This window comes from Streptomyces sp. NPDC033180 (genome assembly GCF_055577645.1).
In genome coordinates this window covers 1-55317 of record NZ_JBVIPU010000026.1, presented here as the reverse complement: position 1 = coordinate 55317, position 55317 = coordinate 1, and the positions used below count along the sequence as shown (strand labels likewise).

At 69.4% G+C, this 55317-nt stretch carries 57 protein-coding genes and 1 pseudogene (1 of these 58 only partly in view); 38 read left to right on the top strand and 20 right to left on the bottom strand.

What is annotated here, in order from left to right; all coding sequences use genetic code 11:
- The 5 genes from ACZ5WE_RS37730 to ACZ5WE_RS37710 form a co-directional block, all read left to right on the top strand.
- Window positions 1-477, top strand: the 3' portion of a protein-coding gene (locus tag ACZ5WE_RS37730; RefSeq protein WP_467695919.1) for a phosphatase. The gene continues 339 nt to the left of window position 1, outside the view; only the last 477 of its 816 coding nucleotides appear in the window; its start codon lies off the left edge, out of view; the stop codon is at window positions 475-477.
- Between the two features lie 132 nt (window positions 478-609).
- Window positions 610-819: a helix-turn-helix domain-containing protein gene (locus ACZ5WE_RS37725; RefSeq protein ID WP_157869005.1), complete on the top strand. Its 210-nt coding sequence runs from the start codon at window positions 610-612 to the stop codon at window positions 817-819.
- 126 nt (window positions 820-945) lie between these two features.
- Entirely contained in the window at window positions 946-1044 is a 99-nt protein-coding gene (locus ACZ5WE_RS37720) for a 30S ribosomal protein bS22 (protein WP_003948845.1), read from the top strand.
- Between the two features lie 348 nt (window positions 1045-1392).
- Complete coding sequence (locus ACZ5WE_RS37715; RefSeq protein ID WP_467695920.1) at window positions 1393-2439, top strand: NAD-dependent epimerase/dehydratase family protein; 1047 nt, start codon at window positions 1393-1395, stop codon at window positions 2437-2439.
- Between the two features lie 14 nt (window positions 2440-2453).
- On the top strand, window positions 2454-3539 hold the full coding sequence (locus ACZ5WE_RS37710; RefSeq protein ID WP_467695922.1) for a lysophospholipid acyltransferase family protein: 1086 nt from the start codon (window positions 2454-2456) through the stop codon (window positions 3537-3539).
- Window positions 3540-3667: 128 nt separating this feature from the next.
- On the opposite strand, the gene ACZ5WE_RS37705 is transcribed toward ACZ5WE_RS37710, so the two are convergent.
- The 3 genes from ACZ5WE_RS37705 to ACZ5WE_RS37695 all read right to left on the bottom strand — a co-directional run bounded on the left by ACZ5WE_RS37705 (window position 3668) and on the right by ACZ5WE_RS37695 (window position 7254).
- Window positions 3668-4909, bottom strand: a complete 1242-nt coding sequence (locus ACZ5WE_RS37705; protein ID WP_467695923.1) for a DUF5667 domain-containing protein — start codon at window positions 4907-4909, stop codon at window positions 3668-3670.
- Between the two features lie 298 nt (window positions 4910-5207).
- Window positions 5208-5999 (bottom strand): ECF subfamily RNA polymerase sigma factor, BldN family, encoded by a 792-nt coding sequence (locus ACZ5WE_RS37700; protein WP_160506459.1) that lies wholly within the window; start codon window positions 5997-5999, stop codon window positions 5208-5210.
- Window positions 6000-6300: 301 nt separating this feature from the next.
- Complete coding sequence (locus tag ACZ5WE_RS37695; RefSeq protein ID WP_467695925.1) at window positions 6301-7254, bottom strand: HAD family hydrolase; 954 nt, start codon at window positions 7252-7254, stop codon at window positions 6301-6303.
- Window positions 7255-7392: 138 nt separating this feature from the next.
- Here ACZ5WE_RS37695 and ACZ5WE_RS37690 point away from each other — a divergent pair, with 138 nt between their 5' ends.
- The 7 genes from ACZ5WE_RS37690 to ACZ5WE_RS37660 all read left to right on the top strand — a co-directional run bounded on the left by ACZ5WE_RS37690 (window position 7393) and on the right by ACZ5WE_RS37660 (window position 15361).
- The gene (locus ACZ5WE_RS37690) at window positions 7393-7671 is read left to right on the top strand and encodes a glutaredoxin family protein (RefSeq protein ID WP_399397822.1); all 279 of its coding nucleotides are present in this window, start codon (window positions 7393-7395) and stop codon (window positions 7669-7671) included.
- A gap of 305 nt (window positions 7672-7976) precedes the next feature.
- Window positions 7977-8732 (top strand): redox-sensing transcriptional repressor Rex, encoded by a 756-nt coding sequence (locus ACZ5WE_RS37685; protein WP_467695926.1) that lies wholly within the window; start codon window positions 7977-7979, stop codon window positions 8730-8732.
- A complete protein-coding gene (locus ACZ5WE_RS37680; protein WP_467695927.1) occupies window positions 8729-10453 on the top strand; it encodes a glutamyl-tRNA reductase in 1725 nt (574 codons plus the stop codon). Before ACZ5WE_RS37685 ends, ACZ5WE_RS37680 begins: the two co-directional genes overlap by 4 nt.
- Entirely contained in the window at window positions 10450-11409 is a 960-nt protein-coding gene (hemC, locus tag ACZ5WE_RS37675) for a hydroxymethylbilane synthase (RefSeq protein WP_467695928.1), read from the top strand. The genes ACZ5WE_RS37680 and hemC overlap by 4 nt, the downstream gene beginning before the upstream one ends.
- Entirely contained in the window at window positions 11406-13064 is a 1659-nt protein-coding gene (locus tag ACZ5WE_RS37670; RefSeq protein WP_467695930.1) for a bifunctional uroporphyrinogen-III C-methyltransferase/uroporphyrinogen-III synthase, read from the top strand. The genes hemC and ACZ5WE_RS37670 overlap by 4 nt, the downstream gene beginning before the upstream one ends.
- 149 nt (window positions 13065-13213) lie before the next feature.
- Entirely contained in the window at window positions 13214-14206 is a 993-nt protein-coding gene (hemB, locus tag ACZ5WE_RS37665) for a porphobilinogen synthase (RefSeq protein WP_467695993.1), read from the top strand.
- Between the two features lie 177 nt (window positions 14207-14383).
- The gene (locus ACZ5WE_RS37660; RefSeq protein ID WP_467695932.1) at window positions 14384-15361 is read left to right on the top strand and encodes a zinc-binding dehydrogenase; all 978 of its coding nucleotides are present in this window, start codon (window positions 14384-14386) and stop codon (window positions 15359-15361) included.
- Here ACZ5WE_RS37660 and ACZ5WE_RS37655 read toward each other — a convergent pair.
- Entirely contained in the window at window positions 15358-16233 is an 876-nt protein-coding gene (locus ACZ5WE_RS37655) for an NAD(P)-dependent oxidoreductase (protein ID WP_467695934.1), read from the bottom strand. The two genes, ACZ5WE_RS37660 and ACZ5WE_RS37655, sit on opposite strands and share 4 nt — an antisense overlap.
- A gap of 170 nt (window positions 16234-16403) precedes the next feature.
- Entirely contained in the window at window positions 16404-16934 is a 531-nt protein-coding gene (locus ACZ5WE_RS37650; protein WP_467695935.1) for a DUF4232 domain-containing protein, read from the bottom strand.
- A gap of 203 nt (window positions 16935-17137) precedes the next feature.
- Here ACZ5WE_RS37650 and ACZ5WE_RS37645 point away from each other — a divergent pair.
- Window positions 17138-17320: pseudogene (locus tag ACZ5WE_RS37645) on the top strand (helix-turn-helix domain-containing protein); the annotation flags it as partial.
- 84 nt (window positions 17321-17404) lie between these two features.
- Here ACZ5WE_RS37645 and ACZ5WE_RS37640 read toward each other — a convergent pair.
- On the bottom strand, window positions 17405-17668 hold the full coding sequence (locus ACZ5WE_RS37640) for a hypothetical protein (RefSeq protein ID WP_467695999.1): 264 nt from the start codon (window positions 17666-17668) through the stop codon (window positions 17405-17407).
- Here ACZ5WE_RS37640 and ACZ5WE_RS37635 point away from each other — a divergent pair, their 5' ends adjacent.
- On the top strand, window positions 17669-18517 hold the full coding sequence (locus ACZ5WE_RS37635; protein ID WP_467696000.1) for a hypothetical protein: 849 nt from the start codon (window positions 17669-17671) through the stop codon (window positions 18515-18517).
- A 126-nt stretch (window positions 18518-18643) separates the two neighbouring features.
- The gene (locus ACZ5WE_RS37630) at window positions 18644-19861 is read left to right on the top strand and encodes an aminotransferase-like domain-containing protein (protein ID WP_467695937.1); all 1218 of its coding nucleotides are present in this window, start codon (window positions 18644-18646) and stop codon (window positions 19859-19861) included.
- A 7-nt stretch (window positions 19862-19868) separates the two neighbouring features.
- Here the strand turns inward: ACZ5WE_RS37630 and argS are convergent, their stop codons facing one another.
- A complete protein-coding gene (argS, locus tag ACZ5WE_RS37625; RefSeq protein WP_467695939.1) occupies window positions 19869-21638 on the bottom strand; it encodes an arginine--tRNA ligase in 1770 nt (589 codons plus the stop codon).
- A 95-nt stretch (window positions 21639-21733) separates the two neighbouring features.
- On the opposite strand from argS, the gene lysS reads away from it, so the two are divergent.
- Together lysS and ACZ5WE_RS37615 are read left to right on the top strand one after the other, a co-directional pair.
- Entirely contained in the window at window positions 21734-23533 is a 1800-nt protein-coding gene (lysS, locus tag ACZ5WE_RS37620; RefSeq protein ID WP_467695941.1) for a lysine--tRNA ligase, read from the top strand.
- Between the two features lie 963 nt (window positions 23534-24496).
- Window positions 24497-24706: a hypothetical protein gene (locus ACZ5WE_RS37615; protein WP_467695943.1), complete on the top strand. Its 210-nt coding sequence runs from the start codon at window positions 24497-24499 to the stop codon at window positions 24704-24706.
- Window positions 24707-24724: 18 nt separating this feature from the next.
- Here the strand turns inward: ACZ5WE_RS37615 and ACZ5WE_RS37610 are convergent, their stop codons facing one another.
- From ACZ5WE_RS37610 to ACZ5WE_RS37600, 3 genes are all read right to left on the bottom strand, one after another.
- On the bottom strand, window positions 24725-26149 hold the full coding sequence (locus tag ACZ5WE_RS37610) for a DUF2637 domain-containing protein (protein ID WP_467695945.1): 1425 nt from the start codon (window positions 26147-26149) through the stop codon (window positions 24725-24727).
- Window positions 26150-26322: 173 nt separating this feature from the next.
- A complete protein-coding gene (locus ACZ5WE_RS37605; RefSeq protein WP_467695947.1) occupies window positions 26323-27189 on the bottom strand; it encodes a DUF3558 domain-containing protein in 867 nt (288 codons plus the stop codon).
- A gap of 116 nt (window positions 27190-27305) precedes the next feature.
- A complete protein-coding gene (locus ACZ5WE_RS37600) occupies window positions 27306-28208 on the bottom strand; it encodes a DUF3558 domain-containing protein (protein ID WP_467695949.1) in 903 nt (300 codons plus the stop codon).
- Window positions 28209-28390: 182 nt separating this feature from the next.
- On the opposite strand from ACZ5WE_RS37600, the gene ACZ5WE_RS37595 reads away from it, so the two are divergent.
- Window positions 28391-29584: an RtcB family protein gene (locus ACZ5WE_RS37595; RefSeq protein WP_467695951.1), complete on the top strand. Its 1194-nt coding sequence runs from the start codon at window positions 28391-28393 to the stop codon at window positions 29582-29584.
- Window positions 29585-29599: 15 nt separating this feature from the next.
- Here the strand turns inward: ACZ5WE_RS37595 and ACZ5WE_RS37590 are convergent, their stop codons facing one another.
- Window positions 29600-30388, bottom strand: a complete 789-nt coding sequence (locus tag ACZ5WE_RS37590) for an SDR family NAD(P)-dependent oxidoreductase (protein ID WP_467695952.1) — start codon at window positions 30386-30388, stop codon at window positions 29600-29602.
- Between the two features lie 69 nt (window positions 30389-30457).
- Window positions 30458-30793 carry a YnfA family protein gene (locus ACZ5WE_RS37585; protein WP_160506481.1) on the bottom strand — a complete coding sequence of 112 codons (336 nt, stop codon included), beginning with the start codon at window positions 30791-30793 and terminating at the stop codon, window positions 30458-30460.
- An 88-nt stretch (window positions 30794-30881) separates the two neighbouring features.
- Between ACZ5WE_RS37585 and ACZ5WE_RS37580 the strand changes: the two genes are divergently transcribed.
- Complete coding sequence (locus ACZ5WE_RS37580; RefSeq protein ID WP_467695954.1) at window positions 30882-31388, top strand: GNAT family N-acetyltransferase; 507 nt, start codon at window positions 30882-30884, stop codon at window positions 31386-31388.
- A gap of 375 nt (window positions 31389-31763) precedes the next feature.
- On the opposite strand, the gene ACZ5WE_RS37575 is transcribed toward ACZ5WE_RS37580, so the two are convergent.
- Window positions 31764-32630 carry a DUF6597 domain-containing transcriptional factor gene (locus ACZ5WE_RS37575; RefSeq protein WP_467695956.1) on the bottom strand — a complete coding sequence of 289 codons (867 nt, stop codon included), beginning with the start codon at window positions 32628-32630 and terminating at the stop codon, window positions 31764-31766.
- Window positions 32631-32711: 81 nt separating this feature from the next.
- Here ACZ5WE_RS37575 and ACZ5WE_RS37570 point away from each other — a divergent pair, with 81 nt between their 5' ends.
- Complete coding sequence (locus ACZ5WE_RS37570; RefSeq protein WP_467695957.1) at window positions 32712-33332, top strand: TIGR03086 family metal-binding protein; 621 nt, start codon at window positions 32712-32714, stop codon at window positions 33330-33332.
- Between the two features lie 76 nt (window positions 33333-33408).
- Here the strand turns inward: ACZ5WE_RS37570 and ACZ5WE_RS37565 are convergent, their stop codons facing one another.
- Window positions 33409-33849, bottom strand: coding sequence for a hypothetical protein (locus tag ACZ5WE_RS37565; RefSeq protein ID WP_160510430.1), 441 nt, complete (start codon window positions 33847-33849; stop codon window positions 33409-33411).
- 324 nt (window positions 33850-34173) lie between these two features.
- Here ACZ5WE_RS37565 and hemL point away from each other — a divergent pair, with 324 nt between their 5' ends.
- From hemL to ACZ5WE_RS37525, 8 genes are all read left to right on the top strand, one after another.
- Entirely contained in the window at window positions 34174-35511 is a 1338-nt protein-coding gene (hemL, locus tag ACZ5WE_RS37560; protein ID WP_467695959.1) for a glutamate-1-semialdehyde 2,1-aminomutase, read from the top strand.
- On the top strand, window positions 35508-36191 hold the full coding sequence (locus tag ACZ5WE_RS37555; RefSeq protein WP_467695961.1) for a histidine phosphatase family protein: 684 nt from the start codon (window positions 35508-35510) through the stop codon (window positions 36189-36191). The genes hemL and ACZ5WE_RS37555 overlap by 4 nt, the downstream gene beginning before the upstream one ends.
- 240 nt (window positions 36192-36431) lie before the next feature.
- Window positions 36432-37661: a polysaccharide deacetylase family protein gene (locus ACZ5WE_RS37550; RefSeq protein ID WP_467695962.1), complete on the top strand. Its 1230-nt coding sequence runs from the start codon at window positions 36432-36434 to the stop codon at window positions 37659-37661.
- A gap of 66 nt (window positions 37662-37727) precedes the next feature.
- The gene (locus ACZ5WE_RS37545; RefSeq protein WP_467695964.1) at window positions 37728-38357 is read left to right on the top strand and encodes a TlpA family protein disulfide reductase; all 630 of its coding nucleotides are present in this window, start codon (window positions 37728-37730) and stop codon (window positions 38355-38357) included.
- 10 nt (window positions 38358-38367) lie between these two features.
- Window positions 38368-39132 carry a cytochrome c biogenesis CcdA family protein gene (locus ACZ5WE_RS37540; RefSeq protein WP_399397890.1) on the top strand — a complete coding sequence of 255 codons (765 nt, stop codon included), beginning with the start codon at window positions 38368-38370 and terminating at the stop codon, window positions 39130-39132.
- Window positions 39133-39135: 3 nt separating this feature from the next.
- Window positions 39136-40980, top strand: coding sequence for a cytochrome c biogenesis protein ResB (resB, locus tag ACZ5WE_RS37535; protein WP_467695965.1), 1845 nt, complete (start codon window positions 39136-39138; stop codon window positions 40978-40980).
- Entirely contained in the window at window positions 40977-42083 is a 1107-nt protein-coding gene (gene ccsB / locus ACZ5WE_RS37530) for a c-type cytochrome biogenesis protein CcsB (RefSeq protein WP_467695967.1), read from the top strand. Before resB ends, ccsB begins: the two co-directional genes overlap by 4 nt.
- 64 nt (window positions 42084-42147) lie before the next feature.
- On the top strand, window positions 42148-42669 hold the full coding sequence (locus ACZ5WE_RS37525; RefSeq protein WP_467695969.1) for an SRPBCC domain-containing protein: 522 nt from the start codon (window positions 42148-42150) through the stop codon (window positions 42667-42669).
- A gap of 61 nt (window positions 42670-42730) precedes the next feature.
- Here the strand turns inward: ACZ5WE_RS37525 and ACZ5WE_RS37520 are convergent, their stop codons facing one another.
- Window positions 42731-43735, bottom strand: a complete 1005-nt coding sequence (locus ACZ5WE_RS37520) for a quinone oxidoreductase family protein (protein WP_467695995.1) — start codon at window positions 43733-43735, stop codon at window positions 42731-42733.
- 135 nt (window positions 43736-43870) lie between these two features.
- On the opposite strand from ACZ5WE_RS37520, the gene ACZ5WE_RS37515 reads away from it, so the two are divergent.
- Window positions 43871-44194 carry an ArsR/SmtB family transcription factor gene (locus tag ACZ5WE_RS37515; RefSeq protein WP_467695971.1) on the top strand — a complete coding sequence of 108 codons (324 nt, stop codon included), beginning with the start codon at window positions 43871-43873 and terminating at the stop codon, window positions 44192-44194.
- Here the strand turns inward: ACZ5WE_RS37515 and ACZ5WE_RS37510 are convergent.
- Window positions 44191-44673, bottom strand: coding sequence for a nucleoside deaminase (locus tag ACZ5WE_RS37510; RefSeq protein ID WP_467695973.1), 483 nt, complete (start codon window positions 44671-44673; stop codon window positions 44191-44193). The two genes, ACZ5WE_RS37515 and ACZ5WE_RS37510, sit on opposite strands and share 4 nt — an antisense overlap.
- Window positions 44674-44791: 118 nt before the next feature.
- Between ACZ5WE_RS37510 and ACZ5WE_RS37505 the strand changes: the two genes are divergently transcribed.
- Window positions 44792-45709, top strand: a complete 918-nt coding sequence (locus ACZ5WE_RS37505; protein WP_467695975.1) for a DMT family transporter — start codon at window positions 44792-44794, stop codon at window positions 45707-45709.
- Here the strand turns inward: ACZ5WE_RS37505 and ACZ5WE_RS37500 are convergent.
- Together ACZ5WE_RS37500 and ACZ5WE_RS37495 are read right to left on the bottom strand one after the other, a co-directional pair.
- Window positions 45654-46565: a LysR family transcriptional regulator gene (locus ACZ5WE_RS37500; RefSeq protein ID WP_467695997.1), complete on the bottom strand. Its 912-nt coding sequence runs from the start codon at window positions 46563-46565 to the stop codon at window positions 45654-45656. The two genes, ACZ5WE_RS37505 and ACZ5WE_RS37500, sit on opposite strands and share 56 nt — an antisense overlap.
- A gap of 24 nt (window positions 46566-46589) precedes the next feature.
- Window positions 46590-46919, bottom strand: a complete 330-nt coding sequence (locus ACZ5WE_RS37495) for a PLD nuclease N-terminal domain-containing protein (protein WP_467695976.1) — start codon at window positions 46917-46919, stop codon at window positions 46590-46592.
- A gap of 89 nt (window positions 46920-47008) precedes the next feature.
- Between ACZ5WE_RS37495 and ACZ5WE_RS37490 the strand changes: the two genes are divergently transcribed.
- From ACZ5WE_RS37490 to ACZ5WE_RS37480, 3 genes are read left to right on the top strand one after another with little or no spacing between them, the layout of a single operon-like run.
- Window positions 47009-48466 carry a menaquinone biosynthesis decarboxylase gene (locus tag ACZ5WE_RS37490; RefSeq protein ID WP_467695978.1) on the top strand — a complete coding sequence of 486 codons (1458 nt, stop codon included), beginning with the start codon at window positions 47009-47011 and terminating at the stop codon, window positions 48464-48466.
- Window positions 48467-48468: 2 nt separating this feature from the next.
- A complete protein-coding gene (gene mqnP, locus ACZ5WE_RS37485) occupies window positions 48469-49392 on the top strand; it encodes a menaquinone biosynthesis prenyltransferase MqnP (RefSeq protein ID WP_467695979.1) in 924 nt (307 codons plus the stop codon).
- Window positions 49393-49401: 9 nt separating this feature from the next.
- Entirely contained in the window at window positions 49402-50082 is a 681-nt protein-coding gene (locus ACZ5WE_RS37480) for a UbiX family flavin prenyltransferase (RefSeq protein ID WP_467695980.1), read from the top strand.
- Here the strand turns inward: ACZ5WE_RS37480 and ACZ5WE_RS37475 are convergent.
- A complete protein-coding gene (locus ACZ5WE_RS37475; RefSeq protein ID WP_467695982.1) occupies window positions 50079-50219 on the bottom strand; it encodes a hypothetical protein in 141 nt (46 codons plus the stop codon). The two genes, ACZ5WE_RS37480 and ACZ5WE_RS37475, sit on opposite strands and share 4 nt — an antisense overlap.
- A gap of 122 nt (window positions 50220-50341) precedes the next feature.
- Between ACZ5WE_RS37475 and ACZ5WE_RS37470 the strand changes: the two genes are divergently transcribed.
- The 5 genes from ACZ5WE_RS37470 (at window position 50342) to ACZ5WE_RS37450 (ending at window position 54903) form a co-directional block, all read left to right on the top strand.
- Entirely contained in the window at window positions 50342-50797 is a 456-nt protein-coding gene (locus ACZ5WE_RS37470; protein ID WP_365828967.1) for an Lrp/AsnC family transcriptional regulator, read from the top strand.
- A 98-nt stretch (window positions 50798-50895) separates the two neighbouring features.
- On the top strand, window positions 50896-52059 hold the full coding sequence (gene mqnE, locus ACZ5WE_RS37465; protein WP_467695984.1) for an aminofutalosine synthase MqnE: 1164 nt from the start codon (window positions 50896-50898) through the stop codon (window positions 52057-52059).
- A gap of 131 nt (window positions 52060-52190) precedes the next feature.
- Window positions 52191-52715: a GNAT family N-acetyltransferase gene (locus ACZ5WE_RS37460; protein ID WP_467695986.1), complete on the top strand. Its 525-nt coding sequence runs from the start codon at window positions 52191-52193 to the stop codon at window positions 52713-52715.
- A gap of 127 nt (window positions 52716-52842) precedes the next feature.
- Window positions 52843-53133 carry a DUF4229 domain-containing protein gene (locus ACZ5WE_RS37455; protein WP_467695988.1) on the top strand — a complete coding sequence of 97 codons (291 nt, stop codon included), beginning with the start codon at window positions 52843-52845 and terminating at the stop codon, window positions 53131-53133.
- 408 nt (window positions 53134-53541) lie between these two features.
- Window positions 53542-54903: a dicarboxylate/amino acid:cation symporter gene (locus ACZ5WE_RS37450; RefSeq protein ID WP_467695990.1), complete on the top strand. Its 1362-nt coding sequence runs from the start codon at window positions 53542-53544 to the stop codon at window positions 54901-54903.
- 114 nt (window positions 54904-55017) lie between these two features.
- Here ACZ5WE_RS37450 and ACZ5WE_RS37445 read toward each other — a convergent pair.
- The coding region (locus ACZ5WE_RS37445) for an ABC transporter permease (RefSeq protein WP_467695992.1) at window positions 55018-55317 on the bottom strand (300 nt) is incomplete at its 5' end.

The window sequence follows — 55317 nt, the reverse complement described above, 5'->3', positions numbered from 1 at the left end:
CGGCTCCTCGGTTTCTACGCCGCCCTGGCGGACGCTTTGTCGGCGGCCGGGTGCACCGTTCTCACCCCAGCGGAGGGCAAGAGTGTCGACATAACGACCCGGTTCGGCCTACGCACGTACAACCTTGACTACGTACAAGGAGTCGCGCTGGTGCGGGAACCCGGCGCGCGTCCCACCGGGAGTGAGACCGGCGCACATACCCACTCTCCGCTCCCGGTTCGAGCCGCTCTCGCGGCTGCCGCGGAGGCTGAGGGACCGCTTCCCGAGCTTGTCATCGGGGACCACGGGTGGGTCTGCGGGGCAGGTCAGCTGGGGTTTGAGGCGATCGGTCTGGCGGATACGGACGATCCCGCGCTGTTCGTCGGAGAGGCGGAGGGGCAGGTGTCCGTCGTCGTTCCGCTTGATGACGCTGTGCGGTCGGATTACTACCGACCGCTTACTCGCTATGTACTCAATCGAGCGTGTCTGTCACAGTAGGCGGCCGATCGCTACTCCTCTTCCCCACTCGCATCATCCGCCCCTAGTCTGGGGAGTGAGCGCGCAGCGACGAAGCGTCACCGGAAGGGGAAGCCGGTGCCCGTCATGTGCGGAAGGTTCAGGTGGGGTGTCATGGCTGCAGACCAGAGGCCGCTGAACGAGGTTCAGTTCTTGACCGTGGCGGAAGTCGCCTCGGTGATGCGAGTGTCCAAGATGACCGTGTACCGCTTGGTGCACAGCGGTCATCTGCCCGCCATCCGGGTCGGAAGGTCCTTCCGGGTCCCGGAGCAGGCGGTTCACGAGTACCTCCGCGAATCCTATGTAGGAGTCGAGGCGGGCTGACCGGAGCCGGTCGATCCCCCTCGATTACGTCCCTCACCCGGGGGCGGGTAGGCTAGGGCCGACGTAGGTCGTGTGGGCCCAGTCAGCTGCCCCGCACCGAGTGAAGAGAAGTGAGCGAGGGTAGTCGTGGGCTCTGTTATCAAGAAGCGGCGTAAGCGGATGGCCAAGAAGAAGCACCGCAAGCTGCTGAAGCGCACCCGCGTTCAGCGTCGCAACAAGAAGTAAGCGACAGCTGTTCAGCGCGTACCGAAGCCCTCCCGTCATCCGACGGGAGGGCTTCGGCGTTTTCGGGGTACTCGCAGGGCGGCCCGGGGCGTCTTCCGGCCGCTTTTCGGGCTACGACGGACGGCCCAGGGGCTTGTTTGGACCGTGCGTCGTGGGCAGGATGTGCGTCCCGATCCGGCGTACGTCCTGGTCTGGGCGTAGGGCCTGGTCTGTGCGCTTGTATGTGGGTGTCGTCACTTCCTGCAGCAGGCGGTCATCACAGCGCAACATCGACCAGCTAGCGTGTGCCAGGAGAGAAATGACGGGGCGCGGCAGGACTTCGAGGGCTGGGGAAGGCAGGCGCTGATCTTGGGCAAGGTCGTGCTCGTGACCGGGGTGGCCCGACAACTGGGCGGACGGTTCGTCCGACGTGTCCTGCGGGACCCCGAGGTGGACCGGGTCGTCGCCGTGGACGCGGTACCTGCCGAGCACCATCTGGGCGGCGCCGACTTCGTGCAGACCGACATCCGGCAGCCCGGGATCGCCAAGGTGCTCGCCGAGTTCTCCGTCGACACGGTCGTCCACCTGGACGTCACCGGCACCGCGCTGGCCGGCGGGAACCGCGGTTCGCTCAAGGAAACCAACGTCATCGGCACCATGCAGCTGCTCGGCGCCTGCCAGAAGTCGCCGACGGTCAAGCGGCTCGTGGTGAAGTCGAGCACCAACGTGTACGGCTCCGCGCCGCGCGACCCGGCGGTCTTCACCGAGACGACACCGCCGAAGTCGCTGCCGAGCGGCGGCTTCGCCAAGGACACCGTCGAAGTCGAGGGTTACGTACGCGGCTTCGCGCGCCGCCGCCCGGACGTGGCGGTCTGCGTGCTGCGCTTCGCGAACATCCTGGGCCCTGCCGCGGACTCCCCGCTCGCCGAGTACTTCTCGCTGCCGGTCCTGCCGACCGTCTTCGGCTACGACCCGCGGCTGCAGTTCGTGCACGAGGACGACGCGATCGAGGTCCTGCGCATCGGGGCGCGCGATCCGGAGCGCGGGACGCTCAACAGCGGCACGTTCAACATCGCCGGTGACGGCCTGCTGCTGCTCTCGCAGTGCTCGCGGCGCCTGGGGCGTCCGACGCTGCCGGTGTTCATGCCCGCGGTCACCTGGGTCGGCCAGGCGCTGCGCACCCTGGGCGTGACGGACTTCTCGCCCGAGCAGATCAGGCTGCTCACCCACGGCCGGGTCGTGGCCACCCGGCAGATGCGCGAGACACTGGGCTTCAGCCCCAAGTACACGACCGCGGAGACCTTCGCGGATTTCGTACGCAGTCGGGGTCCCGGGCTCCTGCCGCCGCAGGCCGTCGCGGGGGCCATCGACCGGATCGCCACGCTGCCCTTCGCGGGCAACCAGAGCGCCAACTGAGGAGAGCGTCAACGATGGCGGACGCCAAGGTCATTCCGTTCGACGACGACCGGTCGCGCGCGGGTGCGCAGCGCCCGTCGCGGCGCAGGAGCGCGGCCCTGCGCAAGAACGATCCGGCAGCCGTGCGTGAGGTCACGGCCATGCCCGGCCAGCAGGACGGAGAGCCGCAGGTGGAGCGGGCCGAGCGGGAGCCTTCGCGTCAGGGGGCGCCCGCGTCGGCGGCCGCCGGCGGGGCCGAACCGGAGCCGCGGGGCGGTGGCGGTGGCCTGGAGCGGCGCATCGCGGGTGGCCTCGCGTTTCTGCGGCGGCGGCTCACGGGTGACTACGAGGTCGATGACTTCGGTTACGACGAGGAGCTCACCGACCAGGTCCTGATGTCCCTGTTGCGGCCGCTGTACGAGAAGTACTTCCGCGTCGAGGTGAAGGGCATCGAGAACATCCCGTCGGAGGGCGGGGCGCTGATCGTCGCCAACCACTCGGGGACGCTGCCGCTCGACGGCCTGATGATGCAGGTCGCCGTGCACGACAACCACCCTGAGGGGCGACATCTGCGGCTGCTCGCCGCGGACCTCGTCTTCATGCTGCCGGTGGTCAACGAACTGGCCCGCAAGGCGGGGCACACGCTGGCGTGCGCCGAGGATGCGGAGCGTCTCCTCGAGCGGGGTGAGCTGGTCGGGGTGATGCCGGAGGGGTTCAAGGGCATCGGAAAGCCGTTCAGTGAGCGCTACAAGTTGCAGCGGTTCGGGCGGGGCGGTTTCGTCTCCACCGCGCTGCGGGCCGGAACCCCGATCGTTCCCTGCTCGATCGTGGGGGCGGAGGAGATCTACCCGATGATCGGCAACGCGAAGACGTTGGCGCGGGTGCTCGGCTTCCCCTACTTCCCGATCACGCCTACGTTCCCTTGGCTCGGCCCGGTGGGCGCGGTGCCGTTGCCGACGAAGTGGACGATTCAGTTCGGGGAGCCGATTCCCACGGACGGGTATCCGCCGGAGGCGGCGGAGGATCCGATGCTGATGTTCAACCTGACCGATCAGGTCAGGGAGCAGATTCAGCACACGCTGTACAAGCTGCTGGTGCAGCGGCGTTCGGTCTTCTTCTGAGAGAGAGTCGGGACGGTCGGTCCTCTTCTGAAGAGTCGGGGCGGCCGGTCTTCTTCCGCGACATGATCTGACACAGGGAGGGGGCCAGATCCTTCAGGATCTGGCCCCCTCCCTGTGTGCCGCTCCTTCTACCTCGCGTCCTCTTCGTCGATTCCCAGGCCCGGCAGCAGGCCGGGCAGAATCGGCGGGACCGTGACGTCCGGCTTGGCCGACGGGGACTCCTTGGCGGACGATTTGCCGTCCGCCGGGCTGCTCGGAGTCGTGTCGGACTTCGGCGGGTCCAGGAGGCCGCCCGTGTTGCCGCCGAGGAGGCCGTCGTCCTTGCTGCCGCCGTCCGATGTGGACGGGTGGGGCCTGCTGTTGTCGGCGCTGGAGCCTTCCCGCGGGGACGAATCCGGTGCTGAGGGGCTGTCCGGGGCCGAGGAGCCGGACGAGTCGCCCTGGCTCGGCTGCCCGGGGGCGTCGCTCCTGTCCGGGGTGCGCGGGAGGAGCGAGCGGAGGGGCTCCACCTCCTGGTCCATCGCGTCGAAGACCGAACTCACCTGCTCGCCCACGTCGCCGAGCTGGACGGGCAGTCGGCTCTGCAGGTCGCTCCAGCTCCTGCGGTGCGACTCGGCGAACGCGGACAGGGTCTGGATGTGGCCGAGCGAGCCGTCCCTCTCGTACGCCTGGTGCAGAAGGCGGTGGCCTTCCGTGGCGTCGTGCCGCATGCCCGAGAGGGCTCGCCTGATCTCGCCCAGGGATTCGTGGTCGAGGTCGCCGACGCGACCCCGCTCCATCAGCCTGCGGGCTTCGTTCAGGCGCGTCGACGCGTGGTCGAGGTAGACCCCGCCCTTGTCGCTGTCGCCGTCGGCCATGCCCAGCTTGAGGTCCTCCATGCCGCGCTTCAGGCCGTACAGCGAATCGCCCGGCAGCGCGTCGGAGCTGGCCGCGGCCACCCCGCTGAACGCGCCGGCGGCCACGCCGACGGTGAGCCCGCCCGCGGCGATGCCTTGCGACAGCCGGGAGCGCGGCTTCAGTTTGCGCAGTCCCGTGGCCCGGTGGGCACCCTTGCGGGACCGCTGTTCGGGCACCGATGTGCCGATGGTCCCACCGCCCGCGGCCGTGCCCTCAAGGAGCATGGCCTCCATGGCAGCTACGAGCTGGGCCCGCTGGACCACTTTGACCTCGGGATCCAGCTCCGGCTTCGGCAGCTCGCCGAGGCCGGTCGCCAGGGTCAACATCCGGTCCGGGGCCGTCTGTTCGGACGGCACGGGATCGGGCGTGACGGAACCTTCGGACTGCTCGGCCGCCGGGCCCTGGTCGGATTGCTCCTCCAGGGCCTGGGCGAAGGCGTTCGCCCGCCGGTGTGCCGATACGTTCGCGATCACTGGCGGCACCTCCTCTCGTCATGACGGTCGACTCCCCAGGGGGTCCTGAGGGTTGCACGAACTGAGCATTTCCACACGATCGAGTGAGCGAGTGGGGTATCCACCGCTCATGAAGAGCTCGGGGAAAGTCAGGGAGCAACCACAGGGAGCCTGCATCCCGCACAACGAGCGTCGCGGCACTTGGGTTACGGACGGAGGATGATCGGACCGCCCAAATTCCGTGACGGCCATCTGGCCGCCACGGAAGGTGAGTTGGGCACTCCGGACGGCTACAGAGGGCGATCGGCGGCGCGCGGCGCTAGCGCACGTCGTCGGGCAGAAGCCGGGCCAGTGTGCGGACGGCGCGGTACTGGAGGGTCTTGATCGCACCCTCGTTCTTGCCCATCACACGAGCGGTCTCGGCGACCGAGAGGCCCTGCAGGAAGCGCAGGGTCACGCACTCCTGCTGCTGGGGGTTGAGGCGGCGCACGGCGTCGAGCAGTGCGGCGTTGGAGAGGGACTCCAGGACGGAGTCCTCGGGGCTGCGCTCGACCTCGTTGGCGTCGAGCATTTCGCCTGTGGTCACTTCGAGGCGGAATCGGCTCGATTTGAAGTGGTCGGCGACCAGGTTGCGAGCGATGGTGACGAGCCAGGCGCCGAAGTCGCGGCCCTGCCAGGTGAACGTGCTGATGCGGCGCAGGGCGCGCAGAAAGGTCTCGCTGGTGAGGTCCTCGGCGGTCGCCTTGCCGCCGACGCGGTAGTAGATGTAGCGGTAGACCGTGTCGCTGTACTGGTCGTAGAGACGGCCGAAGGCGTCGGACTCGCCCGCCTGGGCGCGTTCGACCAGGTCCATCATGCGGGCGCTGTCGCTGTCCGCGGCGGGACGGCGGGGGGTGGGGGTTGAGGTGGCGGCAGAGGCGGAACGAGCCCGTCTGCTGACCGCCGCGCCGCTGTCCGCCAGGGCATAGACGGGCCCGGCGGGTGTGGGGACGGCAAATGCGGGGACGGCGGGGCCGGCGTACGCGGTGGGGACGAAGCCGCGCAAGCGGTCGGCGACCGTTGCGCGCAGCGTAGCCAGGCCCGAGGCGTCAACCCCGACGTGTGGGTACACGGGACTCCCAGAGGCAGAGCTTCCATCACGTGCAGTGCGGAACCGTTCACCCGTCGTAGCGACGTGTGGGGTCCGTAATGCGTCTGAGGAGAATAACGCTTCGTACAGGCGGCACTACACCCAGTTGCTCAAATCACCGATTACGTCGCTTCTGTTACCGGTCTATGCCCGTTCAAGTAGCACAGAGTGAACGCTTGTTGATCGAAAAGGGTCACATTCCGTCTAAGCGCGGGGCGTGTTGTGGCCGAGTGCTACCAACGTGACTGGCGAGAGCCCGGGCGGGGTAGGACCGAGAGAATGTTCAGTGGCGGCGGCGGTGCAGGGCGATGGCCGCGGCCGTGCCGCCCGCGATGGCGCCGACGCCCGCTGCGGCGGGGATGCCGACCTTGGCGGCCTTGCGTCCGGTGCGGTAGTCCCGCAGCCGCCAGTCCCGCTCACGTGCGTGCTTGCGCAGCTTGGCGTCGGGATTGATCGCGTACGGATGCCCGACGAGCGAGAGCATCGGGATGTCGTTGTGCGAATCGCTGTACGCGGCGCAGCGGGCCAGGTCCAGGCCCTCCGCCGACGCGAGCGCGCGCACCGCCTCGGCCTTCGCCGGGCCGTGCAGGGGCTCACCGACGAGCTTTCCCGTATAGACGCCGTCCACGGACTCGGCGACCGTGCCGAGCGCGCCGGTCAGGCCGAGGCGGCGGGCGATGATCGTGGCCGTCTCCACCGGGGCGGCGGTGACCAGCCAGACCTTCTGGCCCGCGTCCAGGTGGGCCTGGGCCAGGGCGCGCGTGCCGGGCCAGATGCGCTCGGCCATGTACTCGTCGTAGATCTCCTCGCCGATGGACATCAGCTCGGCGACGCGATGGCCCTTGACGATGGACAGGGCGCTGTCGCGGGCGTCCTGCATGTGCTCGGGGTCCTCGACGCCCGCGAGCCTGAACCACGCCTGCTGCCAGGCGAATCGGGCCAGCTCCTGGCGCTCGAAGAACTTCCTCTTGTAGAGACCGCGGCCGAAGTGGAAGATCGCGGCGCCCTGCATCACGGTGTTGTCGAGATCGAAGAAGGCGGCGGCCTTGTCGTCGCCGAAGACCGGGAACTCCGGCCCCTCGGGCTCCTGGGGCGCTGCGTCGAGAACCGCGGCCTCGTCGAGGGCCTCCAGCTCCTGGGAGGTCTTGCGCGCTGCCTCAGCCGAGGCCTCGCCTGCCAACACGCTCCGCGCGGTGGCGGAGCGCCTACGGGGGGTGAGCCATCCGAGAGCGGCCATGTCGTGAGCATAGCTAGTTCGTTCGGTCGTTCTGGAGTCGGCAGGATTCGGCGCTGTGAACTCTTCGCGGCCGCACCGTTAAAACAGACGGGCAAAGAGACGGCCCACGCGGCGCGTCGGCGGGGCGAGAATGGTGTCATGAGCCCGATTTTTCGCCGTACGGAGAAGAAGAAGCCCCAGGACCGGACGGTCACCCTGATCGGTAAGCCCGGGTGTCATCTGTGCGATGAAGCACAGCTGGTGATCGAGAAGGTCTGCGGCGAGCTGGGAGTCGTATGGGAGAAGAAGGACATCACGCAGGACGAAGAGCTCAACCGGGCCTACTGGGAACAGATCCCGGTGGTTCTGGTCGATGGAGAACAGCACACCTTCTGGCGGGTGAACGAAGATCGACTGCGCCGCGAGCTCGCCCCGTAGTCCGAATCGTCACTGACCGACGAGTCCAAACGGCCCGAATGGTCCCTTAGGATCGTGGGCGGTTTTGGTCTCGGGGGCGATGATCGTGAGGAGAGTGTGCGGTTTTGCCCCCATCAATTGAGCGCCGCGGCCTCATGTGCGCCGGTTCCCGGTACGTGCGCCGGGGGCGCGTGACCCCGGTCACGTTGGCCGGGCAAATCGGACACCATCTTTGTGCACGCGTTCACAAAGACATAGCCTGCATTCGACGGGGCGGTCTGGGGACGTGTGACCGCCTGCAGCCCCGCTCTACCCGCAGGAGCACCGTGGCAACTGGCCGAACTCACCGACCGGCGACCCGCAGCCGAGGGATTCCCGAGGCCACCGTCGCCAGGCTTCCGCTGTACCTCCGAGCCCTCACCGCACTGTCGGAGCGCTCGGTGCCCACGGTCTCCTCCGAGGAGCTCGCGGCCGCCGCGGGGGTCAACTCCGCGAAGCTGCGCAAGGACTTCTCCTACCTCGGTTCCTACGGGACACGCGGTGTGGGCTACGACGTCGAGTACCTCGTCTACCAGATCTCACGCGAGCTCGGCCTGACCCAGGACTGGCCCGTCGTGATCGTCGGTATCGGTAACCTCGGTGCGGCCCTTGCCAATTACGGCGGGTTCGCCTCGCGCGGCTTCCGAGTCGCCGCGCTGATCGACGCCGACCCGGCCATGGCGGGCACGCCCGTCGCGGGCATGCCGGTGCAGCACACGGACGATCTCGAGAAGATCATCAGTGACAACGGCGTCTCCATCGGCGTCATCTCCACCCCGGCGGGCGCCGCCCAGCAGGTCTGCGAGCGGCTCGTCGCCGCCGGTGTGACCTCGATCCTGAACTTCGCGCCCACCGTTCTCTCCGTGCCCGAGGGCGTCGACGTACGCAAGGTGGACCTCTCCATCGAGCTGCAGATCCTCGCCTTCCACGAGCAGCGCAAGGCCGGCGAGGAAGCGGCGGCCGACGGCGCCGTGCCGCCCGCCGCCACCAAGCAGCAGCGGAAAGGGCCCGACGGGGATGTCCCCGCCGTGATGCCGGCATGAGTCTCCTCGTCGTCGGACTGAGCCACCGCAGCGCTCCCGTGAGCGTCCTGGAGCGGGCGGCGCTCAACGCGGACGCGCAGGCCAAGCTCCTGCAGGACACGCTCGCCGCCGAGCCCGCCGCCGAAGCGGCCGTGCTCGCCACCTGCAACCGCATCGAGCTCTACGCCGACGTGGACAAGTTCCACGCGGGCGTCGCCGAGCTGTCCACGCTGCTCGCCCAGCACAGCGGCGTGGGCCTCGAAGAGCTCACCCCCTATCTCTACGTCCACTACGAGGACCGAGCCGTCCACCACCTGTTCTCGGTGGCCTGCGGCCTGGACTCGATGGTCGTCGGCGAGGGGCAGATCCTCGGCCAGATCAAGGACGCCCTCGCGCGCTCCCAGGAGCTGCACACCGCGGGGCGCCTCCTCAACGACCTGTTCCAGCAGGCCCTTCGGGTCGGCAAGCGCGCGCACTCGGAGACCGGCATCGACCGGGCCGGACAGTCGCTCGTGACCTTCGGCCTCGAACAGCTCGCCGGGCGCGAGCCCGTGGACACCTGGGCCAAGGGCAAGCGCGCCCTGGTCATCGGCGCGGGCTCCATGTCCTCGCTGGCCGCGGCCACGCTCGCGCGGGCCGGGGTCCACGAGGTCGTCGTCGCCAACCGCACCCTGGACCGGGCGCACCGCCTGGCCGAGATCCTCTCGGAGGGCGGCACGGGCACCATCGCGCGCGCCGTGCCGATGGATCAGGTGGCGGCCGAACTGACACGTGCAGATGTCGCCGTCTCCTGCACCGGGGCGACCGGTCTGGTCCTGACGGCAGAGGCCGTCGCGGCGGGCGTGGCCGACCGTACGGGCGCACCCGTCGCAGTGGGTGCGCCGCGCGTGCCGGCAGCGGGACCCTCCTCCTCGCCCGCGCCGCACGGCGCGGACACCGACGAGGCATGCCCGCTCGGCCTCTCCGGCGACGGGGCGGCCGTGCCCCGCGGCGTCGGGTTCTCCGTCATGGGCGAGGAAGCCGTCGCCGGGATGGACGCCGCGACCCTGGAGCAGCACGCCGCCTGGGTGGACAACGCACCCGCCGAGCGTCGCGACGACCCGCAGCGCGAGGCCGACACCATCTCCGCGCTCGCCGCGGCCGTGACCGCCACCGGGCGCGTGCCCGAGCGCCGCCGCGGCCCCTCGATCGTCGAGACCGGCAACGTCCTGCTCGCCCTGCTCGACCTGGCCATGCCCCGCGACATCGACGGCGCCGTGCACCGCATCGACGGCGTACGCCTCGTCGACATCGAGTCGCTCGCCGAGGCATCCGCCGACGCCCCCATGGCCGAGGACGTGGAGCGCGTGCGCGCGATCGTCTCCGACGAGGTCGCCGCCTTCGGCGCCGCGCAGCGGGCCGCGCACATCACGCCGACCGTGGTCGCCCTGCGCACCATGGCCGCCGACGTCGTCGCGAACGAGATCGCGCGGCTCGACGGACGGCTCCCCGGACTTCCGGAGAAGGAGCGCGCGGAGATCACCCAGACCGTCCGCCGCGTCGTCGACAAGCTGCTCCACGCACCCACCGTGCGGGTCAAGCAGCTGGCCGGCGAGCCCGGCGGTGCCGGGTACGCCGACGCGCTGCGCACCCTCTTCGACCTCGACCCGCAGACGGTCGCCGCCGTCAGCAGGGCCGACAAGATCAATGAACCCACCGATCAGAACGCATCGCAAACAGATCCGAATCGAGGCCGGGCATGACCGAGAGGGCACTGAGGCTCGGGACACGGCGCAGCAAGCTGGCCATGGCCCAGTCCGGGCAAGTGGCCGAAACAGTGAGCCAGTTGACCGGCCGCCCCGTAGAGCTCGTGGAGATCACGACGTACGGCGATACGTCCCGTGAGCAGCTGGCACAGATCGGCGGCACCGGCGTCTTCGTGACCGCCCTGCGCGACGCGCTGCTCGCCGGCGAGGTCGACTTCGCCGTCCACTCGCTGAAGGACCTGCCGACCGCGCAGCCCGACGACCTGGCCCTGGCCGCGGTCCCGCTGCGCGAGGACCCCCGCGACGTACTCATCGCGCGCGACGGGATGACCTTCCCCGAGCTGCCCAGCGGCGCGCGCATCGGCACCGGTTCGCCCCGCCGCATGGCGCAGCTCAACGCCTACGCCCGCAACCACGGACTCGCCATAGAGACCGTGCCGATCCGCGGGAACATCGACACCCGCATCGGGTTCGTGCACAAGGGCGAGCTCGACGCCGTCGTGCTCGCCGCCGCCGGGCTCCACCGCGTCGGCAGGATCGACGAGGTGACCGACTTCCTGTCGGTCGACACAGTTCTGCCCGCCCCCGGCCAGGGGGCACTGGCGATCGAATGTGCCGCGTCCAACGCGTCACTGACCGCCGCGCTCGCCGAGCTCGACGACCCGTACACCCGGGCCGCCGTGACCGCCGAGCGATCCCTGCTCGCCGCCCTGGAAGCCGGTTGCAGCGCACCTGTGGGTGCGTTGGCCGACTTGCTGGCCGACGGGCAGATTGTCAAGGAAATGCGCCTGCGCGGCGTCGTCGGGGCAACCGACGGCTCGACGCTGGTGCAGCTGTCCACCACCGGTCCCGTGCCCGAGACGCATGACCAAGCCTTGGCGCTCGGCCGTGAACTCGCTGCCGAGATGCTTGCCAAGGGCGCGGCCGGTCTGATGGGGGAGCGAGCACTTTGAGCCCCACCTCGAACCTTCCCGGCCTTCCCGCACACGGGCACGTCACCTTCCTGGGTGCCGGACCCGGAGATCCGGGACTACTTACGCTGCGCGCCGTGGAGGCGCTGGCCCGAGCGGACGTACTGATCGCCGAGCCCGATGTGCTCGACGTCGTGCGCGCGCATGCCAGGGGAGGTGTGGACACACCTCAGCCAGGGACAGTTGACGACGCGTCAGCGATCGCCGAAGCATCGACTTTGCGAGCCGCCACCAATCTTGTCATGGAGGCGGCACGGGGCGGCAGGCGGGTCGTACGTGCCGTCAGCGGCGACGTCGGACTCGACACCTACGCGGCCGAGGAGATGCTCGCCTGCGCCGCCGAGGGCATCTCCTTCGAAGTCGTGCCCGGCATCGCGGCGGCGGTCGGTGTACCCGCCTACGCGGGTGTTCCGCTGCGCGACGCCCAGGGCACGGACGTGCGTTTCGTCGACGCGCGCACCGCCTCCGACCGCTGCTGGAGCGAGGTGGGGGCATCCGACGGGACCGTGGTCGTGTCGGCCTCCCTGGACTCCGTGGCCGCGGCCGCCGGTGAACTCGTCTCGTCCGGACGCAAGCCGGACACCCCGATGACGGTGACCGTCGCCGGTACGACGACGCGCCAGCGCACCTGGCAGGCGACCCTGGGCACCATCGCCCAGGTACTCAAGCAGGCGAAGGTGCTGCCGTCGCCCGACGGAGGCCAGCCCGTCATAGCCGTGGTCGGCGAGCGGTCGTCCGCCGCCCAGCGCGACCAGTTGTCGTGGTTCGAGTCGAAGCCGCTCTTCGGGTGGCGCGTGCTCGTCCCGCGCACGAAGGAGCAGGCGGCCTCGCTCTCCGACCAGCTGCGGTCCTACGGCGCGGTGCCGCACGAGGTGCCGACCATCGCCGTCGAGCCGCCGCGTACGCCCCAGCAGATGGAGCGCGCGGTCAAGGGCCTGGTCACGGGCCGCTACGAGTGGATCGCCTTCACCTCCGTCAACGCGGTCAAGGCGGTGCGCGAGAAGTTCGAGGAGTACGGGCTCGACGCCCGCGCCTTCGCCGGGATCAAGGTCGCGGCGGTGGGCGAGCAGACCGCAGCGGCGCTGATCGCCTTCGGCGTGAAGCCCGACCTGGTGCCCAGCGGTGAGCAGTCGGCCGCCGGCCTCCTGGAGGACTGGCCGCCGTACGACCCGGTCTTCGACCCGATCGACCGCGTCTTCCTGCCGCGGGCCGACATCGCCACGGAGACGCTGGTCGCCGGGCTCATCGATCTCGGGTGGGAGGTCGACGACGTCACCGCCTACCGGACCGTGCGTGCGTCGCCGCCCCCGGCGGACACGCGCGAGGCGATCAAGGGCGGCGGCTTCGACGCCGTGCTCTTCACCTCCTCGTCGACCGTGCGGAACCTCGTCGGCATCGCCGGCAAGCCGCACAACGTGACCGTCATCGCGTGTATCGGCCCCGCCACCGCCAAGACCGCGGAGGAGCACGGCCTCCGGGTGGACGTGATGGCCCCGGAGCCTTCCGTCCACAAGCTGGCCGAGGCGCTGGCCGAGTTCGGAACGCGGCGTCGAGCGGCCGCGCTTGACGCGGGGGACCCCGTCACCCGGCCCAGCGAGCGGCGGCCGGGGTCCCGTAGGCGGCGGGCGGCGCCCTGACGCTCAGGCGTACCGTAATCACCGGCTTCGCCGAGCTCGTCCTCAAGCGCCGGACGTTCGTCCTCAAGCGCCGGACGGGCTAGTTACTTCCCGGCCCCGGCTGAGTTCCTTCAGCCGGGGCCGGAATCTTTCGTGAGGTGAGAGAGACAGTGACCACCAAGTACGGATCCTTCCCCGGGGCCAGGCCCCGTCGCCTTCGGACGACTCCCGCCATGCGGCGCATGGTCGCCCAGACGCGGCTGCACCCGGCCGACCTGATCCTGCCCGCGTTCGTGCGCGAGGGGATCAGCGCCCCCGTGGAGATCGGCGCGATGCCCGGCGTCGTGCAGCACACCCGCGACAGCCTGAAGAAGGCCGCCGTCGAGGCCATGGAGGCCGGGGTCTCCGGGATCATGCTCTTCGGAGTGCCGGAGGAGGAGAAGAAGGACGCCGCCGGGACCGTCGGCACCGATCCGGACGGGATTCTCCAGGTCGCCCTGCGCGACGTACGCGCCGAGGTCGGCGACGACCTCATCGTCATGTCCGACCTGTGCCTCGACGAGTTCACCGACCACGGTCACTGCGGCGTCCTCGACTCCGAGGGGCGCGTCGACAACGACGCCACCCTTGAGCGGTACGCGGAGATGGCACAGGTCCAGGCCGACGCGGGAGCCCACGTCGTGGGTCCCAGCGGCATGATGGACGGTCAGGTCGGCGTCATCCGTGACGCGTTGGACCAGGTCGGGCACGAGGACGTCTCCATCCTCGCCTACACCGTCAAGTACTCGTCCGCCTTCTTCGGCCCCTTCCGCGAGGCCGTCGGCTCGTCCCTGAAGGGCGACCGCAAGACCTACCAGCAGGACCCGGCCAACGCCCGTGAGTCCCTGCGCGAGCTGGCGCTCGACCTCGAAGAGGGCGCCGACATGGTGATGGTGAAGCCCGCGGGCCCCTACCTGGACATCCTCTCCAAGGTCGCCGACGCGGTCGACGTGCCGGTGGCGGCGTACCAGATCAGTGGCGAGTACGCGATGATCGAGGCCGCCGCCGAGCGCGGCTGGATCGATCGGGACCAGGCGATCATGGAGTCGCTCACCGGCATCAAGCGCGCGGGCGCGAACATGATCCTCACGTACTGGGCGACTGAGGTGGCGCGGAAGCTCTGAGGGGCCGGCCGGGGGTGCGCGCTGGCCGGCCGGGGGTGCGGGCTATGCGGGCTTGGTGCGGGCTCGATGCGGGTTCGCTGCGGGCTTGACCTCAAGTTTGCTTGAGGTTGCAGGGTGGTGTGCATAGACGTTCCGCCGACGCCCTGTCGGTGTCGGTCGACGTTCTGAGGAGGACGTATGCGCGCCGTTGTGCTGCACGAGTTCGGGCCCGCCGAGAATCTGACGTACGAGACCTGGCCCGACCCCGTTGCGAGGCCGGGCCAGGTGCGGATTGCCGTACGGGCGGCGGGAGTTCACTTCGTCGAGACCGTCCTGCGGCGCGGTGACGCGGGCGACATGGCGCCGCCGGAGCCCGAGCTGCCCGCCGTCTTCGGCGGAGAGGTCGCCGGAATCGTCGACGCGGTGGGCCCCGGCGTGGACCCCGAGTGGCTGGGGCGGGCCGTCGTGACCCCACGCAGTGAACCCGGCGGATACGCCGAACTGACGGTGGCCGACCTGGCCCAGCTGCACGAGGTGCCGGACGGGCTCGGTTTCGAGTCCGCCGTGGCCATGGTGATGACCGGGGCGACGGCCATGGGGCTCCTGGATGTCGCTCAACTCACCTCCGACGACGTGGTGTTGGTGACTTCCGCCGCAGGCGGGGTCGGTCGGCTCGTGGTGCAGTACGCCCACGCGCTCGGGGCGGTCGTCATCGGGGCCGCCGGTGGGCCCGACAAGGTCGAGGCCGTCTGGGAGCTCGGCGCCGATCTCGCCGTCGACTACAACGAGCCCGGCTGGACGGACACCGTGCGCGAGCGCCTCGACGGACGCCAAGTGACGGCCGTACTCGACGGAGTGGGCGGCGAGAAGTCCGCCGCCGCGTTCGGACTCATCGGCGCGGGTGGGCGGTACGTGGTCATCGGCTGGTCCTCGCAGGAAGGATTCGAGCCGGACGCGGGGGTCGTGGAGGAGCGGGGCATCACCGTCACCAACGCGCTGATGCAGCTGATGGCCCGGCCCGAGGACGGCCCCGACCAGGAGCGGCGTGCCCTGGAGGCCGCGGCCAAGGGGGAGTTGGTGCCCTCGGTGCAGACGTTCCCGCTGTCGGATGCGGCGCTGGCCCATGCGGCGATGGAGCGGCGGGGGACCACGGGGAAGGTGGTGCTGGTGCCTTAGCCGTTCTTGAGCAGGGTCGCCAGGCGCGAGAGCCCGTCTGCCGCGTGGCCCTCGGCGATCGAGCGGTCCAACAGGCCCTGGAGAGGCCTGAACAGCTCGTCGCTGATTCCCCCCTGGGCGTATGCCGCAAGGAAGTTGGGGAGCGCGGCTTGGTTGATCTCCAGAGACGAGACGTCCGTGAGGTGCTGCCCGGAGTCCAGCGCCTCGGCCATGCGGGGCACCAGGCCGTCCGTCATGGCGTTGACCCACTCCCTGAGCAGCGGCGCGAACTCTCGGGCCGGTACGCCTCCGCTGCCGATCAGCGCGTACGCCTGGACCACGCCCATCACCATGCCGTACATCCCCGTGAGCAGGGACAGGTCGTACAGCGCCGCGCTGCCCGGGTCCTTGCCCACCCACTTGGTGGCGGCGAGCGCGGACAGGGTTTCGCGGTGCGCGGCGAAGACCGCCTCGTCGCTGCCGCTGTAGAGGACGTACGCGCCGGGCGTCGCGATCATCTGGGGTACGGCCATGATGCCGCCGTCGATGTACGCGATGCCGTGGACCGCCGCCCAGTCGGCCAACTCCCTTGCCTGGCCGGGCGTTCCGTTCGTGAGGTTCACGACCGTACGCCCGGCGAGGGTCTCCGCCTCCGGGGCGAGGAGGGCGCGGACGTCCGCGTTGGTGGTGAGGCAGACGATGGCCAGGGGACTCGCTGTGATGGCCTCCCTGACCGTGGCCGCGGGGCTCGCGCCCTGGGCGACCAGGGGCCCGGTCTTGGAGGCGGTGCGGTTCCAGACCGTGGTCGGGTGACCGGCTTTGACCAGGGCGGTGGCTAGGGCGGTGCCCATTAGGCCCAGGCCCAGGACGGTTGCGGGGTTGGGGGTGGGCATGGGGAGCTCCTTTGAGGGGGCGTTCCGGCCGGTCTTCCGGTGCGCCTTTGATCCTCGTGGGGCCCTGCGGAGGCGACAAGTACCGACTAATTAGTGCGGTACTTACCTGCTGGTGAGGGTGGGACGCTGATCAGTTGGTTCCTACGTTGGCTGCTTCGATGCCGGGGGTGTCACCACATCAGGGCCGCCGAAGCCGTTGTCTGCCAGTACGTGACATATGCCGAGCTGTCCACGTACACGCCGCCCTCCGGGAGCTTCGGTGTTGCCGGGTTGCCTACGCTGCCGTTCATCGCGCGGTTGGAGAAGTAGGCCTCCAGGTTCTGGGCCTGGGAGCCGTCCGAGCCCTCGGGGGATGACGTGCCGATGGCCGCGTATGCCGTCTGGCCCGGCTCCAGCGTGACGACCGCCTGGGGCCGGCTCGCCTCCACCCACGGCGTGGACGACTGGCCCTCGTCGAAGCGGAGGAACGGGGCGCCGTACGCGTAACACGTCTTCGTGCCCGTGTTCTTGGCCTTCACGAGCAGGTGGTTGAGGGGGCGGTCGACCTGGTCCACGGTGACCTTGGTGGTGGCGGCGGTGCAGGTGACCGGCGCCGACTTCGCGGCGGGCGTCGCGGCCGAGGCGGCGCTGCCGAGCGCGGTGAGCGAGAGGGCGGCGGTGAGGGCTGCGGCGGTGGCGGCGGCCTTGGTGGTGAGGCGCATGGCTGGTCTCTTTCGGTGTGACGGGAGTGACGTGAGCCGCGCCGAGGTGTCCCCGGATGCGGCGTGCTTGTATGGCCACAGCTTGTGCGGGGTTTTGTCCCAGGAGCCAGCGTGGGACGGCAGTTGGGGACGTTGGGACGCTCGTACGGCTGTGAACTGCGGAAACTCCGTTCCTTGGAACGGCTGGATGGGATGGAGAGAGCGTGGGGGCGGGCGATCTCGCGGAGTTGCTGCGGGAGTTGAAGGAGCGGTCGGGGCTCAGTTACGGGGCGCTGGCCAAGCGGTTGCATGTGTCGACGTCGACGCTGCACCGCTATGTGAACGGGTCCGCCGTGCCCACGGAGTTCGCTCCGCTGGAGCGGCTGGCCCGGGTGTGCGGGGCCTCGCGGGAGGAGATGGTCGAGGTCCATCGGCGGTGGATCCTGGCCGATGCCTCGCGAGGTGATCGTAAGGAGGAGGCATCCTCGTCCTCATCCCCTGCTGTTGCGGACCCCCCCGAGTCCGACGCCCTTGCCGTTGCCGGTGGGGGCGGTCGCGGGAGCGGGGAGGTGGGTGAGGATGGGGATGGGGATTCTGGTGGTGGTGCGCCCGGCATCGTGATTGGGCGGGCGCCCGTGCCGGTCGCTCGGCGTCTGCCCAGGGCGCGTGTTCTTGTTGCCGCCGGTGTCGTTCTCGCGCTCGGTGCCACCGCCTTCGCCGTACAGGCCGCTTCTGGTGGCGGTGACCGTGACCATGTGTCCACCGACTCCCCCAGCGCGGAGGGCGGGGAGGCGGACAAGAGCCCGGATGCCGCGTCCGCGTCGCCCTCCGCGAAGGAGCCGAGGAAGGGAAAGGGCGGCAAGGAGACGGCCGGTTCCGAGAAGCCCGCGAGCGGGGGCGAGCAGGGTGATGGCCAGGCCCGGGCGCCCAAAGGCGGCGGCAAGGGTAGTGGTGGTGCCGACGCCGGGCCGGCTCCGGTGACCGTTTCCACCCAGCCCCAGTACTGGGATGCCCCCTGCGGTCACCCCTATCTCGTCGACAAGGCCCCCGGCACCCTCTCCCCGCCGCCCAACGAACAGGACGCCGCCGGCTGGGTTTCCGCGAACGGCGCGGTCTCCGCCCGGGACCAGACCGTGAAGCTGACGGTCCAGGGCACGGGCAAGGACACCGTCGTCCTGGAGTCCCTGAACGTCCGCGTCGCCGGAACCAGCGCACCCCTCGCGTGGAACAACTACAAGATGGGATACCTCGGCGTCGGCTGCGGCGGCAGCGTGCCCCAGCACTCCTTCGACGTCAACCTGGACGCGTCGGTGCCACGCCCGGCCCCGCAGGCGGGGGAGAGCGGCTTCCCGTACAAGGTGAGCGCGAGTGATCCGGAGGCGTTCTACATCAACGCGACCGCCAACACCCGTTACGTACGGTGGTACTTGGAGCTGGAGTGGTCGAGCGGCACCCGGCACGGCACCGTCCGCATCGACGACACGGGCAAGCCGTTCGCCACGAGCGGCGACCAGAGCCGTCCCGTCTACGGGTACTCGCTCGACGGCAAGAAGTGGATGAAGACCAATCGTGACGACGACCAAGGGGTGGACACCGGCGAGTAGTTGCCGGAGGTGGGGCGGCAGCGGTCTGTACGGCGCGGTCCGCATTCCGGAATGGCGTGTGTAGGCGGCACTTACGTGCCTAGGGTGCGAATCGAGCCGTCCGTCCGTGCCGAAGGAGCCGTCGCCGTGACCGTCACCGAGCCCGCCCCCACCGCCGCACCCACCCCGCCGCTCGCCGCGCGTGCCGCGTCGGTCGGGGGCTCTCCGGTACGGGACATCCTGGCCGTGACCGCGCGGCCCGAGGTCATCAACTTCGCGGGCGGGCTCCCCGCCCCCGGCCTCTTCGACAAACACGGCATCGCGGCCGCCTTCCAGGCCGTGCTCACCGAGCAGCCCGAGCGCGCGCTGCAGTACGCCACCACCGAGGGCGAACCCGTCCTGCGTGCCGCCGTCGCCGAGCGGTTCTCCGTGCGCGGGCTCGCGACCTCGGCCGACGACCTCATCGTCACCACCGGGTCGCAGCAGGCGCTGTCCCTGCTCGCCACCGCCCTCATCGAGCCCGGCGAGACCATCCTCGTCGAGAGCCCCTGCTACCTCGCCGCTCTCCAGGCCTTCGGCTTCGCGGGCGCGCATGTCGTGCCCGTGCCGTGCGACGAGGCCGGGATCGACCCGGACGCCCTCGACGAACTCGTCGCCCTCCACCGGCCCAAGCTGCTCTACACCGTGCCCACTTTCCAGAACCCCACGGGACGCACCATGCCCGCCGGGCGCCGGGCCGCGATCGCCGACGTCGCCGCGCGGCGCGGTCTGTGGATCGTCGAGGACGACCCGTACGGGGAGCTGCGCTTCGAGGGGGAGCGCGTGCCGTGGATCGCCTCGTACCCCGGCGCCGAGGACCGCACCGTACTGCTCGGCAGCTTCTCCAAGGTCATGGCACCCGGCCTGCGCCTCGGCTGGCTGCGGGCGCCCGCGGTGCTGCTGCGGGCCTGTGCCGTCGCCAAGCAGGCCGCCGACCTGCACACCCCGACCGTCAACCAGCTGGCAGCGGCACGGTACTTGGCGGACAACGACCTGGACGCGCACGTCGCGCACGTCGCGGGGGAGTACCGGCTGCACCGGGACGCCATGCTCGCGGGACTCGGGGACGCGTTGCCCGAGGGGTCCACCTGGCTCCGGCCGGAGGGGGGCATGTTCGTCTGGGCCAGGCTGCCTGACGGCTACGACACCGCCGCCCTGCTGCCGGAAGTCGTCAGGCATGACGTGGCGTATGTGCCCGGGGCGCCGTTCTATGCCGGGGAGCCGGACGTTGCCACCCTGCGGATGTGCTTTGTCACGCAGGCCCCCGACGAGATCGCCGAGGGACTGCGGAGGCTCAGGGGCGCGTTGACGGTCCCGCGCCCCTGACGGGGGCTCAGAGGCGCTCAGGTGTCCTGATGCCGAGGAGCGCCATGCCCTGGTGCAGCGTCCGGGCCGTGATGTCGCAGAGGAACAGGCGGTTCTCGACCTGCGCCGGGGTGTCCGCCTTCAGGACCGGGCACTTGTCGTAGAACGTCGTGTACAGCGACGCCAGTTGGTAGAGGTACGCCGCCAGCTTGTGCGGCGCGTACTCCCCGGCGACCTCGGCGACCGTCTCCGCGAACTGGTCGACGTGCAGACCCAACGCCCGCTCCGCGGCGGCCAGTTCGAGCTCCGGGTGGGCCTTCGGCCGCACCTCGCCCGCCTTGCGCAGGATCGACTGGATACGGGCGTACGCGTACTGGAGGTACACCGACGTGTCGCCGTTCAGGGACACCATCTGGTCCAGGTCGAACTTGTAGTCGCGCACCGCCGACGTCGACAGGTCCGCGTACTTCACCGCGCCGATGCCCACCTGGGCGCCGCGCTCGGCGATCTCCTCCTCGGAGAGGTCCTGCGCCTTCTCGCGGACGATGGCCGACGCCCGCTCGATCGCCTCGTCGAGGAGGTCGATGAGGCGTACGGTCTCGCCCTCACGCGTCTTGAACGGCTTGCCGTCCTTGCCGAGGACCGTGCCGAAGCCGAGCTGCACCGCCTTGACGTCCTCCGTCAGCCAGCCCGCCCTGCGGGCCGTCTCGAAGACCATCTTGAAGTGCAGCGACTGGCGCGCGTCCACCACGTAGAGGAGCGTGTCCGCCTTGAGGTTGAAGACGCGGTCGCGGATCGCGGAGAGGTCGGTGGCCGCGTAACCGAAGCCGCCGTCGGACTTCTGGACGATCAACGGGGACGGGTTGCCGTCAGGGCCCTTCACGTCGTCGAAGAAGACGCACAGCGCGCCGTTCGACCGGACGGCGACGCCGGACTCCTCGAGCATGCGGCAGGTCTCGGCCAGCATGTCGTTGTAGCCGGATTCGCCGACGATGTCCGCGTCCTCGATCTCCACGTCCAGCTTGTTGAAGACCGAGTAGAAGTAGACCTTCGACTCGTCCACGAACCGCTGCCAGATCGCGAGGGTCTCGGGGTCGCCCGCCTGGAGGTCCACCACCCGGCGCCGGGCCCGCGTCTTGAACTCCTCGTCGGAGTCGAAGAGCACCTTCGACTCCTTGTAGACGCGGTTGAGGCCGGACATGGCCTCCTCGCCCGCCTGCTCGGTGCCGTCGGCGGCCTGGTGGCCGAGCGCGTCCGGGTGCTCGATCAGATACTGCACGAGCATGCCGAACTGGGTGCCCCAGTCGCCGATGTGGTGGCGGCTGACCACCTTCTCGCCGGTGAACTCCAGGATCCTGACGACGGAGTTGCCGATGACCGAGTTGCGCAGGTGCCCGACGTGCATCTCCTTGGCCACGTTCGGCTGCGCCCAGTCGACGACCGTCGTGCCCGCCTGCTCGGCGTACGGCACGCCGAGGCGGTCGCCGTCGGCGGCGCGCGCGGCGAGGTTCTCGGTGATCGCCTTGTCGGTGACCGTCACGTTCAGGAAGCCGGGGCCGGAGACCTCGACGTCCTTCAGCAGGTCAGGGGCGTCGATGGCGTCCACGACCTTCGTCGCGAGCTCGCGCGGGTTCGCCTTCGCCTTCTTGGCGAGGGCCAGGATCCCGTTGGCCTGGTAGTCGGCCCGGTCGCTTCGTCGCAGCAGCGGGTCGGCGGCGCCGGCCTCCGGCAGGGCAGCCGAGAGGGCGTCCGCGAGGCGCTGGTGGACGGAGGCGGTGAGGGACGTGACCGAGGCCATGGAGTGGATGCCGTTCTCCTCGAGGTGCAGATAGACCCGGCCAGTATCCCATGCAGGGAAAAGCGGTTTTCGCGGTTGCGGGTGGAGCTGGGAGAATGACTCCGACAAGCGGTACTCACGTAGAAGAAGAGTTGAAGCAGAAAGGCGTGCCGATCGTGGCTCAGAGCACCGATACCACCGACTGGGTCTCCCGCTACGCGGACGAGGTCATCGCCGAGTCGGAGCGTCGTGCCCCGGGCAAACCGGTCGTCGTCGCCTCCGGGCTCTCGCCCTCGGGCCCCATCCACCTGGGCAATCTCCGCGAGGTCATGACCCCGCACCTGGTCGCGGACGAGATCCGGCGGCGCGGGCACGAGGTCAGGCACCTGATCTCCTGGGACGACTACGACCGGTACCGCAAGGTCCCGGACGGTGTGCCCGGCACCGACAAGACCTGGGCCCAGCACATCGGCAAGCCGCTCACGTCCGTGCCCGCCCCGGCCGGGTCCGCGTACCCGAACTGGGCCGAGCACTTCAAGGCGGCCATGACCGAGGCCCTGGGCGAGCTGGGCGTGGAGTACGACGGGATCAGCCAGACCGAGCAGTACACCTCGGGCGTCTACCGCGAGCAGATCCTGCACGCGATGAAGCACCGCGGTGACATCGACGCGATCCTCGACCAGTACCGGACCAAGAAGGCCCCCGGGAAGTCGAAGCAGTCGCAGAAGCCCGTCGACGAGGCCGAGCTTGAGGCCGCCGAGGGCTCCGGCGCCGCGAGCGAGGACGACGGCAGCGGCGGCCAGAGCGGGTACTTCCCGTACAAGCCGTACTGCGGCGCGTGCGAGAAGGACCTCACGACGGTCACGTCGTACGACGACGAGAGCACCGAGCTCAGTTACGTGTGCGCGGACTGCGGGCACACCGAGACGGTCCTGCTCAGCGAGTTCAACCGCGGCAAGCTGGTCTGGAAGGTCGACTGGCCCATGCGCTGGGCGTACGAGGGCGTCATCTTCGAGCCGAGCGGCGTGGACCACTCGTCTCCCGGGTCGTCGTTCGTGGTCGGTGGGCAGATCGTGCGCGAGATCTTCGCGGGCGTGCAGCCGATCGGCCCGATGTACGCCTTCGTCGGCATCTCGGGCATGGCGAAGATGTCGTCGTCGAAGGGCGGAGTGCCGACTCCGGCCGACGCGCTGAAGATCATGGAGGCGCCGCTGCTGCGCTGGCTGTACGCGCGCCGCAGGCCGAACCAGTCCTTCAAGATCGCCTTCGACCAGGAGATCCAGCGGCTCTACGACGAGTGGGACAAGCTGGACGCGAAGGTCGCGGACGGCTCCGTGCTGCCCGCGGACGCCGCGGCGCACTCGCGTGCGGTGCGCACGGCCGCGGGTGAGCTGCCCCGGACCCCGCGCCCGCTGCCGTACCGCACGCTCGCGTCCGTCGCGGACGTCACGGCGGGCGCCGAGGACCAGACGCTGCGCATCCTGCGGGACCTGGACCCCTCGGACCCGATCTCGTCCCTCGACGAGGCGCGGCCTCGTCTGGACCGTGCCGAGAACTGGATCACCACCCAGGTCCCGGCCGACGCCCGCACCATCGTGCGCGCGGAGCCGGACGCGGTGCTGCTCTCCTCGTTGGACGACGAGGGGCGCGAGTCGCTGCGGCTGCTCCTGGAGGGTCTCGACTCGCACTGGTCCCTCGACGGGCTCACGCACCTGGTGTACGGCGTGCCGAAGGTGCAGGCCGGGTTCTCGGCGGACGCGACGGCGAAGGAACTCCCGCCGGAGATCAAGGTCGCGCAGCGGTCCTTCTTCGCCCTCCTGTACCGCCTCCTGGTAACCCGGGAGACGGGACCGCGACTGCCCACGCTGCTGCTCGCCGTGGGTGCGGAGCGGGTGCGGAAGCTGCTGGGCGCGTAACGCTGGCCGCTGTGGCTGTACGAAAACGGGGGCGCCGCCCAGCTTCGCCTGGGCGGCGCCCCCTTCGTGTGCCGGGAGCGGGGCTTTGGGGCTGTCGGGTTGGGTTGGGTGCTGCTCTGCTTCGCGTGCCGTGTGTCAGGCTTTGGGGCTGCCGGGCTGGGTTGGGTGCTGTCCTGCTTCGCGTGCCGTGGACTGGACCGCCGCTTCGCGGCGGAATTCTCCCACCCGCCCACCCGATCACCCTGCGGTGGAGTTCCCTCCCTCCGCAGGGCCCGCAATCCCGCGGCGGAGCTTTTCCCGCCCACCCACCCGATCACCCCGTGGCGGGGTTCTCCCGCCCCACGCGTTTTCTCGCCCACCCACCCGATCACCCCGTGGCGGGGTTCTCCCGCCCCACGCGTTTTCTCGCCCACCCACCCGATCACCCTGCGGTGGAGTTCTCCCGCCCACCCGTATCCCGCGGCGGAGCTTTTCCCGCCCGCCCACCCGATCACCCCGTGGTGGAGTTCCCTCCGCCCACCCGCCCGTTATCCCGCGGGGCAATCGGGTGGGTGGGAAGGCCTGTTCGGGGACGGGAGGCTTCGGGGTGATCGGGTGGGTGGGTGGGAGACATCCGCCGCGAAGCGGCGAGCTTGTGAGGGGGCGCACGGCGGAGAACTCGTAGCGCAGCGGCGGGCGTGACAGACGCAGGTGGAGTCTTCGCCGTGCAGCGCCGTGCAGCGCCGTGCAGCGCCGTGCAGCGGCGGGCGTGACGGGCGCAGGTGGAGTCCTCGCCGTGCAGCGCCGTGCAGCGGCGGGCGTGACCGGCGCAGGTGGAGTCCTCGCCGTGCAGCGCCGTGCTGGTCGGGGCGCCGGTGGATTCCTCGTCGCGCAGCGGGGGCCGACCGGCTGCATCGTTTGGACTACCCGGAGATCGATCCCCGGCAGGACGTGCGAGGCCCAGGGGCCAGCAATTGTGGGCGTATGAAGGAAATCATCGCCCTCGTCGGATGGGTCGCCGGAATTCAAGGGGCCCTCGGCGCAGCCGGGCGCATCTTCGGGGACAACCCCTGGGGGCTCCTGCAGAAGTGGTGGGACGTGCCCACCCCCGCCTACCTCGCCCTGTTCGCCGCCGGCGCCGCCCTCGCCATCTGGGGCGAGACCGGCAAGAAGCGCGCCCGCAGCAGGGCCTGAGGCCGAGCCGAAGCCCCGCTAAGCGCTGTACTCCGAGTCCAGCTCCTCCTGGTAGCGGCCCCGGAAGTCACGCAGGTACGGGCGCAGCGTGCTCTCCGCGGGAGGGCCGCCCGCCTGGCCCGTGACGCCGTACAGGTCCATCAAGTACAGGCCGAACTGGCGGGCGTTGGGGTAGTCCCCGAGCTCGCTCACGTACTTGCGGAACGCCGCGAAGTACGCGTCGTCGCGCGAGACGTCCTCCGGGAGGCCGGACGCGTCGGGCAGCGGCTCCAGCTCCTCCACGGCCTCCACCGCCTCCGCCGCCTCCGCCGTCCCCACGGACTCCTCGCGCGGGCCCGGAATCAGACGCTGACCGCCCAGCGGGCGCGTGCGGCCAGGCCCCGCGGGTACCGGGAACGCGGGCTCGGGAGCAACCCCGGCACCGCCCTGCTCGTCGAAGTACGCCTGCTGCTGCTCCAGGTACTCCTGCTGCTCGACGTAGGCCTGCTGTTCCGCGTACGCCTGCTGGTCCGCGTACCACTGGTCGTGCGGCTCTTCAGGCACGTACGACGGCTGCTGAGCGGCGAACCACGGGCTCACGTGCGCACCCTGGGCCTCCGGCTCCGACTCCGGCTCCTGCTGGTCCTGCTGGGGCTGAGGACGCGACTCGGGCTGAGGCCCGGGCTGGGGCTCGGCCGCCAGCTGCGGCGCGGCCGCCGACGGCTTGGTCAGCTCCGGGCGCTGCTGCACCTCCGGCGCCGGCGGAAGCAGCGCGGGCTCGATACCCGCCGCCGCCAGACCTGCGGGAGCCGTCTCCGCCAGCGGCACACCGAACCGCGCGAGCCGCAGCGGCATCAGCGACTCCACCGGCGCCTTGCGCCGCCAGGAGCGGCCGAAACGGGCCTGCAGACGGGCCTGGTAGATGAGCCGGTCCTGCTCCAGCTTGATGACCTGCTCGTACGAACGCAGCTCCCACAGCTTCATCCGCCGCCACAGCTTGAACGTCGGCACGGGCGACAGGAGCCAGCGCGTGAGACGTACGCCCTCCATGTGCTTGTCGGCCGTGATGTCCGCGATCCGGCCCACCGCGTGCCGCGCCGCTTCGACGGCGACCACGAACAGGATCGGGATGACGGCGTGCATGCCCACGCCCAGCGGGTCCGGCCAGGCCGCGGCGCCGTTGAAGGCGATCGTCGCCGCCGTCAGGAGCCACGCCGTCTGACGCAGCAGGGGAAACGGGATGCGGATCCACGTCAACAGAAGGTCCAACGCCAGCAGGACGCAGATGCCCGCGTCGATGCCGATCGGGAAGACCACCGAGAAGCTGCCGAAGCCCTTCTTCTCGGCCAGCTCGCGCACGGCCGCGTACGACCCCGCGAAACCGATGCCGGCGATGACGACCGCACCGGCGACGACCACGCCGATGAGTATTCGGTGCGTGCGTGTCAGCTGCATCGCGGCCACCCGCGAACCCCTCCCTGTTCGGTTTGTTGCGAGCGACAGCCTGGCACACGCATGCGGAAGACGGTGTGCCGGTACGGCAGGAGCCCGGCCGCCACCGGGCCGGGCTCCACAACTTCCGTGCAGTCGCCGCGAGTTGCGCGCGGAACGCGCACGCGGGCGCTACGCGCCCTGCGTCAGCTCTTGGGCTTGGAGCTGGACTTGGACTTCGACTTGGAATCGCCCTTGGGGCTGGAGGACTCCTTGGACTCCTTGGACTCCTTGGACTCCTTGGAGTCCTTCGAGCCGCCGTCCGTTGCGCCACCCGCCTTGTTCGCGGAGACAACCGCCTCCGCGGCCTCCTTCGCGGCCTTCTCGGCGTCCTTGGACAGATCCTTCGAGCTCGGCGCCTTGTCACCCGCAAGACCCGCGCCGTTGTAGTCGATCGTGACGACCGCGTTCTCCACACGCGTCACGACCGTCTGCTGCTTGAAGTTCTCCTTGTCCTTCTTCAGGTCGTAGTGCACGACCGTCGTCTGATCGCCGAGGCCCGGCACCGGCTCCGTCTTGACGCTCTTCGCGCCCTCCGTCGCCTGCGCGTCCGCGACCTGCTTCGCGAAGCTGCTCTGCGCGCGCTTGGCGCCACTGCCGAGCGACGCGTCCGAGTCGAAACGCATCAGCGACACGCGCAGCCAGCGGAACTGCGAGCCGTCGACGCCGTTGTTCTCCAGGCTGTCCCAGGAGCAGGTGCCACGCGCCGACGTGTCATCGGACGTGCCCGCCTTGCCCGACTTGTCCTTCGCCTTCGGGACGAGATCGCCGAGCGTCTTCTTCGACAGGACCTCGCAGGGCTCGGGCAGCTTGGCGAACGCCGCCTTCTCCACACTCGCGGCCTTGTCCTTGTCCTTGCCCGAAGCCGAGGCGGAAGCCTTCGAGCCCGAGTCCTTCTTCCCCTCGTCCGAACCCGAGCCGGAGTCGGAGGAGCAGCCGGAGGCAATGAGGATCACCGGTACGGCGGCTGCGCAGGTGAGTATGCGGGTGAGTCGCTGTGCTGGTCGGTGCATGGTTCCTTCACTCAAGTCACTCAAGACGGCTGTCGTCGGTTCGATGGGCCACGGTACGCCGTGCCCGACGCGAACGACTCCGCTTCCAGAGAGCCGGGCACCTGTCCGAACCGCCGCTACTCGTCGAACCTGTCGGCCAGCATTCCGGCCAGTTCCTGCGCCTTGTCCTGCATTTCCTTGCTGTCCGGGGTCTCCGTACGACGCCCCGGCTGCTCGTCGTACTCGACGGTCACGATGACATTCGACGTGCGGAACACCACAGTCACCGTGCGGTGCCGGGTCGCGGACGCGGCCGTCGTGAGCGCGTCGTCGAGGAAGGCCTCGTCACCCAGGTCGTCGAGGGTGCGAGGCTCCAGGCCGGGCGGCGTGACGGTCTCTTCCGGGTCGCCGCTGGAGGCACTGTCACTCGCGTCACCCCCACCTTCACCCCCACCTTCATCCTCACCGTCACCCTTGTCCTTGCCCTTGTCGGATTCGTCCCCACCCGACCCGGCACTGTCGGACGGCTCGGGGTCCGCCCCCTCCTCGTCCCCGCTCCCGCCATCGGCGGAGGACGGGGTGCCGGAGGGCTCGGGCAGATCCGCCTTCCGCACCTTCGACGAGTAGACCTCCGTGGCACGGGTGTCATCGCTCACGGCGCTGTCGTACGAGACGACGCGCTCGAAGTCGACGAGCAGGTGGTGGGTGGCCTCCGAGGACTCCACCTTCCAGCGGCAGCCCACACGCCGGTCGGTGTCATACGTGACCGTGGGCACACCCTCGTACGCCTTCTCCCGCTGCTCCCCGTCCGGGGTCTCCCTGATGCCGGGCAGCATCGAGTCGAGCGTGTCGGTGTCGACCTCGCCGCAGGGCTCGGGGAGCGTGCGGTACTTGCCGGGCTCGGCGGCCGCGGTCGTCCCGCCGGTGTCGCCGGGCTTCGAGTCGTCCGGCTCCCCGCCGAGCGAGCCTCCGCCCGTGCAGCCGGCGAGCAGCGCTGCGATGAGAGCTGCGACGCCTGGTACGTAGGCCTTCCGCTGCACCGTATGGGCTCCTTCTCGCCGGGGATATTGGGTTGCCGCTGGTGGGCGACCGGTGGACACAATGTGTATCGCACGCAATGCCGTGGACGCCGGTCCGTGATCCCTTTCGTTGACCTTGGCTCCGGTATTTGCGCTTCACGACTTTCAACACGTTGATGCAACTACGGGGGAATGAGGACGTTATGTCGTACGTGGAGGTTCCGGGGGCAAAGGTACCGATCCGGATGTGGACGGACCCGGCCTCGGTGGAGGACGTCGCACTCCAGCAGCTCCAGAACGTGGCGACGCTGCCCTGGATCAAGGGTCTGGCCGTCATGCCGGACGTGCACTACGGCAAGGGCGCGACGGTCGGCTCGGTGATCGCCATGCAGGGTGCGGTGTGCCCCGCGGCGGTGGGCGTCGACATCGGCTGCGGAATGTCCGCGGTCAAGACCTCTCTGACGGCCAATGACCTGCCGGGGGATCTGTCACGGCTGCGGTCGAAGATCGAGCAGGCGATTCCGGTGGGCCGTGGGATGCATGCGGAGGTGGTGGATCCGGGGAGGTTGCACGGGTTCGGCACGTCCGCGTGGGAGGGCTTCTGGACGCGCTTCGACGGAGTCGCCGATGCGGTCAAATTCCGTCAGGAGCGGGCGACTAAGCAGATGGGAACGCTCGGAAGCGGAAACCACTTCATCGAATTCTGTCTGGATGAGTCGGGTTCGGTCTGGTTGATGCTGCACTCCGGCTCCCGCAACATCGGCAAGGAGCTGGCCGACCATCACATCGGGGTAGCTCAGAAGCTGCCGCACAATCAGGGCTTGGTCGACCGCGACCTCGCGGTCTTCGTCTCGGAGACCCCGCAGATGGCCGCGTACCGGAACGACCTCTTCTGGGCGCAGGAGTACGCGAAGTACAACCGCTCGATCATGATGGGTCTCTTCCAGGACGTGGTCCGCAAGGAGTTCAAGAAGGCGAAGGTGACCTTCGAGCCGGTGATCTCCTGCCACCACAACTACGTCAGCGAAGAGCGGTACGAGGGGATGGACCTGCTGGTCACGCGGAAGGGCGCGATCCGTGCGGGCAGCGGCGACTTCGGGATCATCCCCGGTTCGATGGGCACCGGTTCGTACATCGTGAAGGGCCTTGGGAACGAGGCGTCCTTCAATTCGGCCTCGCACGGCGCGGGCCGGCGTATGAGCCGCAACGCGGCCAAGAAGCGCTTCTCGATGCAGGATCTGGAGGAACAGACGCGGGGCGTCGAGTGCCGCAAGGATTCGGGTGTCGTGGACGAGATCCCCGGCGCGTACAAGCCGATCGAGAAGGTCATGGAACAGCAGCGCGACCTGGTCCAGGTCGTGGCCAAGCTCAAGCAGGTCATCTGCGTGAAGGGCTGAACCGCTGCCTCTGCCCTACAGCTCCCGGTGGATCTTCGTGTTGGAGGCCTGGGCGCGGGGGCGGACCACCAACAGGTCGATGTTCACGTGGGGTGGGCGGGTTACCGCCCAGGTGATCGTGTCCGCTACGTCGTCGGCCGTGAGGGGGGCCGCCACCCCTGCGTAGACCTTCGCGGCCTTCTCCGTGTCGCCGCCGAAGCGGGTCGTGGCGAACTCCTCCGTCTTGACCATGCCGGGGGCGACCTCGATGACGCGGACCGGGGTGCCGACGATCTCCAGGCGGAGGGTCTCGGCGAGGACGTGCTCGGCGTGCTTCGCGGCCACGTAGCCGCCGCCGCCCTCGTACGTGCCGTGGCCGGCGGTGGAGGAGAGGACGACGATCGTGCCGTCGCCGCTCGCGGTGAGCGCGGGGAGCAGGGCCTGGGTGATGTTCAGGGTGCCGATGACGTTCGTCTCGTACATCTGGCGCCAGTCGGCGGGGTCACCAGTGGCGATGGTGTCGGCGCCGAGCGCGCCGCCGGCGTTGTTGACGAGGACCGCGACCTTGCGGAAGGCGGTGGCGAACTCGTCCACGGCGGTGCGGTCGGTGATGTCGAGTGCGTACGCCATCGCGTCGTGGCCCGCGGCCGTGATCTCGGCGGCGAGGGCTTCGATGCGGTCCTTGCGGCGGGCGGTGAGGACGACGCGGTAGCCGGCGGCCGCGAGTCCGCGCGCGGTGGCGGCGCCGATGCCGCTGCTCGCGCCGGTGACGATCGCGATGCGGGTGGCGGCGGGCGCTGCGGGCGCTGCGTTCGCGGCGGTCATGGCTGCTCCTTGGGCGTACGTACGTTCTGTCCTGTCCCTGGCCAAGGATAGGCGGGGACGTCGGCGCCCTCAGCGGCCTCGTGGTGCGTACATGATCACCGCCATGCCCGCGAGGCAGATCAGCGCCCCGGTCACATCCCAGCGGTCGGGCCGGTAGCCGTCGGCGACCATGCCCCAGGCGATGGATCCCGCGACGAAGACGCCGCCGTACGCGGCGAGGATGCGGCCGAACTCGGCGTCGGGCTGGAGCGTGGCGACGAAGCCGTAGACGCCGAGTGCGATGACGCCCGCGCCGATCCACGCCCACCCTTTGTGTTCGCGCACTCCTTGCCAGACGAGCCAGGCGCCGCCGATCTCGAAGAGTGCGGCGAGGGCGAAGAGGGCGGCGGAGCGGGCGATGAGCATGGGGAGATCGTGGCATGAGGGGTGCCCGGAGGCTTTGAGCGTGCTTCGCCGGAGCCTGTTGTCAGACCCTCCCCCTACCGTGGCCGGTATGGAGAGATCGCCGTTGTCAGAGCCGTGCTTGGTTCCCTGGTCCGAGGGTGACTTCGCGTTGTTGGTCGCCTGCAACTCCGCTGGGATGACCGCGCATTTGGGCGGCCCCGAGACGCGTGAGCAGTTGGTGTCCCGGCATCGGCGTTACCTCGCGCTGGAGCGGGGTCAGATGTTCCGGATCGCTCTCGATGGTGACGTAGTCGGTTCGATCGGGTACTGGGAGACGTCCTGGCAGGGGGAGTCCGCTTGGGAGACGGGGTGGAGCGTGTTGCCCGGGTTCCAGGGGCGGGGCATCGCCGCGACGGCCGCGAGGCTGGTCGTCGAGGAGGCGCGGGCCGCTGGCCGGCACCCACGGCTGCACGCGTTTCCCGCCGCGGACCATGCGGCTTCCAACGGGGTGTGCCGGAAGGCAGGGTTCACGATGCGGGGCGAGCACGACTTCGAGTACCCGAAGGGGCACTGGATGCGCTGCAACGACTGGAGCGTGGACCTGACCGGCTGCTGAGGCGGTGACGCGGTGGCGCGGTGCCCCGCTGCCGCGCCGGAGCGTCGTAGGCCGGACGCCCGAGCACCGCAACGCCGAAGGGCCGCAACGCCGAAGAGCCGGCCCGCCCGAGCACCGCAACGCCGAAGGGCCGCAACGCCGAAGAGCCGGCCCGCCCGAGCACCGCAACGCCGAAGGGCCGAAACGCCGAAGGGCCGCAACGCCGAAGGGTCGGAACGCCCGAGCACCGCAACGCCGAAGGGCCGGCCCGCCCGAGCACCGCAACGCCGAAGGGCCGCAACGCCGAAGGGTCGGAACGCCGAAGGGCCGAAACGCCGAAGGGTCGGAACGCCCGAGCACCGAAGCGACCGAGCGCCGAAAGGCTGAAACGCTGAATCACCGCGGCGGTGCGTATGCCGTCGGCGGTACGCCCACCGTCGCCGTGAAGTCCCTGATCAGGTGGGCCTGGTCGGCGTAGCCGAGTGTGGCGGCCATGTCCGCCCAGTCCACCTCCTCGTCCGTTTCCGCGTGCTCCAGCGCCTCATGGATCCGGTGGCGCAGAATCAGCCACTTCGGGCCGACCCCCACGTACGCCGAGAAGAGCCGCTGCAGCGCCCGCACGGACATGCCCTCCGCCCGTGCGAACGTGCTGACCCGGCGGATTCCGCGGTCCGCGCGGATGCGTTCGGCCAGGGCCATGGCGAGGTCCGCCTGCGGGTCGGGTGTGGGGCCGAGGCTCAGCAGGAAGGCGTCGAGGCTCGCCACGCGCGCCTGCTCGTCCTCCGGAGTCAGGACCGCGTCCAGCGCGCCATCGGGGACCTCCCCGAAGACCTCCTGCAGCGGCAGCAGCCGTCGCCCCGTCCACGCGGACACCGGCGCCGACGGTGCGAACGGCCGGAAGCCGCCGGGCCGGAACTTCACCCCGCACACCCGCCCCCGCCCCTCCAGCTTCTGCGTGAAGAGGTCGAGCCCGATGCCCGCGACCTCGGCGAAGGGCTCCTGGCCGGGGAGGCTTTGGAAGACGACGTTCACGGAAGGGTGCGGCACGATGTGCGAGGCGTACGGCTCGGCCAGGTCCCAGTCGATCAGCCAGTACTGCTCCACGTAGGAACGAAGTAGGGCCGAGCCCGCTGCGACGCGGCGGAAATGTACGCGGGCGAAGAGCCCGGCCGCATCGACGATGCCGCGTGTGTCGGTCCGCGGCCCCTGAAGCGGCCCTGGTGGTGGCCCCGGGGGTGGCCCGGAAGTGGAAGCGTCGGCCATGGCTGGATCGTATGCCGGGGCCTCGCGCCCGTGTCGCGTTTCTTCAAGCCACGGGTGTGGTCGCCGCCTTAGCGTCACGTCATGAGTGAGAACAGCATCGTGAGTGAGAACGGCATCGTGACCGGGAACGGCATTGCCGACCTCCTGAAGGCGGCCACCGCCCACGCCGTCCCCGTGGTCCGCGCGATCCCCGACGACCGCCTCGCCGACCCCACCCCCTGCGCCGAGTACGACGTAAAGGCCCTGGTCAACCACCTCCTCCAGGTGATCGTCCAGTTCCAGGCGCTGGCGGCTAAGCAGGACTCCGACTTCAGTGAGTCCCCGGACTACGTCACCGAGAGCCCCGACTGGCGCGAGCGCTTCGCCGACGAGGCGGGGAGGCTGGCCGCCGCCTGGGCCGCGCCCGGCGCCGACGAAGGCACCACGGGGGCCATGGACATGCCCGCGCAGACGGTCGGCCGCATGGCGTTGCTCGACCTGACGGTGCACGCCTGGGACCTGGCTCGCGCCACGGGGCAGGAGTACGAGCCCGCCCCGGAGAGCAGCGGCGTCGTCGCCGCGCTGCGGGAAACGGTGGCGGGGCTGGGCCCGACGGCCCGGAAGATGGGCGTCTTCGGGGAGCCGCTGCCGGTGCCGGAAGGAGCCTCCGAGCTGGAGCGGCTCCTGACCGAGACGGGCCGGGACCCCCGCTGGACTCCGTAGCCCTGAGGGCCGGCCCACGGATGGCTGTTGTGGCTTGGCGGCCGACCGTCGCCGACGGGTGGGCGGCGAGCTCGGCTCAGGGCCACACCAGGCAGTAAGCCTGATGCCCCGCGTCATGCAGCCGGTGGCTGAAGTCCTGCCATTCGTGCAGGAGTTGGTAGACGTTGAAGGCGTCGCGCGGGCCGCCGCGGTCGGGGACCGTGGACCAGATGAACGCCGCGGCGCCGACCGACTCCTCGCCGACGCCGCGCAGCGGGTCGACGACCGTCATGGGGAGCTTCACCACGGCGTAGTCGGGGTGCAGGACGACCAGTTCGAGCGGGGGCACCTTGTGCAGGGGTATGCCCTCGATGCCGGTCAGGACCATCGCGGCCACCGTCTCCGGCTTGATCTTCGTGAACATGCCGCCCATGCCGAGCTCGTCACCGCCGAGCTCTTCGGGGCGCATCGAGATGGGCACGCGGGCGGCGGTCGCGCCGTCCGGGGCTCCGAAGTACTTGTACGTCACCCCGCCCACCCGGCCACTCCTGCTTCCCGCCCGGTCCTGCTCCGTCTCGCCGTCCCGTGCCAGGGCCTTCGCCTCGGCCGCTTCCGCCTCGCGCCGGTGCTTGCCGATCCGCCGGGCACGCCGCGGACCCAGGTCGTCGGTCCCCTCGCCCAGTCCGCCACCGCGATGCATATCTCCACCCGACTGCTTTTCCAGGGCGCCCGCCCCTGCTTTTCTAGGCCTCACGGCCCCCGCCGCGCAACCCGATCATCGTGTCAGTGACCTCCCCCACGGTCACCGGCTAAAACGTGGAGTGAAACACCTGTCCGCAGGATGTCCGAAGCCTCTGACACCATGGTTCATGTGAGCTTCCCGTATAGCGCCCCAGTTTCGCAGACTCTTTTCGACCGTGCGGCGGCCGTGACGCCCGGCGGTGTGAACTCTCCCGTGCGCGCTTTCCGCGCTGTGGGCGGTACGCCCCGCTTCATGGTGTCCGGTACCGGTCCGTACCTGACGGACGCCGACGGCCGTGAGTACGTCGACCTCGTCTGCTCGTGGGGGCCGATGATCCTCGGCCACTCCCACCCCGATGTGATCGCCGCCGTCCAGGAGGCCGTCGCGCGCGGCACGTCCTTCGGTACGCCCGGCGAGGGCGAGGTCGCGCTCGCCGAGGAGATCGTCGCGCGTATCGCGCCCGTCGAGCAGGTGCGGCTCGTGTCCAGCGGCACCGAGGCGACGATGTCCGCGATCCGCCTCGCGCGCGGGTTCACCGGCCGCGCCAAGATCATCAAGTTCGCAGGGTGCTACCACGGCCACGTGGACGCGCTGCTCGCCGCGGCAGGATCCGGCCTGGCCACCTTCGGCCTCCCGGACACCCCGGGCGTCACCGGCGCCCAGGCGGGCGACACCATCGTCGTCCCCTACAACGACCTGGATGCCGTGCGTGCCGCGTTCGCCGCGAACGCCGGTGAGATCGCCTGCGTCATCACGGAGGCGTCGCCGGGCAACATGGGCGTCGTACCGCCGGGTGAGGGCTTCAACCAGGGTCTTGCCGACCTGTGCCGGGAGAACGGCGCGCTGTACATCTCGGACGAGGTGATGACCGGCTTCCGTACGTCGAAGGCGGGCTGGTTCGGCGTCGACGGGGTGCGTCCCGATCTGATGACCTTCGGCAAGGTCATGGGCGGCGGCTTCCCGGCCGCCGCTTTCGGTGGCCGGGCCGATGTCATGGAGCATCTCGCCCCGGTCGGTCCCGTCTACCAGGCGGGCACCCTGTCGGGGAACCCGATCGCTACGGCCGCGGGCCTCGCGCAGCTGCGGCTGCTCGACGATGTCGCGTACGACAAGGTCGATGTCGTCTCGGGACAGTTGCGCGGCCTCGTCACCGACGCGCTCTCCAAGGAGGGTGTCGCGCACCGGCTGCAGAACGCGTCGAACATGTTCTCCGTCTTCTTCACCGAGCGTGAGGTGCGGAACTACGACGACGCGAAGACCCAGGAGTCGTTCCGCTTCACCGCGTTCTTCCACTCGATGCTGTCGCAGGGCGTGTATCTCCCGCCGTCGGCCTTCGAGTCCTGGTTCGTTTCCACCGCCCATGACGAGCGGGCGATCGAGAAGATCGCCGCGGCCCTGCCTTCGGCGGCGCGCGCGGCTGCCGAAGCCACTGACCCCACCACGGAGGCCACCGCATGAACGCGGGCAGCGAGATCACTGTCGTCCACGTGATGCGCCACGGGGAGGTGGAGAACCCGGACGGGATCCTTTACGGGCGCCTGCCCGACTACCACCTCTCCGAGCTGGGGCGGCAGATGGCCGACCGGGTCGCCGAGCATCTCGCCCCGCGTGACATCACGCATGTCGTGGCCTCGCCGCTGGACCGTGCACAGGAGACGGCGACGCCGATCGCCAAGGCGCAGGGACTGGATCTGGCGACGGACGGGCGGCTCATCGAGGCGGGCAACGTCTTCGAGGGCAAGACGTTCGGTGTCGGCGACGGCGCGCTGAAGAACCCGGAGAACTGGAAGCATCTGGTCAACCCCTTCAAGCCGTCCTGGGGCGAGCCGTATGTGGAGCAGGTCGTGCGGATGATGGGCGCCCTGGACGCGGCGCGGGACGCCGCCCGCGGGCATGAAGCGGTGTGCGTCAGCCATCAGTTGCCGATCTGGATCGTGCGGAGCTTCGTGGAGAAGCGGCGCCTGTGGCACGACCCGCGCAAGCGGCAGTGCACGCTCGCCTCGCTGACGTCGTTCACGTACCGCGGCGACAAGATCGTCTCCGTGGGGTACTCGGAGCCCGCGCGGGATCTCGTTCCCGTACATCTCCTCGCGGGCGCCAAGCCGGTGAAGGGGAAGACGAAGGCGTTCGGCGCATAAGCGCTCCGCTGGTATTGCCGTCGATCGTCTGCGGCGTCGTCGTGGCTGGGCGCGCAGTTCCCCGCGCCCCTTCGGGGCGCCCACGCCAGGTAATCGACTCGCGACTGTATGTCCGTTCTCGGTAAAAGCCATTCAATATGTGCTTGTTGTCGGAACCCCATTGTTCGTCGCGCCCTCTAACGGGGCGTCCCTCACGCATGGATGCGTGCAGGGCTGCAGGGCGCGACGAATGGGGATGGAATGCGCGACATCAGTCGCAGGGGAATACTCGGCCTCGGAGTGGGGACCGCGGCCGCTTTGGGACTCGCCGGCTGCGGCACGGGCGGCGACAGTCATCCGGCCGGTTCCGCGGGGCGGGCGAAGGACGGCCAGGGCGGGGACAAGCACCCGGCGAAGCCGATCGGTGACGGCTCGACCTCGTACACGGGCAAGCAGCCGCACCAGCCGGGCAAGCCCGCCCCCCTGCAGCCGGGTGAGACGCCCCCGCAGTTCGTGATCTTCTCCTGGGACGGTGCGGGCGAGGTCGGCAACGGTCTCTTCCCGCGTTTCCTGAAGCTGGCCGAGGACCACGAAGCGCACATGACGTTCTTCCTCTCGGGGCTGTACCTCCTGCCCGAGTCGAAGAAGCGGCTCTACAAGCCGCCGAACAACGCGGTCGGCGCCTCCGATATCGGATATCTCACCGACGGTCACATCAAGGAGACGCTGAAGTACGTCCGGCAGGCCTGGCTCGAAGGCCATGAGATCGGCACGCACTTCAACGGGCACTTCTGCGCCGGCACCGGAAGCGTCGCCAACTGGACGCCCGCGCAATGGCAGAGCGAAATCGACCAGGCCACTTCCTTCGTCAAGGAATGGCGTACGAATACCGGCTGGAGCGACCTGCCGTCGCTGCCTTTCGACTACGACAAGGAACTCGTCGGCGGCCGTACGCCCTGCCTCCTCGGCCAGGAGAACCTGCTGCCGACGGCGAAGAAGCTCGGCTGGCGGTACGACGCCTCGTCGCCCGGTGGCCGTCAGCGCTGGCCCCAGAAGAAGAGGGGCGTCTGGGATCTGCCGCTGCAGGCGATGCCGTTCCCCGGGCACTCCTTCGAGGTCCTGTCCATGGACTACAACATCCTGGCCAACCAGTCGAACAACTCCACGAAGGCGCCGCCGGCCAACTACCCGGGCTGGCGCAAGCAGGCCACCGAGTCCTACATCGCCGGATTCAAGCGGGCCTACGAGACCAACCGCGCGCCGTTCTTCATCGGCAACCACTTCGAGGAGTGGAACGGCGGCATCTACATGGACGCCGTCGAGGAAGCCCTGAAGCACATCGCGGGGAAGAAGGACGTACGCCTGGTCTCCTTCCGGCAGTTCGTCGACTGGCTCGACGTCCAGGACCCGAAGGTGCTCGCGGAGCTGCAGGGCCTCGAGGTCGGCCAGGAACCCACCGGCGGCTGGAAGGGACTCGGAAAGGCCGTCTGAAATGGGACTTTCCGCAACCTCGGGGGGTGCGGAAGATCCCCGAAACAGACATGCGAAACTTTTCACATGAGTGCCGCCTGCCGCGCCCCCCACAGCACGAACCGCAGCCGTAGCCGCAGCCGCGCCGCCCTTCTGGGCGCTGGGGCCGCGGTCGCCGCGCTGACCCTGTCGGCGTGCGGCTCCGGCGGCGCGTCGGGCGGCTCGGGGAACACCAACTTCATCACCGGGACCGACGGCATCGCCACCGTCGACAAGGGCGACCGCAAGGACGGGCCCGACATCGACGGCAAGACCCTCGAAGGCAAGGACCTCAGCCTCGACGACTACAAGGGCAAGGTCGTCGTCCTCAACGTCTGGGGCTCCTGGTGCCCGCCCTGCCGGGCCGAGGCGCCGAACTTCGTGAAGGTGGCGAACGACACCAAGGGCAAGGGTGTGCAGTTCGTCGGGATCAACACCCGCGACACGGACAAGGGCCCGGCCCTGGCCTTCGAGAAGGACAAGAAGGTCCCCTACCCGAGCCTGCACGATCCGATGGGCAAGCTGATGCTGCGCTTCCCCAAGGGCACGCTGAACCCGAACTACATCCCGTCCACGATCGTCCTCGACCGGGACGGGAAGGTCGCGGCCCGCTCGCAGCAGCCACTGAACGAGACGAAGCTGCGCAAGATGATCGACCCGCTGATCGCGGAGAAGTGATTTCCCCGTGATGTCCACTCTCGCCGCCGTCGGCGAACCGAACCAGACCGTCATGAACGGGGCGCTTCTCATCGCGCTCCCCGTCGCCCTGCTCGGCGGACTCGTCTCCTTCTTCTCCCCGTGCGTGCTGCCGCTCGTGCCGGGCTATCTGTCGTACGTCACCGGGGTCGGCGGCACGGATCTCGCGGAGGCCAAGCGGGGGCGGATGGCCGCGGGGGCCGGGCTCTTCGTGCTCGGCTTCACCGCCGTCTTCGTCTCCACCGGCGCCCTCTTCGGCTACGCCGGGCAGAATCTGCAGGACTATCAGAGCGTCATCACCAGGGTGCTCGGCGCGCTGATGATCGTCCTCGGCATCTTCTTCATGGGGCTCATGCCCTGGCTGTCGCAGCGGGAGTTCCGCTTCCACAAGAAGCCGGCCGCCGGGCTCGCGGGCGCTCCCGTCCTTGGCGCGCTGTTCGCCGTCGGGTGGGCGCCCTGCGTCGGGCCGACGCTCACGTCCGTCAACACTCTGGCCCTGGACCAGGCGAGCGCGGGGCGCGGGGCCATACTGAGCGTCGCGTACTGCCTGGGGCTCGGTGTTCCGTTCATCCTCGCGGCGATCGCCTTCCGCAAGGCGCTCGGCGCGTTCAGCTGGGTCAAGAAGCATTACGTCTGGGTGATGCGCATCGGCGGCATCATGATGATCGCGACCGGACTGCTGCTTGTCACCGGCGTCTGGGACAGCATCGTGCAGCAGATGCAGGTCTGGTCCAACGGCTACACGGTGGGGATCTGATCCATGAGCAAGACCGAAGCCCCTGACACGAGCAGGACCGAAGCCTCCGACACGAGCAAGACCGAGGCCTTGGAAGACCAGAGCGACCTGGGCGCCGCGGGCTCCCAGCTCTCCACCGCGCCGGTCGACCGGGCGATGCCCGGCTCCTTCGGCGGCAAGCGCGCTCCGGGCGCCGTCGGGTGGCTCGTCTGGTCCGGCCGTGAGGTCACCGGCTGGGTCCGGTGGATGTGGCGTCAGCTGACCTCGATGCGGGTCGCGCTGCTCCTGCTGCTCCTGCTCTCGCTCGGCGCGATCCCCGGCTCGCTGATCCCGCAGACCAGCATCGACGAGCTGAAGGTCCAGGACTTCAAGAAGGCGCACACCACCCTCGGGCCGCTGTACGAGAAGTTCCAGCTGTTCGACGTCTACAGCTCCGTGTGGTTCTCGGCGATCTACATCCTTCTCTTCGTCTCCCTCATCGGCTGCATCGTGCCCCGCACCTGGCAGTTCGTCGGCCAGCTGCGCGGCCGGCCACCGGGCGCCCCCAAACGGCTCGACCGGCTGCCCGCGTACACCACCTGGCGCACCGAGGCCGAGCCCGAGCAGGTCCACGAGGCGGCGCTCGCGCTGCTGAAGGGGCGCCGCTTCCGCGCGGACCTCACGAGCCGTCAGGGCGGTGCGGGCGCGTCCGTCGCCGCGGAGAAGGGATACCTGCGTGAGGCGGGCAACCTCTTCTTCCACATCTCCCTGATCGTGCTTCTGGTGGCGTTCGCCGCCGGCGCCCTGTTCAAGTCCGAGGGCGGCAAGCTCGTCGTACAGGGCGACGGGTTCTCCAACACCCTGACTCAGTACGACAACTTCAAGTCCGGCAGTCTCTTCGACACCGCTGATCTGGCGCCGTTCAGCTTCAAGCTGGACAACTTCGAGTCCTCGTTCGAGCGGAAGGGGCCCGAGAAGGGGACCGCCCGCACCTACCGGGCGAACGTCTCCTACAGCGAGGGCACCGACGGCAAGGAGAAGAAGCAGGCGATCGAGGTCAACAAGCCGCTCGAGGTCGACGGCTCGAAGGTCTACCTCATCGGCCAGGGCTACGCGCCGACCGTCACCGTCCGCGACGGCAAGGGCAAGGTCGTCTACAAGGCGTCCGTGCCGCTGCTTCCGATCGACTCCAACGGCACGGCCACCGGCGCCATCAAGGTCCTCGACGGCTACCGCGACAAGAACGGCAAGCAGGAGCAGCTCGGCTTCAACGCCTTCTTCGTGCCGACGTTCGCGGGCGCGGGCCAGGGCCAGATGTTCTCCCAGTTCCCCGCACTGGACTACCCCGTGCTCGCGCTGTCCGCGTACCACGGAAGCCTCGGTGTGGACTCCGGTCTGCCGCAGAACGTCTATCAGCTGGACACCAGCAAGATGGACAAGTTCAAGGACTCCAAGGGCGAGCTCCTCAAGCAGCGGATGCGGCCCGGCGAGACGATGAAGCTGCCCGGCGGCGCCGGCTCGATCACCTTCGAGAAGGACATCAAGCGCTGGGCGACCTTCCAGATCTCCCAGCAGCCCGGCAGCATGTGGGCGCTCGTCGGGGCGATCTCCGCCATCGTCGGCCTCGCCGGGTCGCTGTTCATCCAGCGCCGCCGCGTGTGGGTGCGGGCGGTACGGGGCGCCGACGGCGTCACCGTCGTCGAGATGGCCGGGCTCGGCCGCAGCGAGTCCGCCAAGCTGCCCGAGGAGCTGGGCGACCTCGCCGCGCACCTGCACGAGAAGGCGCCGAGCGCGCCCGAAACAGACCATGCCGATCATGCCGATCATTCCGATGCCGAGCATGGTGACTCCACCCCCCAAGTTGTTCCTGCCGAAGGGGCTGAGAAGTGAATCTCGCCACCACCCTCGCCGCCGAACCGAACGAGAACCTCGCGAGCGTCAGCAATGTGCTGATCTACTCCGCGATGGCCGTCTATCTCCTTGCCTTCTTCGCGCACATGGCGGAGTGGATCCTCGGCAGCCGCAGCAAGGTCGGCCGCACGGCCGCCGCGCTGACCCCCCGGGCCGAGGCCGCCGCCAAGGCGCCCGGTGTCACCGTCAAGGCCAAGGGCGGCACCGCCGTCCTCGACCGGCCGAAGTCGGCTCCCAAGGTCGTCACCCGCTCCGTCACCGGAACCCGCGATGTGCCGGACGGCCCCGGTGCGGCGGCCGGTGACGAGAAGGGGGACCTCTACGGCCGTATCGCCGTGTCCCTCACCGTGCTCGCGTTCCTCGTCGAGTTCGGTGGTGTGCTCACCCGCGCGCTCTCGGTGCAGCGGGCGCCGTGGGGCAATATGTACGAGTTCAACATCACCTTCTCCACCATGGCCGTGGGTGTGTACCTCGTGCTTCTGGCGCTGAAGAAGAACGTCAGGTGGCTCGGCCTTCCGCTGATCACCACGGTCCTCCTCGATCTCGGTCTCGCCGTCACTGTCTTGTACACCGCCAGCGACCAGTTGGTTCCCGCCCTTCACTCGTACTGGTTGTGGATCCACGTCTCCACGGCGATCTTCTGCGGCGCGACCTTCTACCTGGCCGGCGTCGCGACGATCCTCTACCTCTTCCGCGACTCCTACGAGAACAAGCTGGCCGCGGGCGGGCAGCCGGGCCGCTTCGCGACCTCCGTCCTGGAGCGCCTTCCGGCCGCGTCCACGCTCGACAAGTTCTCGTACCGCGTGAACGCCGCGGTCTTCCCGCTGTGGACGTTCACGATCATCGCGGGCGCGATCTGGGCGGGCGACGCGTGGGGCCGCTACTGGGGCTGGGACCCCAAGGAGGTCTGGTCCTTCATCACCTGGGTCGCCTACGCCTGCTACCTTCACGCGCGCGCGACAGCGGGCTGGAAGGGCCGCAAGGCCGCCTACCTGGCCCTGATCGCCTTCGGCTGCTGGCTGTTCAACTACTACGGCGTGAACATCTTCGTCACCGGCAAGCACTCGTACGCCGGCGTCTGAACCCCCGTACCGCCGTTGCAGTGCCGGGGGTGCGGAGCGGCCCGTGCCGGGGCAGGCTTGGCCTGTGACCGCGACGATCGGGCAGGGCGAAAGCAGGACCGAGACCTCAAGCGGTGCCGGGGGGCCGGTCCAGCATCTCCACTACGAGCTCCACCTTCCCCACCCTGTGGAAAAGGTCTGGGCGGCGGTGGCCACCCCGGAGGGTCTTCCGGGGTGGCTGGCCGCCGCTGACGTGTTCGAGGCGCGGCTCGGTGGCGCGGTTTCGTTGCGCTGGCTCAACGGGGGAGAGGCGGCCACCCACTCCGGGCACGTCACCGCGTGGGATCCGGAGCGGGTCGCCGAGTACACGATCGACCTGCACGGACGGTGCCGTTTCCATCTGGAGGCGGCCGACGGGGGCACCGGTACGACCCTCCGCTTCACCAACGAGTTCGACGGAGACGACGAGCTGCGTCTCGACTGCCTCGCCGGCTGGCACAACCACTTCGAGTTCCTCGTCGAGGCGCTCGACGGGCGGCCGAAGGACTGGTCGACGTGGAGCCTGGAGCCGTGGCGAAAGCTGCGCGAGGCGTACCAGGAGGCGTGATCGCCCCACGGTGGGAGGCGTGATCGCCCCGCGGCGGGAGGCGTGATCGCACCGCCGTGGGTCAGTCCGCCACCCGCAGCAGCAGCTTCCCGGTGCTCGTGCGCGACCCCATCAGACGATGCGCGTCGGCCGCGTCCGCCAGGGGGAACTCCGCCGTGACCGGCAGCTCCACCGTCCCGTCGGCCACCTTCGCGAAGGCCCGTACGGCGACCTCGCGCAACGCCTCGGGCGCCGACTTGGCGAGGGAGAGGATCGAGAAGCCGAAGACGCCGAGCCCCGTCCCGTACAGCTCCGGCTGGCCCACCTGCCACGGCTCTGCCGAGCTCGCGTTGCCGAAGGAGACGAGCCGCCCGAAGACGGCGAGGGCGTCGAGGGCCCCCCGGAAGGCGTCGCCGCCCACCGGGTCGAGGGCGAGGTCCACCCCGCGCCCACCGGTGGCCGCACGCACCTCCACAGCGAAGCCACCCCCGGAGCCCCCGGAGCCCCCGGAGCCCCCGATGAACACCTCGTCGTACCCGTGCTTCAGCGCGTACTCCGCCTTGGCCTCGCTCGACACGACGCCGTACACCGCGCCCGCGCCGCCCGCCTTCGCCAACTGGCCCACCACCGTGCCGATTCCGCCGGCCGCTCCCTGGACGAGGACTGTCTCGCCCGCGCTCAGCCTGCCCACCTCGTGGACCAGCGCGTGCGCGGTGGGCAGGACCGTGGGCAGGGTGGCTGCCGTGCGCAGGTCCACGCCGTCCGGCAGCGCGAACACCGTCGCCGCGTCGGCGAGCGCGACCTGCGCGTACGCCCCGCCGTCGGTGAGCGCGGCGACCTCCTGGCCGACCGTGAACCCCTCGACGCCCGAGCCGATCTCCCGGATTCGACCGGAGACTTCGAGGCCCGGCACGTAGGGGAGCGCGGGCACGCGGTAGCCCTCGGCCCTGGCCTTCAGGTCGGCGAAGTTCACGCCGTTGTAGGCGACGTCGATGCTGATCTGACCGGCTGCGGGCGCGGGGACGTCGGCCTCCATCACCGTGAGGACCTCGGGGCCGCCGTACTCCTGGAGCTGGATCGCGCGCATGGTGGGCATGGGCTTGGGCATGGCTGGGCACCCCTTCGAGTGTTCAATGGAAAGCGAACACCGGGAGTGTATGGTTCTCATCGAACACTCGGCAAGGGGTCGAGGGTCGAGAGGCCGAGAAGCAGGAGGTCGGACGTGGCGAACACGCACCACCGCGCGGCGCCGGTGCACGTCCACCCGGACGAGGTCCCCGTACTGACCGCGCTCACCGCGCTGGCCGATCCCGTACGCATCGAACTGGTACGGGAGTTGGCGTCGTCCCCCGACTGGACCCGCGCCTGCGGCAGCTTCGACGTGCCCGTCGGCAAGGCGGCGCTGAGCCATCACTTCACGGTGCTGCGGGGGGCGGGCATCGTCGAGCAGCGGGACCAGGGGGCGCGACGGGTCAACCGTCTGCGCCGGGAGGAGTTCGACGCCCGCTTCCCCGGACTGCTCGCGCTGGTCCTGCGGGCCGGCTAGTCGACACCGAGATCGAGGCCGATGTCCTCGTGCCACAGCTCCGGCCGTGCCGCGATGAAGTCCCGCATCATCGTCGCGCACGCGGGATCGTCGAGGATGATGATCTCCACGCCGTGCTCCGCCAGCCAGTCGTGGCCGCCGTGGAACGTCCGCGCCTCACCGACGACCACCCGCGAGATCCCGAACTGCCGTACCAGGCCGCTGCAGTACCAGCAGGGGGAGAGGGTCGTGACCATCGTCGTCCCGCGGTACGTGCGCTGCCGTCCCGCGTCCCGGAACGCCGACGTCTCCGCGTGCAGGGACGGGTCGCCGTCCTGGACACGGCGATTGCGCCCGCGCCCCAGCCGGGCCCCGTCCGCGCCGTAGAGCGCGGCGCCGATCGGGATGCCACCCTCCGCCAGGCCCTGCCGGGCCTCATCGACGGCGGTCGCGAGCCATGCGCGGGCCTGTGCGTGATCCAAGTGATCCAGGCGATCCATGAGCGCACCTCTCGTCCGAAGCTCTGTCCGGTGCCATCGTCCCTGCCGATGACCCCATCGGCAGGACGCCCCACTGGCTCGTGGACCAGCGCATACGTCCGCTCGTAGCTTCATGGGCATGACCTCAGAGAACAAGGGCACGGCCCAGCTCACCGCCGCGATGGTGCTCTCCGGCACCCTCGGGATCTTCGTCGTCGAGTCGGGCGCGTCGGCCTTCAACGTCGTGTTCTTCCGCGTGCTCTTCGGCGCCATCGCCCTCGGGGCCTACGCGTTCGCCCGCGGCTACTTCCGCGGCCACGGCCTCACCCCGAAGAAGCTCGGACTCGCCGCACTCGGCGGCGCGTTCATCGTCTTCAACTGGGTGTTCCTCTTCAAGGCGTACGAGGCGACGTCCATCTCCCTGGCCACCGTCGTCTACCACACGCAGCCGTTCCTGCTCGTGCTGCTCAGCGCGGTCATCTTCCGTGAGCGACTGACCAGGACTCAACTCATGTGGTTGGCGACCGCGTTCGCCGGGCTCGTGCTCGTCTCCGGAGTGCGCCCCGGCGACCTCGGCTCGCTCACGGGCATCGGTTTCGCGCTCCTCGCCGCGCTGCTCTACGGCCTCTCCACCCTCGTCACCAAGCGCATCACCGGGGTGCGGCCGCACCTGATCGCCCTCGTCCAAGTCCTCGTCGGAATACCGCTGTTGCTGCCCTTCGCGAACTTCGGCGCGATGAGCGGAACGGGCGCGGGCTGGGGCTGGCTCGTCGGGCTCGGCGTCATCCACACCGGCCTGATGTACGTCCTGATGTACGCGGCGTACGCCAAGCTGCCCACCGCCAAGATCGCCGTACTCGCCTTCACCTACCCGGCGGTCGCGATGGTCGCCGACTGGGCCGTCTACGGGCACCACATCGGCCTCGTACAGGCGCTCGGTGTACCGCTGATCGTCCTCGCGAGCCTGAAGGTCAACCGAGCCAAGCCAGCGCAGGTGAAGCCTAGTTCGCGAACTCAGCTGCCTGCTCCCGCACCAGCCGTACCGACTGCTCGATGAACAGCCGCACATGCGCGGGAAGCCGCTTGCCCGAACGCCACGCCAGTTGCGTGTGCAGAACGAACGGCGGCTCCCACGGCAGCGCGACGAGCGCCCCCGAGGTCAGCTCGTCGCGCACCGCCATCCGCGGCAGCAGCGCCACCCCGAGGCCACCGGCGACCCCCCGCTTGGTGGCCTCGATCGTGCCGAACTCCATGAAGGGCGGCGGGGAGCCGTTCCGCACCCGCAGCTCGTCCTCGAACAGATCCCGGTAGGGGCAGCCGGGCTCCGTGCCCACCAGCTGCACCGCCGCCAGATCACCCGTGGCGAGCGACTCGCCCCCGTGCGCGGCCAGCGGATGCGTCGGCGCGCAGACCAGCACCAGCGGCTCCTCGGCGAGGACCTCGGTCTCCAGACCCGCGTGCTCGGTCTCCCGCTCCATCAGGAACCCGACGTCGTACGTCCCCTGCCGCAGCGCGTGGCGCGTCTCGTCGCCCAGCGTGGGGCGCAGGGAGAGCTGAACCTTCGGGTAGCGGTGGTGGAAGAGTTCGAGCAGCGGGGGCAGGCGGTAGGACGTCAGGGACTCCATCGTGCCGACCGCGATGGCGCCGCTCGGCTCCCCGGCGTCGACGACCGCGGACCGCGCCTCGTCCGCGAGCTCGATGATCTGCCGGGCGTAGGGGAGCAGGCGCTCGCCCGCCTCCGTCAGGCGGATGCGGCTGCCGAGCCGGTCGAAGAGCTCGGTGCCGAGCGAGGACTCCAGGGAGCGGATCTGGCTCGTGACGCTGGACTGTGCGTACTTCAGCTCGGCCGCGGCCTGCGTGAAGCTGAGTACGGAGGCGACCTTCTCGAAGGTGGCGAGCAGCCGCAGTTCCATCATCGGACTCCCGTTCGCCAGGCCCTAGCTCTCCGTGCCCCGGTCCCGCTTCTTGTCGTCCGGGTCCTCGTCCCTGAGGGACTTCAGGAACTCGGGGTTGTCGTCCGGCGCCACCCACTGTCCGCGCCCGCCGCGTCCGGCACGCGGGCCACCCCCGGCGGCAGGCGCCTTGCGCACCTTGCCGGTGACGAACCAGGCGATCGGGCCGAGGAGAACCTCGCCGAAGAGCAGCACGATGATGACCCAGACCACCTTCGGCAGATGTCTGATCTCCTTCTCCGGAGTGTTCAGGACATCGATGAAGGCATAGATCCACACGGCCAGGACGAGCAGGAACGGCAGATACCTGAGCATGGTTGCGCGATTCCCCAAGCGACGAAGGAGGGGCGGCGTGCGGGCCCCGCTGTCCGGGCCAGGGTAGCCGGTGACCGATACTGGAACGCATGGCTTATGACGATCTTCGCTCCCTGCTCCGTGCACTGGAGCGCGAGGGCGATCTCAAGCGCATCAAGGCCGAGGTCGATCCGTATCTGGAGGTCGGCGAGATCACCGACCGGGTGCAGAAGTCCGGCGGCCCCGCGCTCCTCTTCGAGAACGTCAAGGGCTCATCGATGCCCCTCGCGATGAACGTGTACGGGACGGACCGCCGCCTCCTGAAGGCGCTGGGCCTGAAGTCGTACAGCGAGATCAGCGACAAGATCGGCGGACTGCTCAAGCCGGAGCTGCCGCAGGGCTTCGTCGGCGTGCGCGAGGCGTTCGGGAAGCTCGGCGCGATGACGCACGTACCGCCGAAGAAGGTGAAGTCCGACAACGCGCCCGTGCAGGAGGTCGTCCTCACCGGCGACGACGTCGACCTGGAGAAGCTCCCCGCGCTCTTCACCTGGCCCGAGGACGGCGGTTCCTTCTTCAACCTGGGGCTGACCCACACCAAGGACCCCGACACCGGGGTGCGCAACCTCGGCCTGTACCGCCTCCAGCGCCACGACAAGCGCACCATCGGCATGCACTGGCAGATCCACAAGGACAGCCGCAACCACTACCAGGTGGCCGCCCGCAGGGGCGAGAAGCTGCCGGTCGCGATCGCCTTCGGCTGTCCGCCCGCCGTGACGTACGCGTCGACCGCGCCGCTGCCCGGCGACATGGACGAGTACATGCTGGCCGGGTTCATCCAGGGCAAGCGCGTGGAGATGGTCGACTGCAAGACCGTGCCGCTCCAGGTCCCCGCGCACGCCGAGGTCGTCATCGAGGGCTGGCTCGAACCGGGCGAGATGCTCCCCGAAGGTCCCTTCGGCGACCACACCGGCTTCTACACGCCGCAGGAGGACTTCCCCGCGCTGAAGATCGACTGCGTGACGATGCGGAAGCGTCCGCTGCTCCAGTCGATCGTCGTCGGCCGACCGCCGACGGAGGACGGCCCGCTGGGCCGTGCCACCGAGCGCTTCTTCCTGCCCCTCCTCAAGGTGATCGTCCCGGACATCGTGGACTACCACCTGCCGGAGTCCGGCGGCTTCCACAACTGCGCGATCGTCTCGATCGACAAGAAGTACCCGAAGCACGCGCAGAAGGTCATGCACGCCATCTGGGGCGCCCACATGATGTCGCTGACCAAACTGATCGTGGTCGTGGACAAGGATTGCGACGTCCATGACCTGCACGAAGTGTCCTGGCGCGCGCTCGGCAACACCGACTACGCCCGCGACCTGACGGTGGCCGAAGGTCCCGTAGACCACCTCGACCACGCCTCCTACCAGCAGTTCTGGGGCGGCAAGGCGGGCATCGACGCGACGAAGAAGCTGCCCGAGGAGGGCTACACCCGGGACGGGGGCTGGCCGAACATGGTCGAGTCCGACCCGGAGACGGCGTCGAAGGTCGACCGCCGCTGGAAGGAGTACGGGCTCTAAAGATGAGTGCTGATTCAGCGACTCCGGAACTCTTCGGGCCCGAGCCCGCACCGCCCGGCAAGGTCAAGGCGTTCCTGCGCCTCGTCATGATCGAGCACTCGGTCTTCGCCCTGCCCTTCGCCTACATCGCCGCGCTGACCGCGATGTTCCAGCTGGACGGGAACATCCACTGGGGCCGGCTGCTCCTCGTCACCATCTGCATGGTCGGCCTGCGGACGTTCGCCATGGCCGCGAACCGCATCATCGACCGGGAGATCGACGCCCGTAACCCGAGGACCGCCCACCGCGAGCTCGTCACGGGCGCCGTCTCGGTGAAGTCCGCCTGGACGGGCGCGCTGGTCGCGCTCGTGGTGTTCCTGGGCTCGGCCGCGCTGCTCAACCCGCTGTGCCTGGCGCTGGCGCCGGTCGCGGTGATCCCGATGGTGGTCTATCCCTACGGCAAGCGGTTCACGAACTTCCCGCAGGCGATCCTCGGCCTCGCCCAGGCCATCGGCCCGATCGGCGCCTGGCTCGCCGTCACCGGCGAGTGGTCCTGGCAGGCGGTCATCCTGGGCCTCGCGGTCGGGATCTGGATCGGCGGCTTCGACCTGATCTACGCCTGCCAGGACGTGGAGACGGACCGCGAGGTCGGCGTGAAGTCGGTGCCCGCCCGCTTCGGCATCCCGGGCGCCATCTGGGGCGCGCGCGGCTGCCACCTGGTCACCACGGCGCTGTTCGTCTGGTACGCGGCGGACACCGGCGCGGGTGTCTTCTTCTGGCTGGGGCTCGCCGTGGTCGCCGGGGCGTTCGTCTACGAGCACAGCATCGTCAAGCCGCACGACCTCTCGCGGCTCAACCGCGCCTTCTTCCAGGTCAACGGCTTCATCGGCATCGCGCTCTTCGTCTGCGCGCTGCTCGATCTGCTGGTGCGCGGGCTGACCGTCTAGGCTCGCAGCGTGAAGCAAGGAGATACGCAGCGTAAGCCTTGGATCGTGGGGGTGTCCGGTGCCTCGGGAACCCCGTACGCCGCCGCCGTGCTGCGGGCGCTGCTCGCGGCGGGGGAGAGCGTGGACCTGGTGGTCTCGCGAGCCTCGCGGCTGACGATCCTCGACGAGACGGGCATCGCCTTCCGGGACGCGCACTGGCAGGAGGACCTGCGGGAGTGGCTCGGCCGTGGTGCCGACGGGAAGCCGGGGACGTTCGACGTGCCGGTGGACGACGTGCGGTACTGGGCGGCGGGTGATCTGGCCGCCGGTCCCTCGTCGGGGTCGTACGCGACGAAGGGGATGCTGATCGTGCCCGCGTCGACGGCGTGCGTGGCCGGGGTGGCGCTGGGGCTCTCGAAGGATCTGCTGCAGCGGTCGGCGAGCGTGACGCTCAAGGAAGGCCGCCGGCTCGTGGTCTGCGTACGCGAGACGCCGCTGAACGGACAGACGCTGAAGCACTTGGTGACGCTGGACGAGGCGGGCGCGATCGTGCTGCCCGCCTCTCCGGCGTTCTACGCGGGGGCGACGCACATCCAGGATCTGGTGGACTTCGTCGCCGGGCGGACGCTCGACGCGGCAGGAGTGCCGCATCAGCTGTACCGCCGCTGGAAGGGAGAGCTCGGTGGAGGCTCTGCCCCTTCGGGGGGTTAGCGCTTCTTGGCGGCGCGCTTCGTGCTGCGCTCGGCCTTGGGCGCGGTGGGCTTGTGGGCACGCGAGCGGTTGGCCAGGTCCTGTAGCTCGCGCATCCGGGCGTAGGCCATCTCGATCGAGTACACGGTGTGACTCACTCCTGAAGGATCGTCGTTGAACGGCTGAAATTCCGAAAGATTCACAGGGCGTTGACCCTGTTGCACCTTAGATTCTACACATAGACTCGCGGTATCGCTGAATAATGAAAGGCATCGCACCTATGGACGCCGTGGACAGGCAGCTCATCCAGGCCCTGCGCGAGAACGGCAGGGCCTCGTACGCCGAACTCGGCCGGCTCGTCGGCCTCTCGGGACCGAGCGTCACGGATCGGATCAACCGCCTCGAGGCGGCGGGTGTCATCACCGGCTACCGCGCGACCGTGGACTCCGCGTCGCTCGGCCTCGGCGTCATCGCCCTCATCGGCATCTCCCTCTCGGACGCCGCCGACCACGAGGACGTCGCGCGGCGCCTGAAGGACCTGCACGAGATCGAGGACTGCTGGTTCATCGCGGGCGACGACTCGTACATGCTCAAGATCCGGGCCACGGACGTGGACGGCCTGGAGAAGACGATCCGCAGGCTGAGCGGCACGAAGGGCGTCTCCAGGACGCGTACGACGATCGTGCTCTCCACGAAGTGGGAGAACCGCGTCGGGGAGCTGCCCGAAGAGGAGTGAGGTCCGGGGCGTACCGTTGGCGGGAGTTTGTCGCAGGCCGTAGGCCGCAGGCCGCGGGTCGTCGGTCGTAGGTCGCTGGGAGAGGTAAGGGCGAGGGCATGGACGCAGGTCTCAAGCGCGAACTTGAGCAGAAGGTCCGGGACGGTGAGCGGCTGTCCCGCGAGGACGGCATCGCCCTCTACGAGTCGGACGATCTCGCCTGGCTCGGCGGTCTCGCCCACGAGGTGCGCACCCGCAAGAACGGCGACGTCGTGCACTTCAACGTCAACCGCCACCTCAACATGACGAACGTGTGCACCGCCTCGTGCGCGTACTGCTCGTTCCAGCGCAAGCCGGGCGAGAAGGACGCGTACACGATGCGCATCGAGGAGGCCGTCCGCCTCGCCAAGGCGATGGAGGGCGAGAACCTCACCGAGCTGCACATCGTCAACGGCCTGCACCCGAACCTGCCGTGGCGGTACTACCCGCGCTCGCTCAGCGAGCTCAAGAAGGCGCTCCCGGACGTCTCGCTGAAGGCGTTCACGGCCACGGAGATCCACCACTTCGAGACGATCTCGGGGATGTCGGCCTCCGACATCCTGGACGAGCTGATCGAGGCGGGCCTCGAATCGCTCACCGGCGGCGGCGCGGAGATCTTCGACTGGGAGGTCCGCCAGCACATCGTGGACCACCGCACCCACTGGGAGGACTGGTCGCGCATCCACCGCCTCGCGCACGAGAAGGGTCTCAAGACCCCGTGCACGATGCTGTACGGCCACATCGAGGAGCCCCGGCACCGGGTCGACCACGTACTGCGGCTGCGTGAACTCCAGGACGAGACCGGCGGGTTCCAGGTCTTCATCCCGCTGCGCTACCAGCACGACTTCGTCGACATGAAGGACGGCAAGGTCAGGAACCGCCTCCAGGCGCGCACGACCATGGCGTCGGGCGCCGAGGCCCTGAAGACCTTCGCGGTCTCGCGTCTCCTCTTCGACAACGTCCCGCACGTCAAGGTCTTCTGGGTCATGCACGGCCTGCAGACGACGCAGCTCGCCCTGCAGCACGGCGCGGACGACATGGACGGCTCGGTCGTCGAGTACAAGATCACGCATGACGCGGACAACTTCGGTACGCCGAACAAGCTGACGCGGGAGGACCTGCTCGACCTCATCCGCGAGGCGGGCTTCCGTCCCGTCGAGCGGAACACCCGCTACGAGTCGATCCGTGAGTACGAGGGTCCGGACCTGTCGCTCAGGGAGACGTCGCAGGCGATGCGGGTCTGAGCCGACTGAGCTGCCCGCTGTGCACCACGTGACGAGCCCCGGCCCTTTCGGCCGGGGCTCGTCGTGTTGCGGGCTGTCCGGCATGCGAAACATGCTTGAGGCTCGACATGTGTAATGGTTACTCTCGACCTATGACACTTACTTTCCGGTTGGACCCGGAGATCGATCCCGCCCTCCGTGACGGCGTCCTCGCCCTGTGGGCCGACGTGTCCAACGCCGGCGGGGCGGTCGGTTTCGTACCGCCCGTGACGGTCGACGACATCCGGCCCGAGTGGCTCAAGCGCCTGGCGCAGCTGAGCCAGGGAGAGACGCGGCTGCTCGTCGGGTACGACGAGGACGGCGCCGTCGCCGCGACCGCCTTCCTCGCCTACAACACGCACCGGCTGATGAAGCACTGGATCTGGCTGTACGTGGTGATGGTGCACCCCAAGCACCAGGGCAGGGGATACGGGCGCGACCTGATGGCCGCCGCGGCCGACGCGGCACGTGGCATTGACGGGATCGAGGCGATACGGCTGACCTGCCGGGGCGGCACGGGAGTCGACCGGTTCTACGAGTCCTGCGGATACAAGGAGGTCGGGCGCGTGCCCGGCGCGATCCGTGTCGCCCCCGGTGACGACCGCGACGACATCACCATGCTTCTCCCGCTCGGCTGACGGTTCGTACGAGTCGGCTGACGGTTCGTGCGAGGGCTCACCCCCTTGCTGGGGGCGACCCCTCCCGTGCTTCACTGGAGGGGCTCGTCCTACTCGGGCCTATTTCGGAACGGAAGAGTGGATTGACATGCTCCGCTACACGCTGATGCGCCTCGGGGTCTTCGTGGGCTGCTTTTTCGCGGTCTGGGGACTTGTCTACGTCGGGGCCCTGCCGAAGGGGCTCGGGGACTCCAACCTCCTCTGGGTCCTGCTGCTCGCCCTCGTCATCTCCGCACCCATCAGCTTCGTGGTGCTGCGCAAGGAGCGGGACCGGGCGTCGGTCCAGGTCGTCGAGCGCGTGGAGCGCACCAAGGCCAACCTGGAGGCGAACCGCACCCAGGAGGACCTCGCCGACGACGCGGCCCGTGCGAAGTCGTAAGCGGCTCAGGTGTCGCACGTGTCGTAAGTTTCGTCACAAAGCACTCAACCCCGGCAATGGAGCGAACGCTCCGGGCCGGGGTTTCTTGCGTCCCGGGGGTGACTCTGCCTCTGATTGGCCTCTTCTGACCCAAACAAGACCTTTGATGTTCTCAAAGTTCAAGTGTTAACGTGTTCGACATGAAGACAGCCGTCGCGCACCGCATCGCCATGAGCGTTCCGCTCGTGGCGCGGCTGCATGTCGATCTCTGCCGCTGCATGTCCGCGGCCTGTCGTTGCCGTCGTTGAACAGCGCGAGCGACAAGCACCAAGTGACATCTGCACTGCAGCGGCGCCGTTACGGCCGTTTCTTCTGACCTCTCGCGGTCGCCGCTCCCTCACGTCCCCCGCCATTACCCGGAGTGTGTCCGTGTCCGCGAACTCCCCCGTATCCCCGGCCGACAAGGCCGAGCAGTCGAAGTCCGGCTCCCGGATACCCAAGTTCCTCAAGCTGCCCTTCTGGGCCCAGATCCTCGGTGGTCTGGTCCTCGGTGTCCTGCTCGGCTGGCTGGCCCGCAGCCAGGACGTGTCCTGGCTCGTCACCACCCTGGACAAGGTCGGAAGCACCTTCATCGGGCTCCTGAAGCTGGCGGTCGCCCCGCTCGTCTTCTTCGCCATCCTGGTGTCGATCACCAACCTGCGTAAGGTCAACAACGCCGCGCGGCTCGCCTCGCAGACGCTGGTCTGGTTCATGATCACGTCGCTGATCGCGGTCGTCATCGGCCTCGCGATCGGGCTCATCACGAACCCGGGCGCCGGTACCGGCCTGACCCCGAAGGACGGCGCCAAGCCGGACGAGGCGGGCTCCTGGATCGACTTCCTCACCGGGATCATCCCGACGGACGTCATCACTCCGTTCACCGAGCTCAACGTCCTGCAGATCGTCTTCATGGCCGCCGTCGCCGGTGTCGCCGTACTGAAGATCGGTGACAAGGCGCAGCCGATCCTGGACCTGAGCGAGTCGGTTCTCGCCCTCCTCCAGAAGGCCCTGTGGTGGGTCATCAAGCTCTCGCCGATCGGCACCATCGGCCTCATCGGCTTCGCCATCGCCGACTACGGCTGGGACCTGATCAGCAAGTACGCGACGTTCACCGCCGACATCTACATCGGTTGCGCCCTGGTGATGTTCGGCGTCTACCCGCTGCTGCTCTCCACGGTCGCCAAGGTCAACCCGCTGCAGTTCTTCAAGGGCGCCTGGCCCGCGATCCAGCTGGCCTTCGTCTCGCGCTCCTCGGTCGGCACGATGCCGGTCACCCAGAAGGTCACCGAGCGGCTCGGCGTGCCGAAGGAGTACACGTCCTTCGCGGTGCCGTTCGGCGCCACCACGAAGATGGACGGCTGCGCCGCGATCTACCCGGCGATCGCCGCGATCTTCGTCGCGCAGATCTTCGACGTGCAGATGGGCATCAAGGAGTACCTGCTCATCGCCTTCGTCTCGGTCGTCGGCTCCGCCGCCACCGCCGGTCTGACGGGCGCCACGGTCATGCTGACGCTGACCCTGTCGACACTGGGCCTGCCGATGGAGGGCGTGGGCCTGCTGCTCGCCATCGACCCGGTCCTGGACATGATGCGCACGGCCACGAACGTGGCAGGACAGGCCGCCGTCCCGGTGATCGTCGCCGCCCGCGAGAAGATTCTCGACCGTGAGGCCTACGAGAACGCGTCGGCTTCGCCGCTCGACGAGTTCGACGGGTCTGTCGACGAGCCGCAGACGGTGCCTGCCGCCGCCTGACGTCCCCCGGCTCGTGCGACGTGCCCCCGTACCCAGGTTCTGGGTACGGGGGCACGTTCAGTTGGGGGCGAGGCGGGTGCTGCGGGTGTGGCGGGTGTTGCAAGGGCGCGTCGGCTACTTCGGGTCGCGGTTGAACTGTGCCATCGACCAGCGGTAGCCGAGCGCGATCAGGGCGACGCACCAGGCGAGGGCGAACCAGCCGTTGTTGCCGATCTCGGTGCCGAGGAGGAGGCCGCGGAGGGTTTCGATGGCGGGGGTGAACGGCTGGTACTCGGCGATGGGCTGGAACCAGCCGGGCATCGTGGCGGCCGGGATGAAAGCGCTGGAGATGAGGGGCAGGAGGATCAGCGGCTGGGCACTGTTGGCGGCTGCCTCGGCGTTCGGACTGGCGATGCCCATCCCCACCGCGATCCA

Coding starts and splice junctions, on each gene's coding strand:
- ACZ5WE_RS37710 (WP_467695922.1), top strand. CDS start 2,454: ATGGCGGACGCCAAGGTCATTCCGTTCGACGACGACCGGTCGCGCGCG.
- ACZ5WE_RS37555 (WP_467695961.1), top strand. CDS start 35,508: ATGAACGCGGGCAGCGAGATCACTGTCGTCCACGTGATGCGCCACGGG.
- ACZ5WE_RS37455 (WP_467695988.1), top strand. CDS start 52,843: ATGCTCCGCTACACGCTGATGCGCCTCGGGGTCTTCGTGGGCTGCTTT.
- ACZ5WE_RS37570 (WP_467695957.1), top strand. CDS start 32,712: ATGAGTGAGAACAGCATCGTGAGTGAGAACGGCATCGTGACCGGGAAC.
- ACZ5WE_RS37640 (WP_467695999.1), bottom strand. CDS start 17,668: ATGGTCACGGTCACCGCCACCAGAAGCGGCCTGTACGGCGAAGGCGGT.
- ACZ5WE_RS37500 (WP_467695997.1), bottom strand. CDS start 46,565: ATGGAACTGCGGCTGCTCGCCACCTTCGAGAAGGTCGCCTCCGTACTC.
- ACZ5WE_RS37550 (WP_467695962.1), top strand. CDS start 36,432: ATGCGCGACATCAGTCGCAGGGGAATACTCGGCCTCGGAGTGGGGACC.
- ACZ5WE_RS37470 (WP_365828967.1), top strand. CDS start 50,342: ATGGACGCCGTGGACAGGCAGCTCATCCAGGCCCTGCGCGAGAACGGC.
- mqnE (WP_467695984.1), top strand. CDS start 50,896: ATGGACGCAGGTCTCAAGCGCGAACTTGAGCAGAAGGTCCGGGACGGT.
- lysS (WP_467695941.1), top strand. CDS start 21,734: ATGACTCCGACAAGCGGTACTCACGTAGAAGAAGAGTTGAAGCAGAAA.
- resB (WP_467695965.1), top strand. CDS start 39,136: ATGAGCAAGACCGAAGCCCCTGACACGAGCAGGACCGAAGCCTCCGAC.
- ACZ5WE_RS37575 (WP_467695956.1), bottom strand. CDS start 32,630: ATGGCCGACGCTTCCACTTCCGGGCCACCCCCGGGGCCACCACCAGGG.
- ACZ5WE_RS37510 (WP_467695973.1), bottom strand. CDS start 44,673: ATGGATCGCCTGGATCACTTGGATCACGCACAGGCCCGCGCATGGCTC.
- hemC (WP_467695928.1), top strand. CDS start 10,450: ATGACCGAGAGGGCACTGAGGCTCGGGACACGGCGCAGCAAGCTGGCC.
- argS (WP_467695939.1), bottom strand. CDS start 21,638: ATGGCCTCGGTCACGTCCCTCACCGCCTCCGTCCACCAGCGCCTCGCG.
- ACZ5WE_RS37490 (WP_467695978.1), top strand. CDS start 47,009: ATGGCTTATGACGATCTTCGCTCCCTGCTCCGTGCACTGGAGCGCGAG.
- ACZ5WE_RS37520 (WP_467695995.1), bottom strand. CDS start 43,735: ATGCGCGCGATCCAGCTCCAGGAGTACGGCGGCCCCGAGGTCCTCACG.
- ACZ5WE_RS37690 (WP_399397822.1), top strand. CDS start 7,393: ATGAGCCCGATTTTTCGCCGTACGGAGAAGAAGAAGCCCCAGGACCGG.
- ACZ5WE_RS37695 (WP_467695925.1), bottom strand. CDS start 7,254: ATGGCCGCTCTCGGATGGCTCACCCCCCGTAGGCGCTCCGCCACCGCG.
- ACZ5WE_RS37545 (WP_467695964.1), top strand. CDS start 37,728: ATGAGTGCCGCCTGCCGCGCCCCCCACAGCACGAACCGCAGCCGTAGC.
- ACZ5WE_RS37680 (WP_467695927.1), top strand. CDS start 8,729: ATGAGTCTCCTCGTCGTCGGACTGAGCCACCGCAGCGCTCCCGTGAGC.
- hemL (WP_467695959.1), top strand. CDS start 34,174: ATGGTTCATGTGAGCTTCCCGTATAGCGCCCCAGTTTCGCAGACTCTT.
- ACZ5WE_RS37585 (WP_160506481.1), bottom strand. CDS start 30,793: ATGCTCATCGCCCGCTCCGCCGCCCTCTTCGCCCTCGCCGCACTCTTC.
- ACZ5WE_RS37580 (WP_467695954.1), top strand. CDS start 30,882: ATGGAGAGATCGCCGTTGTCAGAGCCGTGCTTGGTTCCCTGGTCCGAG.
- ACZ5WE_RS37595 (WP_467695951.1), top strand. CDS start 28,391: ATGTCGTACGTGGAGGTTCCGGGGGCAAAGGTACCGATCCGGATGTGG.
- ACZ5WE_RS37495 (WP_467695976.1), bottom strand. CDS start 46,919: ATGCTCAGGTATCTGCCGTTCCTGCTCGTCCTGGCCGTGTGGATCTAT.
- ACZ5WE_RS37505 (WP_467695975.1), top strand. CDS start 44,792: ATGACCTCAGAGAACAAGGGCACGGCCCAGCTCACCGCCGCGATGGTG.
- ACZ5WE_RS37590 (WP_467695952.1), bottom strand. CDS start 30,388: ATGACCGCCGCGAACGCAGCGCCCGCAGCGCCCGCCGCCACCCGCATC.
- ACZ5WE_RS37540 (WP_399397890.1), top strand. CDS start 38,368: ATGTCCACTCTCGCCGCCGTCGGCGAACCGAACCAGACCGTCATGAAC.
- ACZ5WE_RS37660 (WP_467695932.1), top strand. CDS start 14,384: ATGCGCGCCGTTGTGCTGCACGAGTTCGGGCCCGCCGAGAATCTGACG.
- ACZ5WE_RS37725 (WP_157869005.1), top strand. CDS start 610: ATGGCTGCAGACCAGAGGCCGCTGAACGAGGTTCAGTTCTTGACCGTG.
- ACZ5WE_RS37605 (WP_467695947.1), bottom strand. CDS start 27,189: ATGCACCGACCAGCACAGCGACTCACCCGCATACTCACCTGCGCAGCC.
- ACZ5WE_RS37460 (WP_467695986.1), top strand. CDS start 52,191: ATGACACTTACTTTCCGGTTGGACCCGGAGATCGATCCCGCCCTCCGT.
- ACZ5WE_RS37650 (WP_467695935.1), bottom strand. CDS start 16,934: ATGCGCCTCACCACCAAGGCCGCCGCCACCGCCGCAGCCCTCACCGCC.
- mqnP (WP_467695979.1), top strand. CDS start 48,469: ATGAGTGCTGATTCAGCGACTCCGGAACTCTTCGGGCCCGAGCCCGCA.
- ACZ5WE_RS37615 (WP_467695943.1), top strand. CDS start 24,497: ATGAAGGAAATCATCGCCCTCGTCGGATGGGTCGCCGGAATTCAAGGG.
- ACZ5WE_RS37655 (WP_467695934.1), bottom strand. CDS start 16,233: ATGCCCACCCCCAACCCCGCAACCGTCCTGGGCCTGGGCCTAATGGGC.